Source organism: Streptomyces solincola (assembly GCF_002982015.1).
GTDB classification, from domain to species: Bacteria; Actinomycetota; Actinomycetes; order Streptomycetales; family Streptomycetaceae; genus Streptomyces; species Streptomyces solincola.
Map to the genome: position 1 here is coordinate 1 of NZ_PVLV01000034.1, position 55,312 is coordinate 55,312.

The following is a 55,312-nucleotide window of genomic DNA, read 5'->3' on the forward strand; positions in this document are numbered from 1 at the left end:
CTCCGCGTGGCCCCTTCCAGCGTTTCACCTCTTCGGGGACGAGGCCTTGGTGTCGGCGCGGGCCAGCTCGGCGCGGACGGTGGCCAAGGCCGCGACCCCGGACGCTGGCGGCAGCACGCACAGCTGCATGCCGCCGCCCGACGCCCGACAGGACTGCAACCCCTCCTGCCAGTTCGGGTCCCTGCGTCTCCCTGGCGGCGCCCAAGGTGACCTCGGGCACGGCCGTCCTCGACGACGCCTCACGGCCCCGCAGCTGCCTGGGGCAGTTCGGCAGCAGCTCGCGTGTGCCGAGGTGGCCGCCGGTGGCCTAGATGTCGACGCGGCGCGGGGTGCGGCCGGTCGGCTCGGTCAGGTCCCGGACGCTGAAGCGGCGCTCAGGATCGATGGCCTTCACGTGATCGGCCAGTGGCGCGAGTTCTTCTTGCGCTCGTGTGCAGGGACGACGTCGAGCCCGGGATGAGGTTGGCGAACCTCGGCCGTGAGGCCGGGGCCCGCCGGCCGGTCAGAGGCGCGGCGCCGTTCCGTCTCCGGCGACCGCGCGCCGCCGGAGACGGAACGACCGGGCGAGGACATGGCGCGCGGGTGCGGCGGGTCGCTGGTCGAAGGCGGCTGCGACACCTGCCGATGCCGATCGAAGTGAGTGGGTCGTGTCGGCCAGATGCGCGCGTGTTGGCCTGACCAGGCGGCGAGAACGGTGGCGACGTGGTGAACCTCTTGCTCGCCATGGTGGCGCTCGGCTGCTGCCAACAGTCCGTTCACGACGGTGAGGTCATCCGCTCCAGGGGACTCTGGCGAGAACGAGTCCCCGGACGTCGGCTGCGCCGGTTGCTCGGAGCCGGCGTGCGACGTGCTGGAGCTGTGACCCGCTGGTGAAGACGTCGTCGACCAGCAGGACGGTCGCCCCTTTGATGTCGCTGGTGTCTCCGGTCCAGATCAGTGCGGCGGCGTGCGCGGCCGCGGCCGCGCCTTTGTTGTCCAGGTTCTGGTTCGCGGAGCGAGGGGTCTCGGTGTGCTTCACCAGCCGGTGGCCGCCTGGCGGGCTGAGCGGGAAGGCTCGGGCCACATCCTCCGTGTAGGCGGCGTCCATGATCGCCTCGATGTGCTGCAGGGGCTGTCAGCCCGTGTGCGTGGGGTTTCCGACGATGTAGTCGACGCCGCGCATCGCCTCGGGGTGGCTGTCCATCCAGCCGACGAGGAGCCGCCCGAAGATCATCGCCCAGCCCGCTCTCCCCTCGTATTTCAGCTTGTGGATCTTGTCGCGTAGGGCTCCGGAGTACATGGCCACCGCGTCGACGCGGGAGAACCCCCGCTCGGCTTCCGGCAGCCCGCACACCCGGTTGCTGCACGCTCTGCCTGGTGCGCCCGCCTGGGAGCAGACCGGGCAGTGGGGCTCGGCTACGGGCCACAGGGTGCGGCCGGCACACTGGGAGCACAGGCGAGCGGTGCCAGTGATGCGGTAGGCGCACACCGGGCAGTCGGGGAAACCTGCCGGGTCCGGGAGGCTTGCCGTCACAGGCCGGCCAGGGCGAGCTGCTGGCGCTGCCGGCCGGCGGCCTGGATGTCCGCAGCGCGTCCGAGGCGGTCGGTGATGTCGCCGGAGGCGGTGACCAGGATCGCCCGGTCCTCGTCCAGCATCTTCTTGGCCCAGGGCTGGGTGTCGGCCAGGGAGCGGATCAGGAAGACGAGCTTTCCGTGCTCGGCGGCCAGGCGGGCCTGCATCTTGGCGCCCGAGGTGTTGGAGGCCTCGATGACGACGCTGCCCAAGGTGGCGCCGGAAGTGACGATGTTGCGGCGGGGGAAGGTGTACTTCGCGGGCGGGCTGGTGGGCCAGAACTGGCTCAACAGGGCTCCGCCGGAGGCGAGGATCGTTTTGGCGAGCGGGCGGTTTTCGGCTGGGTAGATCGGGGCGGCGATGCCGGTTCCCATGACGGCGAATGTCCGGCCGTCGGCGTTGAGCGTGGCCTCGTGGGCGGCGGCGTCGATGCCCTTGGCAAGACCGCTGGCGATCACGACGTCATGGTCGACGAGCTCGCGGGCCATCCGCGCTGCTCGGCGCAGTCCGTCCTTCGATGCCTGGCGTGTACCGACGACGGCGATGGAGCGGGCGTCACGCGGGTCGAGCTCTCCGCGGTAGAAGAGGAACGGTGGCAGGTTGCCGATCACCCTCAGGTTCGCCGGATAGTCGGCGTCCAAGACCGTGACCAGACGCGCGCCGGCCTTGTCGGCGGCGGCGATCTCGTCGTCGATGCGGGCCCGGGCGTCATCGAGGCCGGCGGCCAGAGCCTGCTGCAGCAGGGGGCGGTTCTTCGTCGCCGCACGCGAGTCCTCGAGGATCTGTCCGTCCATGAGCGCGGCCAGACTCTCAGGGCTGTGGGCGCTGCGGGCGAGCAAGCTCCAGTCGAGGCTGGCATCGCCAGCGCGCAGCGCGCACAAAGTCAGCAGGTCGTGCTGCTCAGCGGTGATATCGAGGTCCATCAAGGGGTCCTTCTACTCGTGGCCCCGCAATGTTCGAAGGATGAAGCGGTTCTCGGGCCACCACCCATCATGGCGCACGCAGCCCCAACACGGGCAAGAAGGGGGCCATGGGCCGGGTCCTCAAGCCTGCCCGTCGTTTTCCCCACCGGGTGATGGCTTCGGGCGGGCTGGCGGCCTCACCAGGAACAGCGGCGGTGGGCGCTTGAGGCCAGCGGGCGGGCGGGGGCGCAGCGGGCGAGGTGCGGCGGCGGGCGCGACCGTGGGCGGCCCAGCCGGCGGAGAGTGCGGTGTCGATGCGGCGGCCAGGGGCACGACGGCGGCCAGGCGGCGGACGGGCCGAGGGGTACGGAGTGCGGCGGCGGGCGGCTGGACGCCGGAGCGCGCCGGAGCGCGCTACCGGGGGCGCGACGGCCACGGCCGGACGCGACAGCAGCAGGCGTGGCGGCCAGGCGGGAATTGCCCGGTACGGCATCGCACCGGTGCAGAGACCGAGCAGCCGGAGCCCCGAAGTGCAGCGCGGTGGCCAGGCGGCGAGAGGCGGCGGCGCCAGGCCGCAGGCGCGCGGCCGGGTCCGTCGACGGTGACCAGGCGGGGCTCAGTGCGGACGCGGGCCGCTAGACCGCGACCGACGCGCGTACGGCCAGGTGTGCGGGCGTTGTGGTCACGGGCGCCTGCGGGTGGGACGGTCGAGCGTTGGGGGGGCGGGCGTGACTCCGGCCGCGCACGACGGCGGTGGCCGTCGGAGCAGCGGCGCGGGTCGGGGTGCGGTGGACAGTTGATCGGCCGAAGCCGCCTCGGCCACCCCTCGACATGGCGCGCCCGGCGCCCCTCCCTGCGACTGGGCGGCCACGCCCGCCGCCAGCCTGGCCGGGAGGGAGGACGACCAGGCAGGCGACCAAGGCGCGGCCGTGGGAGGACCCGCGCACCGGCCGCTTCCGGGCCGGCCTCCGCGAAACGTGCGGGTTCGTGGATTCCGGCACCCGAGGAACGACGAACCCGCCCTGCGGGCACCTGTGGAATTGGTGTCGCGGGCAGGTTCGGTGTCTGTTCAGCGCAGCCCAGCGCGGTGGTGTGGGTGTTATGGCCGGCGAGCGCCGACGCGACGGATGCCGTAGGCCGCGGCGCCGACCAGCAGGACAGCAGTGCCAGTGATCACGGAGGGCAGCGGAAGGGCGAAGGCCAGGACGAGGCAGCCGGCCAGACCGACGGCAGGGATGATCGGGGCCGGGCTGCCTTCGGCCGGGGTCAGGGTCCAGGCGGAAGCGTTGGCGATGGCGTAGTAGGCCAGAACGCCGAAGGAGGAGAACCCGATCGCTCCGCGAATGTCCGTGGTGGCGGCCGCGATGGCGACGGTGGCGCCGACGAGGAGCTCGGCGCGGTGGGGGACCTTGAACTTCGGGTGCACGGCGGCCAGGGCGTGGGGCAGGTGGTGGTCGCGGGCCATGGCCAGGATGGTGCGGGAGACGCCGAGGATGAGGGCGAGCAGGGAGCCGAGGGCGGCGACGGCTGCGCCGACGTGTACGACGGGGAGGAGCCAGTCGGCGCCGGCGGCGCGCGCGGCCTCCGTCAGCGGAGCCCCGGCGATGGCCAGGCCGTGCGGGCCCAGAACGAGCAGGACGGAGATCGCGACGAGGGCGTAGACGGCGAGGGTGATGCCCAGGGCGATCGGGATGGCGCGTGGGATGGTGCGGGCCGGGTCGCGGACCTCTTCGCCGAGGGTGGCGATGCGGGCGTAGCCGGCGAACGCGAAGAACAGCAGTGCGGCCGCCTGGAGCACCCCGCCCGCCGTCGCGTCCGTTCCGACGTCCAGGTGAGCCGTGTCCACGGCGTCCGAGGCTAGGGAGGCGATGACGATGGCGGTGAGGATCGCGAGGACGACGGCCACGATGACGCGGGTGAGCAGGGCGGACTTCTGGACGCCCATGTAGTTGACCGCGGTCAGGGCCACCACGGCGGCGACCGCCACCGCATGGGCCTGGCCGGGCCAGAGGTAGGTGCCGACGGTCAGGGCCATGGCCGCGCAGGAGGCGGTCTTTCCCACCATGAAGGCCCAGCCGGCCAGGTAGCCCCAGAAGTCGCCCAGGCGTTGACGCCCGTAGACGTAGGTTCCGCCGGAGGCCGGATAGAGGGCGGCGAGCCGGGCGGAGGAGGTGGCGTTGCAGTAGGCGACCACTGCGGCCAGGGCCAGTCCGAGCAGCAGACCGGAGCCGGCCGCGCGGGCGGCCGGGGCCAGGGCGGCGAAGATCCCGGCGCCGATCATCGACCCCAGACCGATGACCACCGCGTCCGGCACCCCCAGACGCCGCTGGAGTTCGTCCGGCAGCCCGGCTGCGGGTGGGGGCGTGCTGCTCACGGTGTTCTCTCCTTGCCCGATGCGCCGGCGGACAGGTTCCGCGGTGCGCGGGCAAGATAAGGAATCGAGCTGAACAACCGCGGTTCGCCCGGCCTGTGGGACGGGGTCCTGGCGTGGGTGGGCGGTGTCTACTCGTCGTGGAGCTCGGCACGCACACGGCGGGAGGGCTGGAAGGCGTACAGGTCGAGGATCCCTGGAGGGGCGGCCAGGCCGGGGCCGCCGTCGCGGACCCAGGCGGTGATGTCGGCGGCGGCGCCGGGGTCATTGACCTGGCCGAGCCAGACCGGCCGGCCTCCGGCCACGCGCCCTTCGGTGGAGGGCTGGACCACGATGACGTTCGCTCGCTCACACACGTCGAGGCAGTCGGTGCGCCGGATGGCTGCGATGCCGACCAAGGCAGCGCGCAGGTCGGTGAGCTGGGCTTCGTGGTCGAGGCGGGGCACCTTGGCCGTGGTACCGCAGCAGCATCCCCGGCAGACGGTGACGGTGCAGCGGGCGGTACCGGACGCCTCGAAAGGGGCGGACGTGCGCTCGCGCCGTGTACGGCGGCTCACCTGGGTTCCTTGAAGGGCGAGTTCGTCCAGGCGCGCTCGCTCAGCAGGCGCAGGCCGTTGAGACCGACGATGACGGTGGAGCCTTCGTGGCCGGCGACACCGAGCGGCAGCGGGAGCGTGCCGATCAAGTCCCAGGCCACGAGCACGGTGATGAAGACCGCGGCGATGACCAAGTTCTGAATGACCAGGCGCCGGGCGGTTCGCGAGAGGGCGACGACGGCGGGGATGGTGGCGAGTTCGTCGCGGACGACGACGGCGTCGGCGGTTTCCAGGGCGAGGTCGGAGCCGGCCTTGCCCATTGCGATGCCGGTGTGGGCGGCGGCCAGAGCGGGGGCGTCGTTGACGCCGTCCCCGACGACCAGCACCTTGCAGCCTTCGACCTCCCAGCCGCGGACGGCGGCGACCTTGTCCTCGGGGAGTAGCCCGGCGCGGATGTCGCTGATGCCGATCTGGGCGGCCAGGTGCCGTGCGGCGCGTTCGTTGTCGCCGGTCAGCAGGACCGGAGTGCGGCCGGTCAGAGATGCCAGGGCGGCGACGGTTGCCTTGGTGTCCGGGCGGAGCCGGTCGGAGATGCCCAGCACCCCGGCCGGCGCGCCGTCGTACAGGACGAGGACAGCGGTGCAGCCCTGGTCTTCCAGGGCCTGCGCCAAGTCGCTGGTCTCCACGTCGAGGGAGGCGGCGATGCGGGTGGGCGAGCCGACCTGGACGGTGTGACCGTCGACGGTGGCGGTGACACCAGCGCCGGGCTTCGAGGTGAAGTCGGCGGCGCCGGCCAAGGTGAGGCCGCGTTCGCGGGCAGCCTGGACGACGGCGCGGGCCAGGGGATGCTCGCTGGGGTGCTCGGCCGCCGCAGCCAGCGCCAGCAGCTTGTCGTCGTCGAGACCTGAGGCAGGCACGGGGTGGATGTCGATGACGCGGGGAGTGCCCTCGGTCAGGGTGCCGGTCTTGTCCAGGGCGACCGTGTCGACCTGGCCCAGGCGCTCCATTACGACGGCGGACTTCACCAGGACGCCGTGACGGCCGGCGTTGGCGATCGCGGACAGCAGCGGAGGCATCGTGGACAGCACCACCGCGCACGGTGAAGCGACGATCATGAACGTCATCGCCCGCAGAAGAGCGGACTGGAGCTCGTCTCCGAAGGCCAGAGGGACAGCGAAGACGGCCAGAGTGGCGATGACCATGCCGATCGAGTACCGCTGCTCGATCTTCTCGATAAACAGCTGGGTGGGCGCCTTGGTCTGGGAGGCACCCTCGACCATCTTCACGATCCGGGCGATCACCGAGTCCGACGGGTCCCGCTCGACCCGCACCCGCAGGGCGCCGGTGCCGTTGACGGTTCCGGCGAACACCTCGTCCCCGGCCTGCTTGGCGACCGGCATCGGCTCGCCTGTGATGGTGGCCTGATCGACATCCGAGGACCCCTCGATCACCTGCCCGTCGGCGCCGATCCGCTCACCGGGCCGGACCAAGATCGTGTCGCCGACGCTGAGCGAGTCGGCGGGCACGCTCTCCTCATCGCCACCGAACAGCAGCCGGGTCGCGGTGGTGGGCGCGAGGTCGAGCAGTCCGCGCACAGAGTCCGCCGTGCGGGCAGTCGCGACTGCCTCCAGGGCGCCGGAGGTCGCGAAGATGACGATCAGCAGAGCCCCGTCGAGGACCTGACCGACAGCCGCCGCGCCGAGCGCGGCGACGATCATCAACAGATCCACGTCCAAGGTCTTGTCCTTCAGGGCCTTCAGACCCTCCCACCCCGGCTCCCAACCGCCTGTGATGTAGGTGGCGGCGAGCAGCAACCCCCATAGCCACACCGGGCCGCCGGCCAGGTAGACGGGCAACGCGAGGAGGAACAGGACCAGCGAGGCCAGCGCCCAGCGGGCCTCCGGCAGCGCCAGCACCCGCGTACGGCGCCGGGCAGCCGCCGGCCGCGGACCGGCGGCGGGCGGCCCGGGCCGCTGGTCGAGGACAGAAGACAAGACAACACAACCCTTCACGGGAGGACTGGGGCAGCACCCTGACCATACAGGAACAACTGAATAGGTCTTCAGGTGTTATCGGTATGATGTCCCCATGGGCCACGGAACGGGCAGTGCCAGGAACGCCACCACGCGCGAGCGCCTCGATGCGGTCGGTACCGCCGACGTCGCCGCCACCCTCCAGGCCCTCGCGACTCCCTCCCGCCTGCATATCCTGGCTCGCCTCCAGGAAGGCCCCTGCGCGGTCAGCGACCTCGCCGAAGCCGTCGGCATGGAAGCCTCCGCCTGCTCCCACCAGCTGCGCCTGCTGCGCAACCTCGGCCTGGTCACCGGCGAACGCCACGGCCGCTCGATCGTCTACGCCCTCTACGACAGCCACGTCGCCGAGCTCCTCGACCAGGCCCTGTTCCACGTTGAGCACCTGCGCCTGGGGATCCGTGATTCCGCCGCTCCCGCGGCCGTCGTCACCGACTGACCGAGGCGCCGGCTACCTGGGCAGGCTTGCGGGTCCTCGTTCGGCGAGGAGGGTCTCGGCGGCGGCCGCGCCCCGCGAAATTGCGCCTGTTCGCCTCCCACTGCCTCGCCCGGGCGCCTGCTGCCGGCTGACGGATGCGGCAGCCCGGCGCCCAAGCGGCCCCGCCGCCCCCACTCTCTCGCCTGCTACGGAAGCGGCGGCCCCGGAACGTCCTGGGCCCCGCTGAGCGGGGTCACGGTCGGCTGAATGCGGGGAGCCGTCGCAACCGGGGCGAAGTTGCCCGGGTGGGGTGGCCGGCGTGGGCCGCCGGTTGGTTCACCCTTGCAGGGTCATCTGGGCGCGTAGGCGTTGGGCGCCGGTGGGCAGGCGGGTGACGGTGACGGCGTCGGTCAGACGCAGGATGATCGCCCAGCAGACAGCCGCGCCGGCGGCGGTGACGTCGTCCAGATCCGGCGCGTCATGGGTGCAGTCCAGGTGGACGGTGACGTCGAGGGTGGTGGCGTCGGCCTGGAGGGCGACCGTCATCGCCCCTCCCCCGTCGGTGGTGATGAGCAGCAGGTGATAGAGCTCGTGGGCCAGCAGGACGGCGTCGTAGACGGTGGTGGAGGGCCGCCGGCCGGCCTGGCGGACGACGGCATCGGTCATCCGGCGTACCTCCTTGGCGTCGGTGGGGATTCCGCTCACGGAGCCGGGGTGGAACGCCATGCTCATATGCTGCCTGCCTCGGATTGCGCAAACGGGTCGGGGACGCCGGGTTGCCGCGCCGCCCACTCGTCACTCGACCGGAGCAACAAAGCAGTTCGTATGAGTGAAAACCAAGATCACTAGGTGATTCTCCGGATGCTCGGGACAGCGAGTTCGCAGCCCGAGTCGGTGCGCCGCAGCTCACACCCCGCTCAGACCCTGGCCCAGACCGCAGAGGGCGCCCACGTGAGAGTGTTGCCTTGGTGCGACATTTAGAACCTGTATTCGGTTGTCGATGGGGAGTCTGTGTGAGTAGCGGTGATCCGGACGTGCACGTTCGCGAGCAGTCCGGAGTACGTGTGGTCGCGCTGGCCGGGGAGCTGGACTTGGACTACGAGCAGGAGATGTCCCTCGCCCTGGCCGACGCACTGGCGTCGGCGACCCGAGGCACCGTGGTCGATCTGTCCGGGGTCGCCTTCGCTGACTCCACCCTGCTGAACCTGCTGCTCCAGACCACAGGCCGCCACCGCACCGCACACCGGCCGCTGGCGATCTGCGGACCCTTCACCCCGGCGGTGCACAACCTCTTCGACATCACCCAGACCGCCGGCCACCTCCCCCTGGCCGTCGACCTCGACCAGGCACTCACCGACATCGACAAAACCGCACCAGGCCCTTGAAGGCCCGAGTCGCCCGACCTCCCTCTACTAGTCCGGGGTGAACAGCAGGACGAGGGCGGCCGCGCAGGGCGCGTCCTTGGCCTTGACTCCGCCGCGGTGTCGGCCAGAGTGGTGCGCACCGGAATGTCGAAGCGGCCCGCCACGTGGATCCGGTATCGGTTGCGCTGCGAGCTGGGGCAGTCGGTCGGGCAGCCGAGGACGGCGCGGCCGCTGGGAGCGTCCAGGCCGAATTCGACGTTGATCGTCATCCCAGGCAGCCGCTTCACGTCACGGGGGATCCAGAACAGGATCGCGCCGGCGACCGCGCGGGCCTCGGTCTCCCAGTCGACCTGGTGCTCGTAGCACTCAGCTCGGATCCCGTCGCGGGGCTCGGGACACAGGACGGTCAGCGGCTCCGACCGGTCCACTGCTTGGCCAGGAGTCGGGCGGCTTCGGTTCGCCAGGACGGGACCGGGGTCCGTTTGTGAGGGGCGGCCCGGCCAGGAACAGAGGCCGGCGGGGATGGGTTCGAGGGCCATGACCAGGCGGACAGTGCTCATCGACTCTCTCCTGACTGCGCGATGGCGCGGGCGGTGTGCTGCGGGGTCCAGGGCAGCGGCAGGCCGTCGCCTTCCACGCGGGGAACAACGTGACGTGGAGGTGGAAGACCGTCTGGGTCACTGCGGCGCCCTTGCTGGTGACGACGTTCGCGGCGGGGCCCTCGGCCAGCAGCTCAGCGGCCCTGCGCAGCACCGCGGCGGTCAACTTCCGGGTCGGTGCCGGCGTCCTCGAGGTGGGCGCGCGGCATAACGCTACGCGCCGTCGTCGACAGAGCCAACGTCGCCTGACGTCGCGTGGAAGCAACAAAGACGGCCACGCGCCCTCTCAGACGACAGCCTCCTCGGCAGTGAACACGCAGAACTCATTGCCCTCAGGGTCGGCCAAAACGTGCCAGTCGATCTCGTGATCACGCTTGCGGATCACGGTCGCTCCCAGCGTCACGAGCTGGGCGGGGTCACCCCACACGTCAAGGTGCATGCGGTTCTTGCCCGTCTTGCCCTCGGGAACCGGATTGAACCAGATCAACGGCCCGGCCCCGGACGGATCAACGATGGGGACCGGCCACTCACGTGGCCGCTCCGTTCCGTCACTCGGTCCCTTCCGCACATAGCCGAGCGCTGTGCACCACCAGTCGGCCAGAGCGTGGTGATCCCGGGCATCAAGGGCGATGTCCTTGAAACGGGCGGGAGCCCTGTCTTTGTCAGTCACGCGTCCCATGGAAGCACGGCGTCAAAGCATGTCATGCCACAGGGCGAACATCGCCTGATGCAGCGGACTTTAGAGCTCTGCGAGATGCCGTAGGCGACCTCGCCGAGTGCCTCGGCCAGCCACTGCCCGAACGCCGTCGGAGCCAGCAGGGCACCCAGGACCAGGACCACCGTCAGCTTCTCGTCCAGCCGGCTGCGGGCCTCGGTACGGCGACGCAGGCGCAGGACGACGATGACCGCGAGCAGCACCGCCACGTTGATGGTCAACACTGAACCGGCTCCTTCGTCGTCCGTGCAACCTGACGTACGGAGAACGGGCCCGAAGACCGTTGTAGCGATCGGCGAAGCACGGGAAGAGCGGACGAGGACCGGATACCGGGGCGGAGATGGTTTCTCAATCGGCCGGGCTGCCGTCCTGCCCGGCCGGTCGATACGAGTGGGATCTACCGCTCGCCCTCAGTGCGGCGAGCAGTGAGCGGCGGCGCTTGTCGACGGGGCGCAGCGCAGGCCGGTCGGCCTGAGGACGAGCCGCGGGCAGGTTGTCGACGTCGGTCTGCCGGTAGAGCGGCACGCTGACCGCCCCGGCCTGGCTGAGCCCGGACTCCACCTCGTGCCACTCGGCCGACGCATCCTGCGGGCTCCGGGTCTGTGGACGGCGGCCGGTTCTCAGACGGTGGCCGGCGCCTCCGCCTCCGCCTCGGAAGCTAGACGCTCTTCCAGCGCACGGCGGTACGGCGCGAGCCGGCCCGTCCGTCCGATGGTCAGCGCCCCTACCAGCCGACCCGCACGGTGGTAGCTGACCTCCAGTCGCCGGCCGGCCAGGTTGTACTCCACGATCCGCGCGTCGTCCGAGGCGGAGGCAGGCCCACCGAGCGGATCCTCGCGCTGTGCAGGTCTGACCAGAAGGACGGCACGGCCGTGAACGGCGCGGGTGGCCCCCCGTGTCCTTGCTCGGCGAGCAGGGTCTCGGCGGCGGCCGCGCCCTGCTCGACGGCGTTGGCCCAGTGACCGAGCGCCAAGGGCTCGCCGTCGGCAAGCGGCTGGGGCACGCGCGCCACGTCGCCGGCCGCCACCACGCCCGGCACGACGGAACCGTCGGCACGCAGGACGCGCAGACAGGGATCGCAGTGGACGCCGCCGTCATGAGCGACGCCGGAGCCGGCCAGCCAACCGGTCGCGGGTACCCCGCCGAGCGCCAGGACGGCCAGATCGGCCTGGACCGTGGTGCCGTCGGAGAGGCGGACGCCGGCGAGGTGTCCGTTGGACCCGGCGAGGAAGTCCTCGACTGCGGTGCCGGTGCGCACCGTGATACCGGCTTCACGGTGGAGGGCGGCGACGTAGGCGCCCGCGATGGCGCCGATGGCCCGTTCGAGGGGCTGGGCCGCCGTCTCGACGAGCACGACGTCCAGTCCGCGCTCCCGCGCGGATGCGGCGATCTCACCCCCGAGGAAGCCGGCGCCGATGACGACGAGCCGCTCCGCCGAGGCCAGGCCGGCTCGCAGGGCCAGCGCGTCGTCCCGGCTGCGCAGGGTGACAACGCCGGCAGGCAGGAGCCGGGTGGCGGGCCAGGGGCGGGCGACCGATCCGGTGGCGATGAGCAGTCCGTCGTAGGACAGCCGCGTGTTGCCCGAAAGGGTGACGGTCCTCGCGGCGGTGTTCAGCCCCACCGCCGCCTGACCGAGCAGCCAGCGGGCCTCCAGCCCCTGCGGTACGGGCAGTTCGACGCCGGGTGGCCAGTCGGCGTCGATCAGGACACGCTTCGACAGCGGCGGCCGGTCGTACGGCATGTGCGGTTCGTCGCCCACGACAGTAACGGGGCCGGTGAAACCCCGCTCGCGCAGAGCCTGCGCGGCCCGCAGTCCGGCGAGCGAGGCACCGACGATGAGCAGTCCGTGCTGGTCGCCGGTGGTCACGAGGCGGCCGGCAGGACGGTGATGGCGCGTACGGGGCAGACGGTCGCGGCCTTCTCCGCCTTGTCGAGCAGAGCGTCGGACGGGGCCGCCTCGTACACGAGGTAGTCGTCGCCGTCGAAGGAGAAGATCTCCGGTGCCGCGAAGACGCACTGTCCGTGGCTCTCGCACAGGTTCATGTCGACGGTGATCTGCATGGTCGCTCCATAGGGGTGCCGTGATGTTCGTCGGTGCGTGCGGTGCGCTCGCGCGTCAGGCGACAGCGGGGTTGAAGCGCGAGTAGTCGGGGCTGCTCCACCGCAGTGGCGAGGCGGCGGTGATCTCCCGTACGGCTTCGACGGAGAACTCGACCAGGCGCTGCGCGCCGGCCACCTTGGCGATCTCCTCGGCGTCCCACACGGTGCGCGCGGTGCCGGACAGATGGAGGGTGGCGCCCGTTTCCCAGTCCGGGAGGAGGATGCCCGCCGACGCGTTGAGCTGCAGGTTGCCCAGGGTCAGGAACATGGCGTTGCCGACGTAGTCGGGCCAGCGCAGCAGGGTGGGAGAGAGTACCTGGACGAAGCCGGGATTGCCGCCGCGATGGGAGGCGTCCGCGTCGCCGCGGTCGGAGGCGGTGGCGACGAAGAAGGTGTCGGCCGCGCGCACCGCCTGCCGCTGGGCCCGGCTCAGCGCGGTGCCGTTGGTGACGACGGGTGCTGCGGCCTCACCCTCGCCCGGTCCGATTCTGCTGTGGTTCCTCTTCTGGAGGTACTTGGGGCAGTTGGCGATCACCTGGTCGAGGTCGACTCTCAGGCCGTCGCCCTGCCGGCGGGCCCGGCCGTTGATGCGCATCCGGCGACGAGTGGCCGGCTCGATGGCGATCATCCCGATCCGGGCAGTCGATCCACCGGTCAGGACCTCGGCCAGTGGATCGGCCGGCAGGGGCAGGGCGTCGACCACCAGGGTGCGGGGGGTGGGGACCTTGAGAAATCCCGGCTCGCCCGTCAACTGAGTCGCCCAGAGGCGGCCTTCGGGGTCGGTGGCGCCCAGCACGATCAGCGGCTGCTCGGCGAGGAAGTCCTTCGCCACGGGCGGGATGCTCTCCCCGATGCCGCCAAGGGAGAAGTCCGCCTGCAGGGCGAGGCCGGCGCGCTCCTGAACCGCGATCTCGCCGCTGTGATACGTGGCCACGACATGTCCTTTCCGAGCGTGGAGTGTCATTCGAGGGCCTGTCCGAGTGCCGGGTGCCGGGTCCGTCCCGGTTCCCGGCGCCCGGACAGGTGAGGAGGTTTCTTAGAAGAAGCCGCAGGTGGGGGCGCCGGGGGTCGGGGCGTCGGCCGGGTCGGCCCCGGTGGGCGCGTAGATCTCGAGCCGGATGCCGTCGGGGTCGGTGAAGAAGATGCCGCCGGACGTGCCGTTCTCGCCGTGGGGGACGACGCCGTCGTAGTCGAACTCGGCACCCAGCTGGCGCAGCACCTGCTCGGTGGCCCTCACCTCGTCGATGGTTTCCACCTGGAACGACAGGTGGTGCAGGCCCGGCCGGTCGGTCGGGAACGAGCCCGCGCTCTGCTGCCACAGCGCCACCAGCATCCGGTTGTCCCGGCCGAGGAACGCCCAGCGGCGGTCGTCCTCCTTACCCTCCGCCACCACCTCGAAGTCGAAGACGGCGCGGTAGAAGGCGAGGGAACGGTCGAGGTCGGTGACGTTCACTCCCACGTGACCGGTCTGCAGGGTCTTCGCTTTAGCCATGGCGCATCACATGCCTTCACGGATCGTCGCAAGCCCATCTTGCAACCGTTGAAAGCGAATTTAAGGGTTAGAGGGAGGAGAGTCAACTGTTGATCAACGAGTAAGCGGTTATAGTGAGTAGGTGAACCCGCCCGCATCGCGGAAGGAAGGACGTCGCACCGTGCCACCGACTCCCGGGGCCGACCCCCGTCCTCTGACCGACGAGCCGCTCGGCATCGACCTGCTCAACACGCGTTGGATCGACACCGCCGGCCACCACGACCTGCTGGACTCGCTCGACGGCCTGGCGACCTGGCTCGCCGCCCCCCTGGTGCGCCAGGCGCTCGGCGACCTGTCGGCCACGGCGGACCACGACACCCTGGAGCGGTTGCTCCAGGCGCGCACGGCCCTCGACAAGGCGGTCGTGAACCCCCGCAATCCCGAACCCGACGCGGTCGAGGCGCTCAACGCCGTGCTCGCGCACGGCCGCAGGGGACACGTGCTGCGCTTCGACGGACCCGACACCTTCGTCGACGTGCGGGCCCCCTCCTGGCTGCCCGCGTGGCGAGCGGCCGAGGACTACCTGCGGCTGCTCGCGGAACGGCCCGAGCGGATCCGGCCGTGCGGCAACCCCGAGTGCGTCCTGCACTTCTACGACGTGTCCAAGAACGGCACCCGTCGCTGGTGCTCGATGGCCGGCTGCGGGAACCGGGTGAAGGCACAGCGCCACTACGCACGCCGAAAGAAGGCCTGACCACCAGGGCCAGGCCTCCCTCCGTTCGGAACGGAGCACCACCGCCCTGGCCAGTACCGCGCCCGCACCGAAACGGTCACCTTCCCCCGGCAGCACGTCGAGCGCCTGGAGGACGGGACGGAGGTCCGCTTGGGGATGTGGCTGACCAACACCAAGACCCGACGCGCCAGACTGAGCGCGGAGCGTCTCGCCGCGCTCGCCGTCCTCGGACTCGCATGGGCCGCCGGCTGAGTGGGGTGGTGGCCGGGATGCATTTCGTCGTTGGGGCTGGTCCTGGCAGGTGAGGGGCGCGTTGTCATCCAGGGACTCTCCGTCGGGCCGGCTCAGGGGCGGGGGTGGAGACGGAGGAGCATCAGAGCGGTGTCGTCGACGGCGTGGTGGCCGGTGTGGTCGGTCATCTCGCGGTGGAGGCGGTCGAGGGTGTCGGCAGCGGGGAGGTTCCCGGTGGCGGTCAGGGTGGCGGCGAGGCGTTCGTCGCCGAAGAGGACAACACTCCGGCACCACCGCACCGACGAGGGGCTCGGACGGCCCCGGAGCGGCCTGACCGGCAAGATCGACCTCGCGGGCGAGGGTGGCTGCCGCCCCATGGCCCTTCTGCTCACGCCCGACCAGTGGGGCGACGCCCCACAGATGGTCAAGGTCTTGTATCGGCTCCGGGTCCTCAGGCCGCTGGGCGGACGGCCCCGAACCCGGCCCGACCACGTCAGTGGCTACAAGGCATACAGCTCCCGCCGCTACCGCCGCTACCGCCGCTACCGCCGCTACCTGCGAAGACGCCACATCCGGCACAGAATTCCGGAACCGAAGGACCAACGGGCCAACCGCCGCCGCAAAGAAGGCCATCAACTGGCTCAAGAACTCCCGCGCGGTCGCCAGTCGTTACGACAGGAGGCCTACGTCTTCCACGGCACCGTCACCGCCGCAGCGATCCGGCTCTGGCTTCTGCCGTGATCCGCCGGACAGGACCTAGCCGCTGGGAGCTACCCCCGCGGGGGGGGTGATGCCCGAGCCCGGCGGCGACGGGATCGGTCCGGGTCCGGCGGGGGCGACGAGGAGGTCACCGGGCTGAGCGAACGGGCCGTCCGCAACTACGGCCCCTGCATCTCGTGCGCCGCCCACTTCCTGGATCTCACGGTGGTACGCCGGTGAACCGCCGGGTCGTGGTGCTCGGCGCGGGCAACCCGCTGCGCGGCGATGACGGGGCGGGCCCGGCGGCCGTGCGGGACCTGCGGGGCGAGGTGCTCGCCGCCACCGTCCTGGCGGTCTGCGACGGGGACCCGGCGCGCATGCTGGAGCTGTGGCGGGGCGCGGACGCGCTGGTCGTGGTGGAGGCGGTGCTGCTGCGTCCGGCACGACCAGGGCACCTGCACACTTTCTCAGCGGCGGAGGCGATGTGCGGGGCGGCGGGGGCGGCATGTACGTATGCCCTTGGGCTCGGGGCGTGCCTCGCCTCGGCGGAGGCCCTGGGCAAGCTGCCTCCGGACGTGGTGGTGAACGCCGTGGAGGTGGAGGGCGCCGGCCTGGGGCGGAGCTCGGCCCGGCGGTGTGGTCGGCGCTGCCGGAGCTGACCGGCCGGGTCGCCGCCTCGGTACGGCGGGCGCGGGCAAGGCGGACGGTGAGCGACCGGAGGTAGACGCCGAGGCGGGCGCGTCCGACTTCGTACGGTCAGCCGAACCCTCCGCTGCCGTAGGGGGCGTAGAGGTCGAGGAGGCGGATGCGCGAGGCGTGCAGCCGCTGGGCGACCACCCGCCCCACCCAGACGGCGACGGCCCGGCCGAACGCGGGGTCCGCGGCACAGGCCGCGAGCACCGGCTTGGCCGCCAGCTCCCAGGCTCGCACCGGGCTCATCGCCTCGGCCCCCAGGTGCCAGACATATGGCGGGAAGTGCCAGGACCAGCCGACGAGTTCACCGTACCTGAGGGTCTCCACGGCGAGAGGCCGACGGCCGGGAACGTGCAGGTCAAGGGCGACGGTACCGGTACGCACGACCCAGAAGCGGTCGGCGTGGCGCCCCTCCTCGAATAGGCGCTGACCGGCGTCGAAGGACACCTCCCGGGCGAAGTCCATGAGCCGTTCGCGGTATCCGGGCTCCAGGGCGGCCCTCAAGGTGGTGGAGGTAGTCATCGCACCGGCTCCCTTCGTGGTATGGCGCGTGCGGCGTACGGTGGCCGGCACCAGCGCCGCACGGCGTCTCGGCAGGGACGTCGTGCCCGTTCCCGCTCTGCCGGAACGGCGCCGGCTCGTGCGGGGAGGGCCGTCATCCGCCTTCTCCCGGCGGATCTGCTGATCGTGCGGTACGCCGGCCGCCTCTCCGCGCTCCCGGCGGTCCTCCCGCCACCGTCAGCACACCACCAGCGTCACCGGCCTCGGTAGGGCCGCTCGGTACCCGGCGGCGAGCCGGTCGGGGCGGTTCGCATGCCCCGGTGCGGTAACGGGATCGCGGTACGGCGCCGGGTTCCGGCCTTGCCGGCTCCGGAGAATCGTCCGGCGGTCGCCGCACCAGTCAGCGGACGCTGGAGGGGTTCCGCGGCGTCGGCGAGAGGTGTCTGACGAAGACGTCAGGGCCGGGGAAGTACAACGTGATCCGTCCGTCGTCGGCCCGCCGCACGTCATAGGGCGGAGTGCCGTCGGGGTGGTGGAGCCCGACAATCTCAGCGTCCCGCACGACGGTTCCGGCCGTGGATCCCCCTACCACGATCTCGTCATCGAGGTGCGCGCACACAGAGCCGCCCGTCGCCTCCGGACGAGTGGCCGGTGGGCTCTGGCCCGTGTCGTCCGCGGAACTGTCCGGCGGCTCCCACGCCGATCCGGTAGCGGGCATGACTGCCGCCCCCTCGCTTCCTGGGGCGCGCCCGATGCGGGGCATCCGTCCGGTCGGGTGGACGCCGGGACTCGTTCCCTCAGGCACCGGCGGATGCGACGCGGGTGTCGTCCGTCCGGTAGGCGAGGTCGTCGGAGACAGAGACGACCCCATCGACCCCACGGCACAACTGCTGGACGACGGCGACGAGACTGCGGTGTCCGACGGTCCCGGTGAGGGTGACCCTGCCGTCGCGCACCTCCGCTCGTACGTCTCGCGGGCCCAGTCCCAGGGTGCGGAGCAGCACGTCTCCGGTGATCTCCTCCTGAATCGCCTCGTCGCGGCGCAGGAAGACCCGCAGTAGGTCGCCGCGGCTGACGATACCGACAAGCCGATCCGCCTCGTCCACTACGGGAAGCCGCTTGACCTGTTGGGTCTCCATGAGACGGGCCGCCTCGACCACGGTCCACTCCGGTCGCGCGCAGATCGCGGGCGCGGACATCAGCTCCTCGGCCCGACTCCCCTCAGCCTTGGCCCGCTCCCACGCCTCCAGATGCGGCATCAGCGTCCGGCCCGAGGGGTCGGCCTGGTCCGTGCTTTTGCGCAGCAGGTCGGCCTCGGACACCACGCCGAGCGGGCGGTCCAGGTCGTCCACCACCGGCACGGCGGTGACGTCGTTCTCCTCCAGCAGCCTGACCAGTTCTTTGAACGGCGTGTCGGGCCTCGCCCGCGCGACCTTCCTGGTCATCAGCTCGTCGACCGTTCGGTGGTGCATGTCGCCTCCCGAGGGGATGGCCCGCCGCTCCTGGCGGCGGCCAGCAGGTGAGGGCCGTCCCGGACGGGCTCCGGACCTCGCCACCAGCCTGGTTCGCACAGCCGCAGGGCCAAAAGGGCCACCCGGGTCCGAGCCGGGGACGACCGGTCCTCTCTCTCCGCCCCGGGGCGGCAGCGCGGGTGCACGATCAGGGCCCGAGAGGGCCGGAGCGCCACCGGGTCCCGTTCGGCCACGCGGACCCGTGCACCGTGGTCGTGGGCGTGGAGCCCGACGGCAAGTACGGGCACTCCCGCGCGAACCACCACGTCGTCGGGCCCGGCGCTCACACCGTGTCCTCGGCGCTCCACCACACCGCGGCCTCAGCGGGGCGGCGCACGGCGAGGAGATCGTCGCGGCGCAGCCCGGGCGTCACGTTGTAGCGGGCCCGGCGCGCTGACCGGCGCAAGCCCTCGCCAGCGGGCCCGCGCGCAGTGTTCGGTGCCCGCCCCGGCGCGCCGCCTTGCGGGGGCAGTGGGGCGTCCGGCGGACGAGATCACCGGTCGCCCGGCACGATGGCCACCGGGCAGCGCACGTGGTGCAGGAGCGCGTGGTTGACGCGGCCGAGGTAGAGGCCCGTCCGGGACGGCCTCGCCTCCGCGCCGACCACCAGCAGGTCGGCGGTCTCGGATGCCTTGAGGAGGACGTCGCGGGCCGGTCCTTCCGCAACCCTCGTGTGCACCTCGACGGCGGCATGCCGGGTCCGCTCTTCGGCGAGGGCGGCGCGCAGGTCCTCTTCGGCATGCTGTGCGGCCAGTTCGGGGTGGCGGGGAAGGTCGAGCACGGCGCTGATCTTCGTCCGGGGGGTGCGGTGCCAGGCCGAGACGGCGTCGATGACGCCGCCGCACGCCCCGGCGAGGGCGAAGGCGAAGCGGACCGCGCCGCCGCCCGCGGAGGTGTCCTCGACGCCCAGCAGAAGTCGGGCGCCGCGGATCGCGGTGGCCATGCTCGTGTCCCGGACCACGACCACGGGGCAGGGTGCCCGGGCGGCGACGGCCAGTCCGACGGAGCCGACGAGGAGTTCCTTCATATCTCCGTTCCCGCGCGCGCCCACGACCAGCGTGAAGGCGTCGCCCGCGGCGTTCAGCAGGGCGGTGTCGGGGTCGCTGTAGACGGTGGCGGTGGTCACCTCGTCCGCGGTCCGACCGGCCCGGGCGCGCGCCTCGGCCACGCGCAGCAGCCGATCGGCCTCGTCAGCTTCGCGGTAGGCATGTGGGGAATGCCCCGAGACGGCGTGCACGACGTGGAGCGGGCGGCCCAGGCAGCCGGCCGTCTCCGCGGCCCAGTCGACCGCTCGGAGGCTGTCGGCGGATCCGTCCACTCCCACCACCACGGCTCGCGCCATGAAGACCACTCCTTCCGCTGCCCCACGCCTTCAGCGTGGCTGCCGTCTGCCGCCCCCGTGAGAGCCGAATGGGGTAGCCGAACCCTGACGATCGGCCCGTTCGGTGATCCGGTCAGACCCGCGCCGGTCAGCCGGGGCTGGCCGGATCGTGGGCGAGGCCCCTATGGCCCCCTGTCCTCCGCTCTTCGGGGCATCGCTCCAGACCCGCACCGCTCGGCCGATGTGAGCAGGGCCGGACGGCTGCCCGCTGGGGCCGGACGGCCCCAGCGGTTGCGGTGCTGCGGGGTCCACGCTGGCGGGGGAGCACAAGCAGGAAGGACGACGTCATGAAGGCAATGGTGTTCCAGGGCCCGGGCCGGGCCTCCTGGCAGGACGTCCCGGACCCCGGGGTCAAGGATCCCGCCGACGCGGTGGTGAGGGTGGGCGCCGTCACCATCTGCGGAACCGATCTGCACATCCTCAAGGGCGACGTGCCCGAGGTGAGTGCGGGTACGGTGCTGGGCCACGAGGCCGTCGGAGAGGTCGTGGACGTCGGCAGCGACGTGCGGACCGTGAGGCCGGGAGACCGGGTGCTGGTGTCCTGCATCTGCTCGTGCGGGCGTTGCCGCTTTTGCCGGGAAGGCCGCTACGGGCAGTGCCGCGCAGGCGGAGGCTGGGTTCTCGGCCATCTGATCGACGGCACCCAGGCCGAGTACGTGCGCGTTCCGTTCGCCGATCTGTCCGTGCATCCATTGCCCAGCGCGGTACCGGACGAGGACGCTGTGCTGCTGGCGGACATCTTCCCCACCGCGTACGAGGTGGGGGTGCTCAACGGGCAGATCCGGCCGGGCGACACCGTCGTGGTGGTCGGCACCGGGCCCATCGGGCTGGCGACCATCGCCGCCGCCCGGCTGTACACGCCGGCGCGGATCATCGCGGTGGACCTGGCCCAGACCCGGTTGGAAGCGGCGCGCGGGATGGGCGCGGACGCCGTGGTCGGCGCGAACGACGCGCCGGAGGCGCTGGTCCGGGACCTGACCGACGGGCTGGGAGCCGATGTCGCGGTCGAGGCCGTCGGCGTGCCCGAGTCGTTCGAGGCGTGCACGCGGATGGTGCGGCCCGGCGGACGCGTCGCGAATGTCGGAGTGCACGGCAAGCCCGCCGCACTCCACCTGGAGGATCTGTGGGTGAAGGACGTGACGATCACTACGGGACTGGTCGACACCTACTCCACCCCGCTGCTGCTGCGGATGATGGCGGCGGGCAGCCTGCCGGCGGCGGCCGCCCTGGTCACCCACCGCTTCGACCTCGGCGAGATGGAGGAGGCATACGACGTCTTTTCCCGGGCCGACCGCACCGGAGCGCTCAAGGTCGTCCTCGGCGGCGCGCGCGACGACCGGCTGGAGCGGGCCGTGGCTCAGGATTCGTAGTCGCCGTAGAGGGTGAGTCGTGCGCTCTCAAGAGCGCAGGCCCACATCGGCGCCCGATGCCGCTATCTCCTCTGGAGCGTTGAGATGGGGTCGGCACCACCGGCACGCCAGGTCGACAGCGACCGCGTCCTTGTTCGAGGAGCGTTCCACCGTCATCTGCGCCTCCCTGCCGCACGCCGGACAGCCCGCACCGCCAGTCACGGAAACGACGTCTCTGTCAGCATCGGGAACCACCGGTGGCCTTCTGCTCCCGGCTGCTGGGCGCGTCGCCGGCCAAGCGCCGTCCCGGCTACGCCGACTTCGCCGTCGCGGAGCCCCCGCTGAAGCTCGTCCTCATCGAGGGCGAGCCCGGACAGGACACCCGCCTGGACCACCTCGGGATCGAGGTGGCCACCACCGAGGGGTCGCCGCCGGCACCGATCGCCTCAGGGAGGCGGGCCTGGCCGCCGTCGAGGAGCGGGGCACGTCCTGCTGCTACGCCCGTCCAGGACAAGGTCTGGGCGACCGGTCCCGGCCGCGAGCCCTAGGGGGTCTACACCGTCAAGGCCGACGCGGGCGCCCCGCGGAAGCAGGTCGCTGACGACGACTGTTGCGCCGGCTCCGCGCGGGACGCGCAAGCCGCCGGAGCCGGCTGCTCGTGTCCGGGCTGACCGGCCGCTCACCGCGCCGGGCGAGCGGCCTGCGACCGGCGCCCGTATCCGCTGGCTCGACCCAGGCGCCGGCGCCCTCACACGCGGGAGACTCGGCGCCTCCCTGGTCGAGGCGGAAGGGCGGGTATTCGTCCGTGCGCGGCCCTGGTGAAGAAGCCGACCACACATGGGTGGGGAGAGGCCGGCGGCCACCACTTGATCAGCACCAAGTCGCGCGAAATGGCGTTCCGGATACGCGATGTGCAGGGTGGCCGGGTAGTCCGGCACTTCGGCGCGCGTGGATGCCAGCGGGATGGTGCGTCCGACACGTGAGCGGGACGTCGTCGTCACCGGTTCTTCCGCAGTCGCACCAGGGTTGCGCCGCCTCCAGCGTCGGGCCGCCGCAGGTGCGGCCGGCAGGACTGGGTGGCACCGGTTCGCGGGGCCGGGTGCCGGACGGACCGGGACCGGAGGGTCTTTCGAGGCCTCTGTCCCAGACCCGGCTGCACCGGACAGCCCCCGGCGTCGGCCCGAAGGGCCCTGCCAAGGGTCCGAGGCGCGATGGCAGCGTGGTCCTTGAGACCGGTTCGGCCGGTGGCCCGCCCGTACGCGGGGGCCACGCGTCGCACCGGCCGCCGGACCGGTGCGGAGGGCGGACCACGAGCGTCCGGCCGGGCCGCCATCGCGGTGCCGGACCAGGAGGTATCCGTGTCAGCCAAGAGCAGCGCCCCCCGGACACGTCAGGACGGAGGGGGGTTCCCCGGCCTCGACGACCGGCAGGCCGCACGCCGCCTGGCCGAGTACGGGCCGAATCAGGTAGCCGCACCAGCGGGCGCCCCCTTGTACACCCGCGTCCTGACCCAGCTTCGCGATCCGCTGGTGACGGTGCTCCTGGCGGCCGTCGCCCTCACCGTGGCGATCGGGGACCACGCGGACGCGACCGTCATCGCGGTGGTGATCGTCGTCAACACCACCGTGGGAGTGGTCCAGGAGGTCCGGGCCGACCATGCGATCGCCGCCCTGTCCGCCCTGTCCGCGCCGACGGCACGGGTACGGCGGGGCGGGGAACTGAGGGAGGTCGCCGCCGCCTCCGTGGTGCCGGGTGACGTGTGCGTCCTGGCCGAGGGCGATGTCGTCCCAGCCGACGGCCGGCTGGTGGAGGGCGCCGGGCTGCTGGTGGACGAGTCCATGGTGACCGGGGAGTCCGTGCCCGTCGCCAAGTCGACGTGCGCCGCATCGCCCGAGGAGCAGCGGTTGCTGGCCGGAACCACGGTGGTCCGAGGGCGGGGAGTCACCGTCGTCACCGGCACGGGGGCGGCGAGTGCGCTGGGCCGCGTCGCCGGGCTGCTGGACACCAGGCCGCCGCCCACTCCGCTCCAACGCCACCTGACGGCCCTCGGCCGGACGCTCGCCCTGGTGACGCTGGTCCTGTGCTTGCTGGTGTTCGTGCTCGGCGTGGTGGGCGGTACGCCGCCGGCCACCATGTCGGTGACGGCGATAAGCCTCGCGGTGGCCGCGGTGCCAGAGTCCCTCCCCGCGGTCGTCACCCTGGCCCTCGCGCTTGGCGCCCGCCGGATGGCAGCCCGTCACGCGCTGGTCCGCAGGCTGCCCGCGGTGGAGACGCTCGGTTCCGTCACCGTTCTGGCCACGGACAAGACCGGAACGATCACCGAAGGCCGGATGGCCGTCGAGCGGGTGTGGACCCCGGACGGCTCCCACCAGCACGTCGGGACGGGGCCCTCGCGCCCACCGGACCAGGCGTTCGGCTCGGGGACCGGTTCCGCGGCCGTCCGGCAGCTGCTGACCACGACCGCGCTGTGCAACGACGCGGTGGCGCCATCGCCGGAGCCGGGTACACCTGCCGGCCGGGAGTCCGGGCAGGACGGCACTGCCGCCCTGGGCGACCCGACCGAGACGGCCCTGCTCGCCGCCGCGGCCGCGGCCGGCTGCCCCTCGCGGGCGGAGCTCACGTCGCTGTACCCGCGGCGGGCCGAGGAGCCCTTCGACAGCCTGCGCAAGCGGATGACCACGGTGCACTCGACACCGGACGGATCGCTCCTGGTCTGTCTGAAGGGAGCCCCGGAGGTGGTGCTCGACCCGGCGGTGCTCGACGAGCCGGCCCCGCTGGTGGCCCACGTACGCGAGGAGGCTGCCGCGTTCGCGGCTCGGGGTCTGCGGGTCCTCGCGGCGGCCTCGGGCACGGTGGGCGAAGTTCCCGATCCCGTGGCCGGAGCCGAGCGGCGTCTGCGTCTGCTGGGGCTGGTAGCGCTCGCCGACCCGCCGAAGCCGGCGGCGGCCGGCACGCTGGCCGCCTGCCGGGCCGCCGGCATCACCCCGGTGCTGATCACGGGGGACCATCCGGCGACTGCCGCGGCGATGGCACAGCGGGTCGGCCTGGTGGCCGACGGCGCGGCGGACTCGGTCGTGACCGGGGCCGACCTGGCCGCCGGCCGGGTCGGCGACCCGACCCGGGTGCGGGTCTTCGCCCGCACGGACCCGGAGCAGAAGCTGGACATCGTCCGGTCCTGGCAGTCCCGCGGGCAGGTGACGGCCATGACCGGCGACGGGGTCAACGACGGGCCCGCGCTGCGGCAGGCCGACATCGGGGTCGCCATGGGCGGCCGCGGCACCGAGGTCGCCCGGCAGGCCGCCGACCTGGTGCTGACCGACGACGAGCTGTCCACCGTGGTGAGCGCCGTGGAGGAGGGCCGCAGGGTCTTCGACAACGTGCGGCGCTTCCTGCTGTACGGCCTGGCCGGGGGCACCGCCGAGATCCTGGTCATGCTGGTCGGACCGCTGCTGGGCCTGCCGCTGCCGCTGGGCGCCGGGCAGATTCTCTGGATCAATCTGCTGACGCACGGGCTGACCGGGGTGGCCATGGGGGCGGAACCGGTGTCGCCGAATGCCATGCGGCGGCCTCCCCGTCCACCGGACCGGCACGTGCTGGCTGACGGACTGTGGCAGCGCCTGCTGGCGCTGGCCGCAGTGGTCACCGCCGGATCGCTCACGGCGGCACTGCTCGCACGGGAGTCGGGCGCGCCCTGGCAGAGCGTGCTGTTCGCCTCCCTGCTGATGGCGCAACTGGGCGTCGTCCTCGGGCTGCGCGACCGGCTGCTCAGCCGTGCGAACCCGTTCCTGCCGGTGGCCGTCGCGGTCTCGGCCGGTCTCGGCGCCGCGGCGGTCCACCTTCCGCTGCTGCGCGGGCTGCTGGGCATGACGGCGCTCGGGGGACGGGAATGGGCCTGGGCTCTCGCCGTGGGCGCGGTGGCCTTCGCCGCCGCCCGCCTAGCGCGCCGGCATGGCGGTGCGGGCAGCGGCGGTACCGGCCCGGTGGGCATCCCGGCCGGATCCCGTCCGACGGGCGGGCGGCGCGCCGTGCACAGCGGCCCGGCTCCCGAAGGGCGAGGACGATGAAGGACTGGAAGAACGCCCGGGAACGCGAGGACGCCGGTGGGCGCCGCCTGCGCCGGCTCGGACGGGACGAGGCGCTGCTCCTGCTGGGGGGTGCGTCCTCGGGGCGTCTCGTCTTCACCGAGCACGCGCTGCCCGCCGTCCGGCCGGCCCGGCATGAGCTGGACAGTGGTGACCTCGTCGTACGGCTGTGGGGCGGCCAGGACGTACTGCCCGCGCCCGCGCTCTCCGTGCCGCTCGTGGTGGCCTACGAGGCGGACGCCGTCGACCCGGCCACCTCGCGCGGGTGGAGCGTCGTCGTGACGGGGTATGCCCGGACGATGGCCGACGGGACCGGGGCGGAGCCCGCGTGCACGTCCCCGGAGGCGCGTCTCAGGATCCGCCCGGAGCTGGTGGTGGGCTACCGGCTGAACTGACCGGCCGCACGTCCGGTGCGCCGGGGCGATCCGCCGGCCCAGTCCGGGCGGTGTGCTGCAGCGGCGCGTGCCAGACGAAGCGGGCGCCGCCCTCGGGGCCCGGGCCGCTGCGGAAGCCGCCGCCCGCCTTGTCGGCGCGCTCCGCCAGATTGTGCAGTCCGCTGCGCTCGCATCCCGCGGGCAGTCCCCGACCGTCGTCGGAAACGATGAGCTCGACATCGTCCGCTGAGGCGCGCAAGCGCACGTCCACGCGAGTGGCGTGCGCGTGCCGGGCCGCGTTGCTGAGCAGTTCGGTGAGAGCGGCCATGATGTCGTCGGCCGTCCGCGCGGGCACGTCCGTGTCCAGCAGGCCCTCCATGCTCAGGCGCGGGGGGAACCCCAGCGCGGCGGCCGCCTCGCCGACCGCCGCGGTGGCGCGGGAGCGCAGTCCCGCGCCGCTGTGCTCGTCGTGGACCCTCAGGCCGAAGATGGTGGACCGGATGATGCGGATCGTCTCGTCCAAATCGGTGACGGCTCGTTCCAGGCGTTCCACGGCCCCGGGATGCTCGACCAGCCGGGCGGCGCTCTGCAGGGTCATACCGGTGGCGAAGAGCCGCTGGATGGCCAGGTCGTGCAGGTCGCGGGCGATGCGGTCGCGGTCCTCCAGCAGGATGAGGTGCTCGGCGTCCCGTCGGCGGTCAGCGAGCTCCAGGGCGAGGGCGGCCTGTCCGGCGTACGTGAGGAGCGCCTCCGTCTCCTCCGGCGTGAAGGGGGTTCCGCCCTCCGGGCGGGTCAGGAGCAGCACTCCGCCGCGCTGCGACCGGCCGTCGCCGAGAGGGACGGCGATCGAGGGCCCCGGTCCCGGAGCGGCGGGATCCTCGGTCTGCGGGCCCGCCACGGGTGTCCCGGTGCGCAGGGCGCTCGCGGCCGGAGTCCCGTCGGCGATCACCGTGCCGCGCCGCGCCCGCGCGTCTCCGCCGGTCGCCAGTTCCACCACGAGGTCGCCGCCTTCGCCGGCCGGGCACACGGCCACGTCGGCCAGCGCGGCGCCGGCGATGTCCCCGGCCCGGCGGGCGATGAGGTCCAGCACCTCGCCGCGCGGGCTGCCCGAGAGAAGACTACTGGTCACCTCCGCGTTGGCGCGCAGCCACTGCTGCCGGCGCCGGGCGCTGGCATAGAGGCGGGCGTTGTCGACGGCCACTCCGGCGGCTACGGCGAGCGTGGAGATGACCGCCTCGTCCTCCGCGTCGAACTCCCGTCCCCCGCGCTTGTCGGTGAGGTAGAGGTTGCCGTAGACCTTGTCCCGCACCCGGACGGGCACTCCCAGGAAGGACCTCATCGGCGGATGGTGCGCGGGGAAGCCATAGGAAGCGGGGTGCTGTTTGATGTCGCTCAGGCGCAGCGGTTCGGGATTGCGGATGAGCTCGCCGAGCAGCCCGTGGCCGGACGGGAGATGGCCGATCCGCTCGACCTCCTCGTGGGACAGGCCGACGGTGAGGAACTGCGACAGGGTGCGCCCGTCGGGACCGATCACGCCCAGCGCCGCGTACTCCGCGTCGACCAGGAAGGCGGCTGCCTCCGCGATGCGGTGCAGGACCTGGTGGAGGTCGAGTCCGCTGCCTACCGAGACCACCGCCTGGAGCAGGCTGTGGACCCGGTCACGGGTGCCGCGCGCGGAGTTGATGCGGACCTGCAGCTCGTCCAGCAGCTCGTCCAGACGCAGTTGCGGCACCGGGGGCAGGGGCTCCTGAGCACTCACGGCTTTCCTTCGGGCGGCCGGCTCGTCTCCGGTGCCAGCGTAGCCCGGGTGGTCGGCGGGCGGCATCCGCTCGACGGCCGACCGGGTCAGCCGCTGCCCGCCCTCGAGTGGTGGTCCGCCGAGGGGGTGTGGTGCGAGGCGATCACGGCGGCCTGGACGCGCCGTTCGACACCCAGTTTCGCCAGCAGGCGCGAGATGTTGTTTTTTACCGTCTTCTCCGAGATGTAGAGGCGCCGGCTGATCTCCCGGTTGGTCAGCCCCTCCCCCACCAGCTCCAGCACGGAGCGCTCCCGCTCGGTGAGGGAGGCGTAGCCGTCGTCGTCCTCGTCGGCTGGACCGGCGCGCAACCGGGCCATGACCCGGCCGGTCGCTCCGGGGTCGAGCAGGGACTGACCTGAGGCGACGGTGCGGACGGCGGACACCAGGTCGGTACCGGTGATCTGCTTGAGGACGTAACCCGACGCCCCGGCCATGATGGCGTCCAGCAGCGCTTCCTCGTCGTCGAAGGAGGTGAGCATCAGGCAGGCGAGGTCCGGCTGACGGGAGCGGAGTTCCCGGCAGACGGCGACGCCGTCTCCATCGGGGAGGCGTACGTCCAGCACGGCGACGTCGGGGCGCAGTGCGGGGACACGGGCCAGGGCCTGTTCCGCGGTGGCGGCCTCGCCCACGATCGACAGGTCGGGTTCGCCGTCGAGTAGGTCGTGAATGCCCCGCCGAACCACCTCGTGGTCGTCCAGCAGGAAGACGGTGGTCGGTCGGTCCGCGTCGGCTGTGGCGTGTTCCTGGCTCATCGGTCCTCCCCGCTTCTCCGTTCCGGGGCCCGCCCTGCCGGGGCGGTCGTCCCTTCAGGCTGGCCCATGCGGGGGCCGGCCGCCAGGGCCACATGGGTCCCACCGGCGTCAGGACCGGGGGCCGGGCGGCGCCGGCGCACGGCCCGGCGCACCTCGTCGGTGCCCCACACCAGCACCGGGAAGACCAGCACGAGCAGCACCACGTCGAGCGGCAGGGGCGCGGTGCCGAAGACGCCCTGGAAGGGCGGCAGATAGATCAGGGCCGCGGTGAAGGCGAGCTCGAAGGCGATGCCGGCCAGCAGCAGCGGATTGGTCCACAGGCCCACGGCGCGCAGTGAGGCGCGGTCGGTGCGGGCGGCGAAGGCGGTGCCGATCTGGCAGCTCACGATGGCGGCGAAGGTGGCGGTAGTCGCGGTGACGTAGGCGTCGTGCAGCGGCTGCCCCTCTCCGGTGGGGGCGCCGGGGTGCCAGCCGGCCCGCCACAGCACGTAGAAGAAGGCCAGCATGGCCAGCGCGGCCGAGACGGCGCCGAGGTAGCCCCAGCTCCGGACCAGCATGTCGCGGGAGATCACGCCCTGGGAGCGGGGCCGGGGGCGGCGGCGCATGAGGCCGGGCTCGGCGCGTTCCCGTCCCAGCGCCAGGGCGGGCAGGGTCTCGGTGCCCAGGTCGATGGCGAGGATCTGCAGCACGGTGAGCGGCAGCGGAACGGCGCCTGCGGTGAGGGCGAAGACGAGGAAGGGTACGACCTCCGGTGTGAGGTGGGCGAAGATGTAGACGATGAACTTGCGGACGTTGTCGTAGACCCGGCGGCCCGACTCGACGGCGGTCACGATGGTGGCGAAGTGGTCGTCGGTGAGGACCATGGTGGCGGCCTCCCGGGCGACGTCGGTGCCGGAGCGTCCCATGGCGATGCCGATGTGCGCCCGGTGCAAGGCCGGGGCGTCGTTGACGCCGTCGCCGGTCATGGCGACGATCCGGCCGTGGGCCCGCAGCGTGTCGGCCACTTTCAGCTTCGTTTCCGGGGCAGAGCGGGCGAACACGATCTCCGGTCCGTCGTCCGGGCCCAGCAGGGCGTCCAGCTCCTCGTCGGTGACCGACTCCGACTCGTCGACGACGTACAGGTCGGGCCTGCCGATGCCCACCTCGCGGGCGACGGCCGCCGCGGTGGCCCCGTTGTCGCCGGTGACGACGTGCACCCGGATGCCCGCCTCGTGGCATCGGCGCACCGCCTCGGCCACCCCCGGGCGCGGCGGATCGTGCAGGCCGACCAGGCCGGCGAGGTCCAGGTCCCGCTCCACGTCCTCCCGGCGGGCGGGGTCCGCCGTACCGGGCAGCTCCCTGGTGGCGACGGCCAGGACCCGCATGCCGGCCCGGGCCATCGACCGCGCCGCCTCCCGTGCGGCGGCCTGCTCCGAGCCGTCCTGCAACCGGTCGAGCACCGCTTCCGGGGCGCCCTTGGTCACCACCAGCGGCGGTCCCGGCGGATTCCGGGCCGTGACGACGGACATCAGGCGCAGTCGTGGGTCGAACCGGTGCAGCACCAGCCGTTCGGCGTCACGGGCCGTCGGGTCGGCGGCGGCACCGTGCCGGGCGGCGCCGAGGACGAGGGCGACCTCGGTGGGGTCTCCGTGCCAGGCGCCGTCCTCGTCGCGGGTGACGGTGGTGCACCGGACCACGGCCGCCGCCAGCGGGGTCGTCCAGGGGCCTGTCCGGTCCCCGTGCCGGGGCGTCCAGACACTCTGGAGCCGCATGGAGTTACGGGTCAGGGTGCCGGTCTTGTCGGTGCAGATGACGCTGGTGGAGCCGAGGGTCTCCACGGCGCTGAGGCGTTTGACCACCGCGCCCTGTCGGGCCAGTGCGCGGACGCCGACGGCCAGGGCGAGGGTGATGATCGGCAGCAGTCCTTCGGGGACATTGGCGACCAGCAGACCGATGGCGAAGACCAGGGCGTCGGCCGGCGGCAGCCCGACCAGCACGCCCACGACGACGAACAGGGCGCCCATGGCGAGCGCCGCGGCGGCGATCAGCCAGGCCACCTTCTTGACCTGCTCCTCCAGCGGGCTGCGGTCGCGCTCGGTGCGCTGGCTGAGCGCGGCGATGCGTCCCAGTTCGGTCCGGCGACCGGTGGCGAAGACGATGCCGCGGGCCAGGCCGCCGGTGCAGGTGGTGCCGCTGAAGACGAGGTCGGGTTCCCGGGACAGCGGCAGGCCGGGCAGCGGAGGCCCGGCCAGGCGTTCCGCGGGCTGGGACTCCCCCGTCAGCATGGACAGGTCGACCTGGACGCCGCCCTCGGTCAGCCGGGCGTCGGCCGGGACGCGGTCGCCTTCCTCGATGACGACGAGGTCGCCGGGGACCAGGGTGCGGGCTTCGACGGTGGCGGGCCGTCCGTCGCGGACCACCCGGGCCTGCTCGGGCAGGAAGCGCGCCAGGGTCTCCACCGCCCGTTCCGCCTGCCGCTCCTGGAGGAGGGCGAAGGCGGCGTTCACCAGGATCACCGCGATGACGGCCCACCCCAGCACAGGGGTGCCGGCCACGAAGGCCAGTGCGGCGGCCGCCCACAGCAGCAGGGCCAGCGGATGGGCGAGCTGGGCGGTCAGTTCGCGGTGGAAGGGGATGCGCGCCCCGGCCGGGACCTCGTTGGGTCCGTGCACCGCCAGGCGCCGTGCGGCCTCCCGGGCGGACAGCCCGTCCGGGCCGGTGCCGAGGTCCCGCCGCAGCGCGGGGAGAGGTTCCAGCGGGTCCGGGCCCTGGGGTGGCGGAGCGACGGGTGCGTGGCTCATGGCGCCGTCCTCCTCGTGGCGGTCTGCCTCGACCGTCGCGCCGGGCCGCGAAGACCCGCAAGGGTCACTCGGGCCGGGCCCGAGGGCTGTCCGGCCCCCCGCTCCGGAAAGGGCCGAGCGGCCCGGCCGTACGGGTCCCAACGGCTCTGCGTCCACCGTGCCGGGGCCGGAAGACTCGTCGTCAGGGAGGTGGACGCCATGACGCACCGCGTACTGGTCGCCTACGGCACGAAGAACGGGTCCACGGCCGAGATCGCCGAGATGATCGCTGGCACGCTGCGCCGGCGGGGACTGGAGGCCGACGTCCGGCCGCCGGGCGAGGTGGCCGAGCTCGCCGGGTACGACGCCGTGGTGGTGGGCGGGGCCCTGTACATGGGCCGCTGGCACCGCGATGCCCGCCGCTTCTGCCGGCGGCACCGGCACGAGCTCCGGGAGCGTCCCGTGTGGCTGTTCAGCAGCGGGCCACTCGACCCGTCCGCGGGTGAGCGCGACATCCCGCCTGTGTCGGGCGCCCACCGCGCCGAACTCTCCCTCGGCGCCCGGAGCCACATCACCTTCGGCGGGAGTCTGCGCGCCGGGGCGAGAGGGCGCATGGCCAAGGCCATCCTGGACGAGGGACGCGGCGGCGACTTCCGGGACAGGGAACGGATCTCTGCCTGGGCCGAGTCCGTCGCGGACGACTTGGCGGTCGCCGGGGCGAGGTGAGCGCGCCGTGTCCTTGACGCTGCTGCGCGCCCGGTGGCGGCCGGGCCCGCTTCGCCGGCGAGTCGACGTCGTCGAGGCGCGGCTGGCCGTAGTGCTGGGCTGCGGTGTCTGCGTGTGCGCTCCCCTGGCGGGCGTCTTGGCCGGCTGGTCCTCGGCCGACCACGAGCGCGCGCTCGCCGCCGTCCGGCGCGAACAGCTCCATGGGGTCGTGGCCGAGGTCGTGGTCGCCCCCGCGCGGGACGCGGTGCGCGTCGACGAGACGGGCCGCACGACCACCGTGCCGGTGACGGTCCGGTGGACCGACGGCGACGGACGGCGGATCACGGCGTCGACGCGGCTGCCGGCCGACGTCGAACGAGGCGACCGCACCCGGCTGTGGCTCGACGACCGCGAGCGACTGTCGGCGGCGCCCCCGGACGCGCACGACATCACCGTCGGCGCGTGGACGACCGGGGTGTGGGCGGCGAGCTGGACCGCGGGCGCCGGCGTCGTGACGGGCGTGGTGGTGCATCGGGTCTGCGAGCGATGCCGGGCGGCCTCGTGGGAGCACGAGTGGGCCAGGACCGAGCCCGTTTGGAGCCGACGTACGCCGTAGTGCCGTGTGTCCTCCCGCCGCCACCGGCGGGACGGCCGATCGAGGAGGTGTCCGTATGAACACGGCGAACACGTCGTTCCACACGGTCGGCGAGGTGATGAGCCACGCCGCGGTGGCGGTGGGCCAGGACGCGCCGTTCCGGAAGCTGGTCGGGCTCATGGCCGAGTGGAAGGTCAGCGCAGTACCGGTACTCGCGGGCGACGGCCGCGTGGTGGGGGTGGTCTCCGAGGCCGATCTGCTGGGCCTGGGCCGGCCAAGCGGTGGCCGGACCGCGGAACGCCGAAGAGTCTCCTCGAAGGACGGGGACGGTGCGTGCGCGGCCGACCTGATGTCGGCGCCGGCCGTGACGGTGCACCCGGACGCCCCCCTCGCCGAAGCGGCCCGGATCATGGCCCGTCGCAGGGTGAAGAGGCTGCCGGTGGTGGACGACGAGGGCGTCCTGCGAGGTGTGGTGAGCCGGGGTGACCTGCTGAAGGTCTTCCTGCGCCCCGACGAGGACCTGCGCAGCGAGATCCGGGAGGAGGTGCTCGCGCGGCTGCCGGGCTGCGAATCGCTGGATGTCGAGGTGGTCGAGGGCGTGGCCACCGTGACGGGTCCGCTCGGGGACCGCACGCTGGTGCCGCTTCTCGCCCGCGCGGTCTGCACGGTGGAGGGCGTAGTGGATGTCCGCTTCGCCCTGAGCGCCCTCACGGCGGCCTGACGGCCGGACGTTTCCCAGGTCGGCGGCGATCCGGCCACCGCGCGTGCGGTGACCGCCACGGCTGTGCGTAGCATGTCCCGCGCCACCGGCGAAGGGGAGGACGATGGGCGGGTCCCGGACCGACGCGCGGACACCGGGGGAACTGCACCGGCGTCTGGGCCTTGGGGACGCCGTGGTGATCGGGCTGGGGTCGATGCTGGGCGCGGGGATCTTCGCGGCGCTCGGGCCCGCCGCCCGCGCGGCCGGGCAGGGATTGCTGTGGGGCTTGGCGCTGGCCGCCGTGGTGGCCTATTGCAACGCCCTCTCCACCGCGCGGCTGGCCGCCCGCCATCCCGTCTCCGGAGGCGCCTACGTCTACGGGCGTGAGCGCCTCGGCGAGTTCTGGGGCTTCCTGGCCGGCTGGGCGTTCGTGGTCGGCAAGACCGCCTCGTGCGCGGCGATGGCGCTGACCGCGGGGGTGTACCTGTGGCCGGAGCACGCGCATGCGGTGGCGGTCGCCGCGGTGGTGGCGCTGACCGCGCTGAACTGCGCCGGGGTGGGCAGGTCCGCGCTGGTCACCCGGTTCATCGTGGCCGGTGTCCTCGCGGTCCTCGCGGCGCTGGTGGCGACCGCCCTCTCCTCGGCGGCGGCCTCCGCGGACCGCCTGGCGACCGGCGCCGAAGGAACGGCCTGGGGCATCGTTCAAGCGGCCGGGCTGCTGTTCTTCGCCTTCGCCGGCTACGCGCGCATCGCGACCCTCGGCGAGGAGGTCCGCGACCCGGTCCGCACCGTCCCCCGGGCCGTCCCCCTCGCGCTGGGCATCACGCTGCTCGTGTACGCCGCCGTGGCGGTGACCGCGCTCGCCGTCCTCGGACCGGAGCGGCTGGCGCGGGCGGCGGCCCCGCTGGCGGAGGTGTCCCGGGCCGCGGGCGCCGACCGGTTCGTGCCGGTAGTCGGCGCGGTGGCGGCGGTCGCGGCCCTCGGCTCCCTGCTGGTGCTGATCCTCGGCGTCTCGCGCACGACGCTGGCCATGGCGCGCGACCGCCATCTGCCCTGGGGGCTCGCCGTGGTGCACCCCGCTTCGGGTGTGCCCCGGAACGCCGAGATCGCCGTCGGCACGGTGGTCGCGGTCGTCGCGGCCACTGCCGACGTACGCGGGGCCATCGGCTTCTCCTCGTTCGGCGTGCTTCTCTACTACGCCGTCGCCAACGCCTCCGCCTTGAGGCTGGGGCCGTCGGAGGGCCGTCCGCCCTGGCTGGTCCCGCTCACCGGACTGGCGGGCTGCCTGCTGCTCGCTGGCGCACTGCCGGTCGGCTCCGTCATCGGCGGAGCGGCGGTGCTGGGCTGCGGCGCCGCCCTGCACGGTGTGCGCCGGTCGCTGCGGCGGCCCGGTCGTCGGCGCTGACCGCGCGCCAACCGGCCCGCACCCGCCGTGCGCGTGTGGTCAGCGGACACGCTCCGGTACGACGATCACCGTGCTCTCGGCTCGGTGCAGCAGCCCGTGGGCCACCGACCCGATCCGCATCCCGGTCCAGCCGCCGCGGCCGCGGCGGCCCACCACCACGGCTCGCGCGGCGGCCGAGAGGCGCCCCAGCTCCTCTACCGGATGACCTCTGACCACTTTGGTGCTCAGGGGCACATCCGGGTACGCCTCCCGGTGCCCGGCCACCGCCTCGGCCAGGAAGCGCTGGCGCTCGGCGAGTCCCTCGGTGTCGTCGCCGAGTCGCACGAGCGGCTGCCGCCACGCCCAGACGGCCAGCACTTCGGCCTGGCGGAGGCCGGCCTCCTGGAAGGCGAACGCCAGGGCGGACCGCGCACCGTCGCTGCCGTCGACGCCCACCACGAACCGCGCCGCGTCGGTCGCGGGTCCGGTGTCCGGGACCACGACGACCGGGCAGCCGGCCCGGGCGCTGACCGGTAGTGCGACGGAGCTCGCGCTGAAGAGCTCCGCCGCGCGGCCCAGCCGGCGTGAGCCGACGACGACCAGGCCGCCGTGTTGCTCGGCCCGGCGGCACAGGACGGCGGCGGGGACGCCGTCGGCGAGTTCGGTGACCGTGGTGAGACCCGGGTGCAGGGCCCCGGCCGTGGCGGCGGCCTGCACCAGCGCTTTGTCACCCTGTGCCTGGAGGGACATGTAGTGCGGAACGGTGTCCACGTGCTGGGTGTCGTGCAGCGGTGGGACGGACACCACCAGGCGCAGCGGCAGACACCGGCGGGCCGCCTCGTCGGCCGCCCAGGTGAGTGCCGGCAGCTGGGGGGCCGCGGGATCGACCCCCACGACGACCTGCGGGTGGGCGGCCGGGCGGGGAGGGGTGGACGTCATGGCGCTCTCCCTCAGGTCCGGTCGGCCGACGGCGCGACCTTGACGGGGCACTGCGCGTGGTGCAGCACGGCGTGGGTGACGTGGCCGAGGCCGCCCGGGCGGTGACGGCGGGTGTCAGGGCCGCCGACGACCAGCAGGTCTGCGGCACCGCTGGCCTCCACCAGGGCGCCGGCCGCCGACCCGCTCGAACGCACGTCGGCCTCGACGACGAGGCCGGGGTGATCCCGGGCCAGGGTGTCGGCGAAGGCGTCCAGCTCCTCCACGCGGCGCCGGGCCAGCGCGTCCAGCCCGTCCAGCATGCTCACCACGCCGCCGGCCTGACCGAGCGGGTTCCAGATCCCGACCAGCCGCAACGCGGCCTTGCGTGCCTGCGCCTCGCGGACGGCGGCCCCGATCCACCCGGTGTCCCCCTCGGCGTTCACCGCGGCCAGCACCACTCCCGTCTCCGGACGGCCGGGCTGGTCGCGCACCACGATCACGGGCACCGGACATCGGGCGGCCACAGTCAGAGCCACCGAGCCCAGCAGCAGCGACCGAAAGCCGCCGTGCCCGCGGTGCCCGACGACCAGCGTGTCGTCCGGTTCCACGGCGGCCAGCAGCGCCGGCGCCGCCGCCTTACGGCTGAACGTCTTCTTCACCGCGAGCCCTGGATGGCGCGCGGCCACCGCGTCCGCGACCGTCTCGAGCAGCGCCCGGCCGGCCTCCCGGGTCGCGTCCTGGGATTCGTACGGGGTCAGTTGGAGGAGGCGGTCGAGATCTGCGCCGTAGACCAGGTGCAGCGGACGGTGCGCCCGCTCGGCCGACTCGGCGGCCCATAGCGCGGCCGCCAAGGCGACGGCAGAGCCGTCGGCGCCCACGACGACGGTGCCGCTCTCGGCTCCGTGGGGAGAGTCGTTGCTCATGGTCCCTCCTCGGTCGGGTCCTGTGTCCTCCAGGATCGGCCGCCGTCCGGCAGGCGGGGCAGGGCCGTGGAGGCACCGGCCGGGACCAAAGGTCCCGCCCACCGCGCGCCCCGCCGGACGTCGAGGGTCTCGGCCCTGCACAGGGCCGGTCGGCATCCGCCGCGTCCCACATGGCCCTATACGCGCTGGGCGGGGAGCGGGACGGTGGCAGCGGGTGATCTCCCGGAAGGAGGCACGTCATGACCGGGGATGTGATCGTGGGTCTCGACGGCTCGCCCGAAAGCAGGGCGGCCGCACGGTGGGCGGCGGAGGAGGCGCGGCTGAGCGGCTCCGCGCTGCGGCTCGTCCACGTCGTGGAGTGGCCCGGCGTACCGGAGGTGCCGCTGTACGTCTTGGAGGCGGACGAGGAACGGGCCGGCGAGCTCCTGCGACGCACCGCCGCCCGACTGGCCACCGCCCGGCCCGACGTGGGCATCTCCATGTCGGTGCTGCGCGGGCGGCCCCCCGCGGAGCTGTCCAGGATCCTGAACGAGACCGACGGCGTACGGCTGGGGGTGCTCGGCTCGCGTGGTCTGGGCAGGCTCACGGGTTTCCTGACGGGGTCGGTCAGCGCCGCGGTGGCGGCGCGGGCGGCCCCTCCCGTGGTCCTGGTCCGCGGCCCCGGCCCCGGGGCGCGGCCCGAGGATGCGGACGCCGGCCCTCAGACGGAGGCCGGGGCCGTGGTCGTGGGAGTTGACGTGCGCTCGGAGACCGGGGAGGTGCTCGGTTTCGCCTTCCGGGAGGCCGCCCTGCACGACTGGGCGCTGCACGCCGTGCACGTCTGGCGGACGCCCGTCGGCTACGGGCAGGCCGAGGCGCTGGACCTGGGTCTCCCCGCTGAACTCGAGGCCCGTCTGGCGAAGGAGCTGGACGAGGCCGTCGCTCCGTGGACGCGCGCGTTTCCGCGTGTTCCGGTGACAGCGGACTGCGTGACGGGCCCGACGGCTCCGCGACTTCTCGCGGCGTCCGACGGGGCCGCACTGGTGGTCGTGGGGCGCAGGCACCGCGGCCCGCTGGCAGGCGCACGGCTCGGCCCTGTGGCGCAGGCCGTGGTGCATCACGCGACATCGCCTGTCGCTCTGGTGGCACACGACTGACCCGATCCCGCACACCCCTGGGAGGCGACGGTGAAGACGGCACATGTGGACGTAGCGGAGGTGGTGTCCTGGGTGGGGGACGCGGTGGCCGCTCCCTCCATGCACAACGCCCAGCCGTGGCTGTTCGGTTACCGGCGGAGCAGCGGCGAGCTGACCCTGCGGGCCGATCTCGCGCGGACCATGCCCCGTGCCGACCCGGCCATGCGGGGGCTTCATCTTGGCTGCGGCGCGGCCTTGTTCAACCTGCGCGTCGCCGCGGCGCACGGAGGCCGGTCGGCCGCGCTCCGGCTGCTGCCCGATCCCGCCGACCCGCTGCTCCTGGCGGTCTGCACGTTCTCCGTGCCGGTCCGCGACGACACGCCCACCGACCTGTTTCCGGCGATCCGCCGGCGCCGCACCAACCGGCAGCCCTTCTCCGGCGAGCCGGTGGCGCCGGAACTGCGGGACGCGCTGAGCGCCGCGGCCCGGCTCGAAGGGGCCAGGCTCGCCTTCGCCGGTTCCTGGCATGCCGAGACCCTTGTCGACCTGGTGCGCACCGCGGAAGCGGAGGAGGCCACGGTGCCGGCGGTACGGCGGGAGCTGGCCCAGTGGGTCGCGACGACGGCGGAGCGGGGGCGGGCGGACGGCATCCCGCCTGCCGCCTTCGGCCCACGCCGCTACGGCGGCAAGGCGCCGGTACGCGATTTCGCGACCGCCACCGCCGAGCCGACGGGCCGTCCGGCGGCGGTGTTCGAGGAGACACCCTGCCTGGCGGTGCTGGAGACCGCCGACGACTCCGCGCCGGACTGGCTGCGGGCCGGGCAGGCCTTGGAACGCGTCTGGCTCCAGGCGACCGCGGACGGCCTCGCCGTCTCCGTCAACTCCCAGGCGTTCGAGTGGCCGGAACTGCGGTGGGCGGCACGCGACCCGCGGTCCGGCCGCGGCCGGCCGCAACTGATGCTGCGGTTCGGGTACGGGCCCGAGGTGCCGGCGACACCTCGGCGGGACCTTTCGGAGGTCCTGGAGATCCGCTGAATTCCCTGGCTGAGGTCCGTGGCAGATCCACCGAGCAGAAGGATCCACCGAGTGCCGTACCGCCCGGCGACGGGGCGGTACGGCACTCGGATGCCGTCCGGCCGGGCGGCTCGCCCGCGGCCGGGTCAGCCGTCGGGGGTCACGATCCTGCGTCCGGTGACGCGTTGCGGCGTCAGCACGATCCACAGCTCACGTCCGCCTCCGGCCCACGGCGCGCTGTACGCCCGGTCGCCGAGGGCCCTGGCTTCACCGGGTTCGGTGACCGAGCGGGCCGTGCCGGTCATCAGCACGCTCCAGCCGCGGCTGAACGCCTCGTCGATCCGGTCGACCTCGAAGCCGGCCGCGCGGCCCGCGGCAGCGGCCGGGGCGGCGTCCGAGGCGGTCCGGTAGGCCACTTCTCCCTGCACCACCGTGTAGTTGACCGGCAGGATCTCCGGCGCGTACGACGCCCCCGCGGCCAGGGCGACACGGCCCACCCCGTGGTGGCCGACCAACGCCCAGCACTCCTGCTCGTCCAGCACGACCAGCTCCGACCGGCCCGCGGCCCGCCCGACGCCGGCGGGCAGGTCGCTGTGCAGCCCGGTCAGCTCGTCGAGGTCGGTTTCCAGGGCTCCGGCCAGCCGGAGCAGGAACCCGGCTCCGGGGGTGGACGGCCCCTCCTCCACGTAGCGGATGTACCCGGGCGCCGACCCGGTGCGCAGGGCGACGTCCTCGGGGGTGAGGCCCAGGGCCGCGCGGCGGGCCGCCGCGCGCCTGCCGATATCGCTCCGGTGGACGCCCGGTTCGTCGGCGGAGACCACGCGCGGCTGTCGTCGGCTCGTCATCACTGCTCCTCGATTCGCGTCGGAGGAAAAGGCGGAGGAAGGGGGGAGATCACCGGGCGCGGGTCCCGCTAGGTCGGCACCGCGTCCTCGCGCACCGTTCCGTCATGGGGTACGACGGCCACCGGAGCCGTCGAGTGGTGCAGGACGGCGTGCACCACCGGACCGACCCGGAGGCCCAGTGCCGAGTGCCGGGACCTGAGTCCCACCACGACCAGACGGCTCTCCCGAGCGGCCTCCACCACGTCCAGCGCCGCGCTGCCCTGCCGGCACTGCCCGGAGATCTCGATGTCCGGATACGCCGTGGCCCACTTCTCCACCAGCGCGCCCAACTTCTTGCGCCGCTGGGCGGCGATCTCCGAGGCGAGCATCGGCACCGCGCTGGCGCTGTAGGGGCTGTACGCCATGGGCGGGGCCCAACTGTGCACCAGGCGCAGCCCGCTGCCGTGGCGGCGGGCGGCTTCGCAGGCGTAGCGCAGGACGGCGTCCTCGTCTTCCCGGATGTCCACCCCGGCGACGACGTCCCCGTCGGGGACCGTGGCGCCGCCGTCCAGCGGCGCGCGGACCAGCGTGACCGGTCCTCTCGCGCGGGCGAGCACCGCGAGGGAGACGGAGCCGGCGAGGAAGCCCATCGCCGCGCCCAGGCCGCGTGAGCCGAGTACCAGCAGGTCCGACGTACCGCTGAGTTCCGCGAGTCCCGCGACCGGGTCTCCCGGATACTGGTGGGTCTCCAGGCGCACCCCTGGATGGGCGCCCCGGACGTGGGCGGCGGCCGCGTCGAGCAGCTCGGCGGCCCAGCGCCGGCGTGTCTCGGGGTCGACATACCGCACCACCGGGTCGGCGGGGTCGAAGTCCACATGTGCCAGAACCAGCTCGCGGTCCCGCAGCAGGGCCTCCTCCGCCGCCCAGTCCGCTGCCGCCGCGCTCTCCTGTGAACCGTCCGTGCCGACGGTGACGGGGCGCGTCATGAGGCTCTCCTTCCGTGCGGAAGTCAGGCTTCCACCGTGCCGGTCGGGCGGCTGCCACCGGTAGGGCCGACCAGACCCCCCACCGGTGCCGGGCGGGCCCTTCCCCGCACCGCACCGGGTGGCCCGGCCCGGATCAGGCGGCCCTGCCGGTCGGGCGTCGAACCCGGCTGCGGACGGCCACCACGCCCTCCACCGCCCGGGCGGCCCGGCACGCCGCGGCGGCTTGGGCGGCGTCGGGCAGGCTGCCGGAAAGCGTCACCACGCCGTCGTGCACCTCCGCCCTGATCTCGCTCCCGCCCGGCAGCCGCCCGAGCACGGCGGTGCGGACCTCGGCGGCGAGCTCGGCGTCGGTGCGCAGATAGACCTTCAGCAGATCGGAGCGGCTCACGATGCCCTCCAGCCTGCCGTGCGCGTCCACCACTGGGAGCCGTTTCACTCCGTGCCGTGCCATCGACCGCGCGGCCCGGGCCAGCGAAGTGCCGGCGGACACGGTGAACGCGGGTGCCGTCATGACCTCGCCGACGACGCTCGCTCCGGCCTTGGCGTACTCCGCCAGCCGCGCGCGCTGCCCGACGAGCGTCGGTTCCTCGCTCCGCAGCTCTTCCTTGGCCAGCAGATCCGCCTCGGAGACCACGCCGACGACGCGCGCCTGCGGATCGACGACCGGAAGCGCGGTGATCCGGTGGCGTCGCATCAACTCGGCTGCCCGCCGAAAGCCGGTGTCCGGTGTCACGGACACGACGTCCGCCGTCATGACGTCGCCCACGGTGTACGGGGATGAGTGGTCCATGGCGTCTCCGCGTCTTCCGCGGTCCTTCCTACCGTCATGCGCGTCGCGGCACGAGAGCTACTGGGCAGTCGGCGTGGTGCAGCAACGCGTGTCCCACCAGCCCCAGTTGCATTCCGAGCCGGCCGTGCCGCCGGTGCCCGCCGATGACCAGCAGATCGGAGCGGGTGGCCCGCCGCAGCAGCGTTTTCCTCGCGGAGCCCTCCTCCACCTCGCAGCGCGCCTCCAGGTCCGGATGGTCCGCCAACGGGCCCTTGATGACCGTCTCCAGCAGGGCTTCGGCATCGGACGCGCGCCGGTTGAGACCGCCGCCGGTCAGGAGCGGGTGCTCGGCGGGGCGAGGGCCGGCGTCCCGCCAGGCGTGCACCACCTCCAGCGGGCAGCCCCGCGCCTCGGCCTCCTCGCACGCGAAGCCCACCGCCTCGCCGTCCTCCGCCGCCCCGACCCCGGCCGCCACCCTGCGGCGCCCGCCGGCCACGGCGTCGGGGCTGCCGCGCACCACGACGACCGGGCAGTGCGCGGTCGCGGCGACCGTCAGGCTCACCGACCCCAGGAGCAGTCCTGCGATGTCCCCACGGCCGCGGCAGCCTGTGACCACGGCGAAGGCGTGCTCGCTCTCCCGCACCAGCGCACCCGCCGGGTCCTCGGCCCGCACGGCCGTGCGCACGGTGACACCGGGCGCCCGCCGTACGGCTCGCTGGGCGGCGGCGCCGACGATGTTCTCCGCCAGCACCCGCCCACCGGTCCGCTCCAGGCCGGCGGCCAGATGCGGGCCCTCGTACCGCTCCCACGAAGAGGCGTGGACGATGCGCAGCGGTACGTCGCGCCGGAGCGCCTCGTCCACGGCCCAGTCCGCGGCCGTGTAGCTGCTCGGAGAGCCGTCCACCCCGACGACCAGTGGCGATGCGGTCATGACCTGCCACCTCCCGGTGTCCGTCGCTCCCTGCCCACCTTGGCGGCACGGGCGCCGGTCCTGTAGGGCCGATCGGGCCACACCGGCTCGATGCCGCCGGCGCCGGGCAGGCCCGGCCCGGCCCGGCCTGGCCGAGGAGGGGGACATCCGGCGTCACCCAGGGGCGAAGGACCGATCGTCAGCAATTGGTGTCGATCCCTCGTCCGCCAGCGGCTCCGAGGAGGTGCCCGAGCGGCACGCCGCGCTTGCCAGTGCTCCCCTTGGGCTTGTTGGACTCCCTCAGCCTGGCGGCGCGCTGCCCGCTCAGCCGCGCGGTCGGCGGCCTCACTCCCGCGGGCCCCCGCACAGCCCGTCTCGCTGGCACGCCTGGCCACGGCCATCCACCTCGCTGCCGACGCCCAGGCCCTCCAGCGGCGCCTACGACGCGATGCCCTCGCCGACCGGAAGGGCTGACGCCCACCGTGAGCTACCAGCTCGGCGAGGCGTCCGCCTCGATCCGGTCGGCCGTGCAGAGCTTGCAAGCAGCGGCCCGCGAGGTCGCCTCGGCCTGAAGCGCGCCGGACACCTTGAGCAGCCCGCCCTGGGCGGTCAGGCTCGAAGCGGCGCGTTGGACCGCCGGGAGAGGAGCGCAAGGGTCTTCGTCACGGTGTCGGCCAGGGTTTCGCACACGGGGACGCTGTACCGGCCGGCCACGTAGACCAGGTAGCGGTTCCGCTCCGGATTCGGGCAGTCGGCCGGCGCTCCGAGGACGGCGCGGCCGCTGGGTGTGTCCAGGCCGAACTCCACGTTTGTGGTGAAGCCCGGGAGCGCCCTCACGTCGCGGGGGATCCAGAACAGGATCGCGTCGGCGGCCGCTCTGGCCTCGGTCTCCCAGTCGACCTGGTGCTCGTAGCGCTCGGCCCGGACGCCGCAACGGGACTCGGGGCTCAGGACGGTCAGTGGTTCCGGGCCGGTCCACTGGGCGGTGATGAGGTCGAGGGCCGTCGGCCGCCAGGACGGAGCCGGCGCGCTCTTGTCGGGGGTCGGTCCGGCCAGGAACACCTTGGGGCCGGCGGGGATGGGTTCGCGGGCCATGACCAGGCGGACGGCGCTCATCGGGTTGCTCCGTTCTGCGCGGTGGTGCGGTCGGTGTGCTGCGGGGTCCAGGGCAGAGGCAGGCCGTCACCCACCTGGCGGGGCATGTCGTGGGCGTGGAGGTGGAAAACCGTCTGGGTCGCTGCGGCGCTCTTGCTGGTGACGATGTTCGCGGCGGGGTGCTCGGCCATCAGCTCGGCGGCCCGGCGCATCACCGTGGCGGTCACCTCCGGGTCGGTGCCGGCGTCCTGGACGTGGACGCGCGGCAGGACCAGGAGGTGGCCGGTGTTGACGCCTGCGGAGCGGGGGCGGATCGCGAGGGCATCGGGCCACGCGCGGACGACGGCCGCCGGCGTGTGCCCAACGGCGATGGCGCAGAAGGCGCAGCCGGGTACGGCCCGAGGGCGGGGTGTGGTCTGCATGCCCACCACGATCCCGGCCCCGTACGGGGTCCGGTAGGAGTTGCCCATTGCGTCTTCGGCCGACGGCTCAGGTCGGGCGGTTGGCATACAGCCGAGGGTGCGCCCGCAGCCAGCTCCAACGGCTGCGGGCGCACCCTCGTGTGCGGGGGTGGTCAGGCGCGGGGCGGGGCGATGAACCGCCTCCCGGCGGCTGTGAGGCCGTAGGCGGCTGTGAGGCCGTAGGCGGCTGTGAGGCCGGCGAGCGGCGACCCGGCGAGCAGCGCGGCGCAGGCCCTGCCGGTCAGACCGTAGTGGTGGACGAGGGCTTGGCCGGTGGCGTAGCTGACGGCCCAGCAGGCCAGCATGACGGCGACCAGGACGGCGGCTCGCAGGCCGAGCCGGGGTGGTCCGAGGCGGGTGGCGGCGTGTTCGGCGTGGGCGGTCAGGGCTTGGTCGGGGGTGCCGGCCGGGGTGCGGGCCAGGCGGCCGCAGGATCACTCCGCGCGGTGGCGGGCCGTCCCGGCCGCGCGGGAGGCGTCATCCTCGATCACCAGGCGGGGGTGGTGGCGGCCGTCATCGAGGTGAACCGCTCGAACATGGCGCGTCCTTCCGGGAGTCAGTGCAGGGCGGTGGTGAGGAGGGCGGCGGCCAGGACGACCAGGGCGGCGGCGGTCAGGTCCACCGAGGCCCGCAGGCCGCCGAACTTCGTCTTGGCCATGCGGGAGAGGTGGGCCAGGTCCTCGGCACGGTCGGCCTGCACCTGAGAGCCGGCGGGCGCGGTCAGGTCGGCCAGCAGCTCGGCGTCGCTGCACTGCGCCCAGTGCAGGAACGTCCCCGGCCGACGGCCGCTCAGGCGAGGCCGGACGACCAGGAGCACGGCCAGCATCGCGGGCGGCCAGGAGCAGCGCCCCGGCGCCCACCAGGACGGCCGGCAGCAGCGGGAGTTCCCGGCCGGGAACGGTCGCCACCAGGACGGCCAACGGCAGGGAGCAGCTGGTGAGCAGCCCGCCGGCCTTGGAGTCGGCGCGGGCCAGCTCGGCGCGGACGGTGGCCAGGGCCGCGTCCAGGCGGGCAAGGCCGCCGGGACGGTGGTGGCGGTGCACGGTTACCGAGCCGGCGCGGCAATCCCATATCCCCGGTCCCTGGCCCGCTGACGGCACCCGGCGTCCGCGGTTTCAGGCCGGGGTGGACGGGCGCCCTGTGGTGCAGGGAGATGGGGCGGGGGGAGCCGACGGGCCTCGTGCCGGCCGGGTGGTCCCGACCGCAATCCGGTCGTGCACGACGCGGTGGTGTGCACCCGGGTGAACCGTGGGGGTGGCCCCAGGCGTGTCCACCGGGCCCTGCGAGTACGCCGGGCACGGCGGGAGAGGCTGGTCCTCCTGCCGGTCTCTGACCCGGTAGGGGGAAGGGTGTCCCGTTCTACGATGGGAAAGACAATCGCCTCGATCACACCCCGCTGGTGGGTGGTCGTCGTCGCGTCCGGGGCGTTGGCGCTCGGCTACGTCGACCAGGAGGCGGTCGCGGTAGCGCTGCCGAGCATCCAGCGCGATCTGCACATGTCATCGACGGAGCTGCAGCTCATCGTCAACGCCTATCTGATCGCTCTCGCGTCATGTATCGCCCTCGCCGGGCGTGCCGGTGACGTGTTCGGCCATCTGCGGATTTTTCGGTGGGGCATCGTTCTCTTCCTGCTCGCCTCGGTCGTCTGCGGCATGAGCGGCTCCATTCTCGTCATCGTCCTCGGCCGCCTGGTCCAGGGTGTGGGTGCGGCCATGATGGTGCCCAACGCCACCGCGGCGGTCATCGGTGCCTTTGAACCGAAGCAGCGAGGCCGGGCGCTGGCGATCAGCGTGAGCATCGCCATGATCTTCCTCCTGCTGGGACCGCTCATCGGTGGCCTCCTCACCTCCTTGATCTCCTGGCGAGCGGTGTTCCTCGTCAACCCTTTCCTGGGTCTTGGACTCTTGGTGCTGATGAGATGGGCAGTGCCCGCGGAGAGCTGGCCGCCCCCGACCGCGCCCCGGGGAAGGATCGACTGGGTCGCGATGCCGCTGATCGTGGTGGGGCTGGGTTCGCTGACGCTGGGCGTGATGCAGACTCGGCAGTGGGGCTGGCTCTCCCCGGGTGTCCTCGGCCTGCTCGCTACTGCGGTGGTATGCCTGGCCGGCACCGTCGCCTGGGAGCGTCGACAGACCGTGCCCCTGCTCGAACTGGGCTTGCTGTCCTTGCCGCTGTTCAGCACCGAGGTCCTGGTGGTCTCCGCGATCCGCTTCGGGGTCAGCGGATTCACTATTCTCAGCGCGATCTGGGTCCAGGACGTCCTGGGGTTCAGTGCCATCGCCACCGGCCTGGCACAGCTCCCGTTCGTGCTCACCGTGCTCCCCGTCACGCTCTATGCAGGTGTTCTCTTCGACCGCGTCGGCGCGCGCCTGCCGGTCGTGGTCGGCACCGCAGCGGTCGCGACGTCCATGCTGTGGATGGCGGCGGTGCTGGACCGACTGTCCTATCCGCAGCTCATCGCGCCTTACGCGCTGTTGGGGTTCGGTCTGGGACTGGCCGTCAGCCCCGCGATCACGGATCTGCTCAACGCCGCACCCGAGACCGCACGGGGTCAGGCCTCGGGTCTGGTGCAGACCAGTCGTGAAGTCGGCGCCGCCCTGGGTATCACCGTGATGGGCACGATCGTCTCGCATGGGCAGGCGCATGGGATCCGGCAGCTGGTGGGCGCGGACGCCTCCCCCGACCGGGTGGTCGAGGTGGAACGGAACATCGGCGCCGCTGTCGCCGATCCGGCCTCGGGGCGTATCCCGTCCGACCTCCTCCCAGCCCTCCAGCACACGGTCACTGACGCGATCGCGACGGCCTACGCGGTGGGAGGTGCCCTCGCCAGTCTCGGCGCGTTGCTCTTCCTCTGGCGGTCGTGGGCCCTCGCGCGCGCCGACACCTCCAGCATCGGACACCCAGGCAGCAAAAAGAAATGATTCCTCCCCTTCTGTACCTATGGTGGAACAATGGAGAAGTCACCAAGCATCGATATGCAGGCAGGCATCAACGCGGCGCGCGACTTCCTGCTGGCCATGGGCCTCTCCCTGGACTCCCCCAATCTCCAGGACACGCCCCGGCGTATGACCGAGGCCTACCGTGAACTGCTCAGCCCGCGCCGGTTCCAGCTCACCACCTTCCCCAACGACGAGGGCTATGAGGAACTGGTGGTAGCACGCTCCATTCCGGTACGCACCGTGTGCGAGCACCACATGCTGCCCTTCGTGGGAACCGCCCACGTCGCGTACCTGCCGCGCGAACGCATCGTGGGCCTGTCCAAGCTCGCCCGGCTGGTCGAGTTCTACGCGCACCGCCCCCAGGTCCAGGAGCGACTCACCCGCCAGGTAGCCGACTGGCTCGACGACAAACTGCACCCCAAGGCGGTCGGCGTGGTGATCGAGGCCACGCACTCCTGCATGACCTTGCGAGGGGTGACCGCAGTGGGCTCCACGACCGTCACCTCGACCCTGCTCGGCACCCTCCGTGAGGACCCGGGCCTCCGCACTGAGTTTCTTTCCCTGATCGGTCTGCCCCAGCACAGATAGGACTACCGGAGATGGAGCGCTTCACTGTCACCAAGGCCCTGGACTTCTCCTACGGCCACCGCCTGGTCCGCTACACCGGCAAGTGCCGACATCTGCACGGGCACAACGGCCTGCTGGAAGTCGTCCTCGAAACGGACCGGCTTGACGAACGAGGCATGGCAATCGACTTCTCCGAGATCAAGGACACCCTGGGGAAATGGGTCCGGGAGCACTTGGACCACCGGATGATCCTGTGCCGGGAAGACCCCCTGGTCCCGCTCCTCGAAAAGATCGGCGAACCCCTCTACGTCATGGAGGACAATCCCACCGCGGAGAACATCGCCAAGGAAGTGTGGAACAAGGCGGCCGACCAGGGCCTGCCCGTCCGCGAGACGCGCCTGTGGGAGACGTCGACGAGTCTGGCCTCCTACCGCGGGTCACGATGACGCAACCGGTGGCCGTACTGGCCAGCGGAGGCATCGACAGTTGCGCCCTGGTCGGCGATCTCGCCCGCCGGCACACCGTCCATCCGCTGTACATCGCGTGCGGCCTCGCCTGGGAACAGGAGGAACAATCGGCCCTCGACCGCTTCCTCACCGTCCTGGATGCGCCGGCCGTCCGGCCTGTCACCGTCCTGCCCGCACCTGTCGCGGCGCTCTACGGGCGACGTTGGAGCGTGACCGGGCTCGGTGTGCCCGCCGCAGGGACGTCCGACGCCGCCGTGCAGCTGCCCGGCCGCAACCTCCTGCTGCTGACGGTGGCGGCCGTGTGGTGCTCGCTCAACGGAGTCGAGGACATCGCGATCGGGACACTCGCGGACAACCCGATGCCGGACGGGTCTCCCGCGTTCATCCAGGAATACGCACGCTGCCTCAGCACCGGCTTGGCGCCCCACAGGATCTCCCTCAGCGCTCCCCTGGCAGACATGGCGAAGGAGGAGGTGATCGCGCAGTTCCAGGAGCTTCCCCTGAACGAGGCCCTCACATGCATGGCGCCGACGCACAACGCGGCGGGCATGCTGCTGCACTGCGGCGCCTGCAACAAGTGCAGCGAACGGCGCGACGCGTTCCAGCGCGCGGGCATCGCCGATGCCACACGCTACGCGACGGATCCGGAAGCGCGCGCTTGACAGGAAGCGGCGAGCCAGCAGGGTTCGATCCTAGATGTCCCGCCACCTCGCGGTGGCAGACGGGCCGCTGGCGACCGCCGCACAGAGTCGATCAGGGAGGGATTGCCGGGATGACACCGCTTACACCGCCGCTACGAACGCAAAGCCGCACACTTCCTCACGTTCGCAGGCATCGCCGCAGCCCTCATCTGCTACCGCCGGCTCGCCAAATGAGATGACTCCCAAGAGGCAAGTGGTTGGTGCAGATCTCGCGGTCGCTGGAGTGGCCGCCGCCCGCCGCCCTGGGGCGATGGTCCGCAATCGAGGATCCCACAATTCATGCTCCACCCCCCCAGCCCGCGCCTCACCCTCTCACGGGGAGAAGGTGGCTCGCCGCTCCCACCACCGGAGTAATCGGGCGGTGGAATTGCCGCATGCCACGATCATCTGCCCGACAGAAGTTCAGCGGCAACACCCAGAGAGAAGCGACGTGGGCACTAGGATTCAGTCGGCAGCGGTGTGTCTGATGCTGTCCGTGGCGGCGGCCGGCAGCATCACCATCAGCACCGCCCATGCCGACACCCATGGCGATCAGGACTACCCCCAAACCGTGATCAATATGGGAAACGACAACAACATCGCCGGCCGGGACAACACCGTCGGGTCCGGCCACACGGTAGGCATCGGACACACAGTCACCTCCGGCGTAGGCGGCCAGACACCGCCCGCCATCCCCACGGCCACGACCGTCACGGTCCGCAACGAGCTCGCCACGGCTCTGACGAACACCGGCTCGGTCATCCTGCCGGGCGTCAGCGTCACACCTCGAAACCCCATCCCGCCCCAGGGCAGCAGCAGCTACACGATCACCTGGAACCAGAGCGACACCGCCGCGAACCGGGTCACGCTGGCCTACCAGATCGGCGGTGACCCGACGCGCAGAGTCAGCATCAGCACCTACATCGAGGATGACGGGACCCCCGAGACCCTGTGCACGGCCCCCAGCGGCATCCAGTGCACGGTCGCAGGCCCCCAGAGCGGCCCTGAAATCACCATCAGTTAGGTCGCGTCCAAGCAAGGGGCAGGCACGTACTCCCTGCCGGCCGCCGCCGCCGCGCCGCGCAAGTCACCCAACAGGCGGCAGCCACCACTCCCCCTCGCCGGCTTCCATCGACGAGGGGGAGTTTCGCCACACTCACCACTGGACTAATGGCCCTGTGAGGCCCTGCGGTGCTCTACAAGCTCAGCTTGGCGTGGGCGGTCTCTCGGGGCTTGCTGGCGCGGTTTCAGGTGATCGTGTTGGAGCTGGTGGATCCGGTGGTGACGCCAGAGCGGCTGCGGGTGAGGAGCGGCACAGTGAGAAGGTGCGCGGGGAGCGGCTGGGGTCGCTTCAGGCGGCGTTGCTGCTCACCATGGCGAATCATGGGCTTCAGACGTGTATCACTTTCCATCGTCGGACGATGGAGGCGCAGGAGTTCGCGGCCGGCCTGGAGGCGGTGGCCGCGAAGCAGCATGCCGACCAGCCCGGGACCTATCCGTGGCGGGTGTGGGCGGACTGGCTGTGCGGGGAGCATCCGGCCGAGCAGCGGCGCGAGGTGCTGCGGCAGTTCGGGGTGACGGCGCGACGGGGCGGTGCTGTCATGCGGACCGGATCGGCCCCCTCACGCCGCGGCCACCAGCAGCATCCGCAGGGCGGTGATCAGCTTGTTGAACTGCCGAGTGCTCAGCCCGGTGAACGGGCCTATCCACGAGGGCTCCGACGCCGCGATCACACCGGCCATGGCAAGGTCCTTCAGCACTGGCCGACAGTTACGGGACAACCTCTACGGGTCAAAGCCAGACAAGAGCCGTTACCTTCGCCACCTTCCTGTTGTTTAGCCTCACGGACCCAGGCACCTGGGTTTGTCGATGAATGAAGGGTGCACTGTGATCAAGAAGGTTCTGGCCACCGCCGGTATCGCTGCGGCCGTGCTGGGCGCTGCCGCTCCGATGGCCTCCGCCGTGGGCAACGACGGAATCGACACGCAGAACGGCAACTTCGCCACCCAGTCCTACGGCAACACCGTCACCGGTGGCTACATGAGCCCGCAGATCGGGCTCATCCAGGGCTCGCTGAACAAGCCCTGTGTCGGACTGCCGGCCCAGATCGACGTGCAGAACCTCGCGCTGGCCAACATCGGGGTGCAGGACATCCTCAACGACACCCAGAACCAGCAGTGCGCCGAGAACTCCACCGCGGTCAAGGGCGACAGCGCCCTGTCGCACATCCTGGAGAACGTCCTCTCGGAGAACCTCTCCGCCGCCGTCGAGGACTAACTACGGGCTCACCGCCGAGCGACTTTCATCGTTCCGTGTTACAGCCGCCGCAACTCCATCGATGGGAAGCAGCGGCTACACCGAGACAGAAGTGCAGGTACTGCCCCCTCTGTGCATCTGCGGAGGTTTGCTGTCGCACGAGCAGCGGGCTTCCCGTGCAGAGTCGGTGAGACATGAGGACGAGTCCGAGTTTTCGGCGTGATTTCCATGGCGAACTCGGCGTCAAAACAAAATTGTTCGGCACCTGCGCAACAAATCGGTACCACCCGGTTCGCCCATAAGTGCCGGCTGCGCCCTCGCCTGGGATCGAAGCCGAATGCTCCGCCAGTCAAAGGCTGGTGGGGCATTCGGTCATTCGGTCACTATGCCCTAGCGATTTTCGCCGGGCAGGAGATTCCCAAACTGTCATGGCCTTCCGGCCTGCAGCTCGGACACTTGCAGAACGAGAGCAATATGCACGTTCTATCGTGCCGTATGGGTGCACAAAATTGCCCAACGTTCCCGTTGGGCAATTTTGTGCACCAACGCTACCGATGATTCACCTGTAGCGTCTTCTCGACGCCTGCAAGCATACCTGACATGGGACAGAAGCAGTCGCAGTCCATGGCAAGAATAACTGAATATTCAGGCTGGTCCGCCCACTCCCTGACCTCACGTTACTTGCAAGCTTCGAATATGCCACCATGCTGCCTTCCGCCCTCGGGCAACCGACGCCCCGGCTGGGCATCCCGGACCTGGCCCGGAGCAGGGGCCGGTTCTGCGGCCGCCGCGGACCGCAGTGTGAGGCCGAGTTCTTCCCGGAGCGCGTACTGCCAGCCGGCCAGGCCCGCCCAGACCCAGGCGGCTCTCAACAGCAATGAGTCCACGCTGTCCACCACGATCCGCAAATACCTCACACACCACGGGACGGAGCCACCGGGTCGAGTCCCTCCGCCACTTCGCAAAGGATCACCCACGAGACGGTCATGGCCGCGGCGGCCGCCCGGCGGAGCGTTCCGCGAGGGCGGGTGCCGGTCATCGTGCCGACGCTGGACCTGCTGACGCAGACGGTCCAGGCGTGGCGGGAGGCCGGGCACCAGGGGCCGGCGGTGGCGGTGTGCACCCTGGATGACGATCCCGACCTGTGGAACTTGCGGGTGCGGGCGATGACGAATCCGGTGCGGTTGGCGATGTGGCATGGGTCCGGGCCGGTGCTGATCTTCGGGACGTACGCCTCGCTGGGGGTGTTGGAGGAGGCGTTCGCCGGCGCCTACGGGCAGCGGCTCGCGCCGCTGGACCTGGTGGTCGTGGACGAGGCGCATCGGACGTCGGGGTCGATGGGTAAGGCGTGGGCCGCGGTGCTGAGCGGGGAGACTCTCGCCGCGCTCGCCGCCCTCGGACTCGCATGGGCCGCCGGTTAGTGCCGTCGGCGGTCTAGCCCGCAGTTACTGATCGTTTCAGAATGCGATTCGTTCAGGGCTTGCTCGTTGGATGCGGGTGCCGACAGCATCTGGGGTGTGTCTGCTGGCCTTGTGCCTGATGACCTGTGGGAACGAATGGCCCCGTTGCTGCCGGAGCGGCCGGCAAGGCGGTTTCGGTATCCGGGACGCTTGCCGGTGAACGATCGTGCAGCGTTGCGGGCCATCGTTTACGTGCTGTGCGAGAGCGTCAGTTGAAGGGATGTTCCGATGCCTCGCACGTCGGGCCCTCAAGGGGGGCTCACACCGGACCTTCGCCGGTCGATCGCGCCCGCCCGGGCAGCAAGTACCACCTCATCGTCGACCGCCACGGAACCCCACTCGTCGTCTCCCTGACCAGCGGAAACCGCCACGACGTCACCCAGCGCTGTGCACGGCCCCCAGCGGTATCCAGTGCATGGTCGCAGGCCCTCAGAGCGGCCCTGAGATCACCATCAGTTAGGTCGTGTCCAAGCAAGGGGCAGGCACGTACTCCTTGGCTGTCGCCGGCCCGCTGCGCAAATCACCTAGCAGGCGGCAGCCGCCGCTCTCCCTCGTCGGCTTCCGTCGACGAGGGGGAGTTTCGCCGCACTCACTACTGGACTAATGGCCCTGTGAGGTCCCGCCCGCCGCGATCATCTGGACGACATGATTTCGGCGCTCGTGGAGAGAAGCGGCGTGAAGACCAGGTCCAAGGCAGCGTCAGCGTGTGTGATGTTCTTCGTGGCCGCGGTAGGCGGTGCTCCCGCCGCCCAGGCCTCCACGGATGACAATCAGCGCGACACACAGACGATCATCAATATGGGAAACGGCAACAACATCGCCGGCCGGGACAACACCGTCGGGTCCGGCCACACGGTGGGCGTCGGTCACACCGTCGGCTCGGGCGTCGGGAGCCAGCCCGTCATTCCGCGGACGACCACCGTGACGGTCTCCAACGGCCTCAACGCCAATCCCCCCGACGACGACCCGAACACCCTCATCGGAGGAGGAGGGCAGGGCGGGCCGGGCGTCACCTTCTCCCCCTCCCTCATCGACGCTCGTATCGATCCCAACGCTTTCAGCCAGTACACGATCACCTGGAACCAGAACGACACCAGCGCGAATCGCGCCCAGGTGCTCTGGGAGTCCGACGGCGTCCTGCTCACCATCACGACCACCGTCCAGGCCGACGGCACCCTGGACACCGAGTGCATCGCCGACGGCCCCGCGTACTGCGCTGTCGCCAGCCCGGCCACCACGAATCCCGGGGTGTTCCTCTGGGCCCTCAACGACCCCGCCCAGTAGCACCGCCGCAGGCCGCGTGATGTGACTCGGTTCCCATGCGACAACGCCGGTCCACGAGGCCGCAGGGAAACCGAGGAGGAAACCAGACCAGCAACAGAAACCAGGGAGTGCCGCCGCCGTGGCGGCGGCACTCGCCGACGTTCTCTAGAAGTCGTCCGCGATGCAGGAGGCGCAGATCTCGCGGGCAGAGGCGGTGACCTGTGCGGCATCCGAGTCGGCCCCGTGGTCGGCAGCCAGTGCGGGGGTGGCGAGGAGGGCGGCTCCCGCCACCAGGAGTCCCAGCACAGCGGGGATGGTCTTGCGTTTGGGCGACGGGCTCTTCGCGAAGCTCATACGGCTCTCCTCGTCTCTCGAGTGGCCAGCCTTCCGGCTGGGCATTCGTCTCGGTCAGCACCTACAGGATAGTTTCGGAAAGATAAGCGCCTCGTCATGGCAACCTTAAAAGAGCATTGCATCCATTACCTGAGCGCATTCCATGATCGTGCTGCCGCCGGCGCGTTGGACTCACGATCGGCCGGAGTGGCCGGGTGTGGTCTGCACCTCAACGCGACATCCTTCCCAACCGACCGGCAAAGATCCATCCCCGCGCTAGAGCACGCGCCGGCCAACGCAGGGCTTGGACGGCCCGGCAGGGCGAAAAGAGGGTGCCGCTGCACACACGGCTCGCCCGTGCTATCGGGACATGGCGGCAACTGCACTTGCCGCACCCACTATCGGAGCAACTGCATCGGTGAGGGCCCACCCCCGTGACTATGGCTGGGCGAATGAGTTCGCCGAAGTTACGGATCCAGCACACCCGAACGGAGAAGATCACGATGAAGCACAGAACGCAGACGGCAGCGGTGTGCTTGCTGTTGTCGCTGGCGACTGCAGGCAGCGTCCCCCAAGCCTACGCGGACTCCTCGGACGACCGCGGACGCCAGATCATCACGACCATGGGCAACAACAACAACGTCGCCGGGCGCGACAACACCGTCGGCTCCGGTCACACAACCGGAGTGGGACACACCGTCACCACGGGCCTCGGTACGGGGGCCCCCAACTCCTCCTCCCAGGCAGTTCTGCTCAGCAACCGCACCGGCAGCACAATGACCGTTACGGCAACCACGGGAGACTTCAACACCTCCTGTCAGACGCCGCAAGTGGGAGAGCAAATTCCCAATAGCGGCGGACGGTACTGGTGCGCCACCAACCTACCCGCCACAACTCCGCAGGTCACGCTCTCAATCAATGACGGCAGCGGCGAGAGCGCCATTGTCCGGCCAGCAAGCAACGGCCAGACAACATGCACGGTGACAAGCGGGCAGCAAACGCCGGTACACACCTGCGCGATCAACAACGACAACCCAGGAACCGTGGTTCTGACCGTGAGCTGAGGAAACGACCTCAGCCGAGGATGAAAACCTGCGGGTTGCATGACAGTGCCGGGCAGCGGCGCACACGGGACTGGCCGCGCCGATAGAACGCCTCCGCCAGCCCGTCGGGAGTGCTGAGTGACACCCCGTGCGTGGTCTGGTTCTTCATAGCCGTCATGTCGGTCCTCCATGGCCGTTCTCGAGGTGCTGCACGGTGTCGCAGCCAACTTGTTTCCGACCGGTGGAGCCCATTTACGTGCTGAGAAAAAGCCGGGTGTAGGCGGTTAGGATCTGATCCACCCTTTGTCAAGAGAGCGCAGTCCGAGGACTCGTCCGCCGTCAGTCGCTGGGCAAATCTTCATCGGCCGGGATGCGCCCGGCCAGCTCAGCGCCGCGGCGGCAGCGCACGGCACCGTTCGCCTCGGTCCCGGCTCCGGCCCATAGCCCCGCGGCAGCCGAAGAGTGGTAAGGCCATCTGCGGTTTGCGCTGGATGGACCAGTCGATGAGGTGCACGGCGTCTGTGGTCTGTAGTGCTGTCGCCCAGGAGCTGGCCCTTGGCGGTGCCGCCATAAGTTTGGCGATCTGGGCGAGTCCTCCGAGGACCGCTTTGACGATGGTGGCGTGCACGGATTGGGGGGGGATGAAGGCGTCGGTGTGGTTGATGAGGGCGACGGCCCGCCACCATGCCAGGTCTGCCGCCTGTTGCTCAAGGCGTCCACGCCGACGACAGCCGCACAGAGCCGCTCAGGGAATGATTGTCGGGATGACACCGCCATCGGCACGCAGCGCAGCGTCCGTCGTCGCTGACGACTTGACCGAGCCGACGTAGCGGACGAGGTTGGCGATCTCTTCTGGCGCGGCGAATCGCCTCAGCATTGTGCAGGCGGGCGATGCCGAGCGTGACGCGGTGGCGCCTCGCCATTCAGTCGGCAGTCGCGAAGGATATTCCAACCCGTCATTCGCGCGAAGACGTGCTCCACGCG

Annotated in this window: 55 protein-coding genes and 6 pseudogenes (1 of these 61 cut by a window edge); 25 read left to right on the forward strand and 36 right to left on the reverse strand. The window is 72.0% G+C overall.

The window, feature by feature from the left end; genetic code table 11:
• Positions 1–769: 769 nt before the first annotated feature.
• The 6 genes from C6N75_RS02255 to C6N75_RS02280 all read right to left on the reverse strand — a co-directional run bounded on the left by C6N75_RS02255 (position 770) and on the right by C6N75_RS02280 (position 7,355).
• Positions 770–1,087: a ComF family protein gene (locus C6N75_RS02255; protein WP_105867138.1), complete on the reverse strand. Its 318-nt coding sequence runs from the start codon at positions 1,085–1,087 to the stop codon at positions 770–772.
• A gap of 27 nt (positions 1,088–1,114) precedes the next feature.
• Entirely contained in the window at positions 1,115–1,279 is a 165-nt protein-coding gene (locus C6N75_RS30390; RefSeq protein WP_181160296.1) for a hypothetical protein, read from the reverse strand.
• Between the two features lie 230 nt (positions 1,280–1,509).
• The gene (locus C6N75_RS02265) at positions 1,510–2,475 is read right to left on the reverse strand and encodes a DNA-processing protein DprA (RefSeq protein WP_105867140.1); all 966 of its coding nucleotides are present in this window, start codon (positions 2,473–2,475) and stop codon (positions 1,510–1,512) included.
• A gap of 1,078 nt (positions 2,476–3,553) precedes the next feature.
• Positions 3,554–4,828, reverse strand: coding sequence for an APC family permease (locus tag C6N75_RS02270; RefSeq protein WP_258177174.1), 1,275 nt, complete (start codon positions 4,826–4,828; stop codon positions 3,554–3,556).
• A gap of 128 nt (positions 4,829–4,956) precedes the next feature.
• A complete protein-coding gene (locus tag C6N75_RS02275; RefSeq protein ID WP_105867142.1) occupies positions 4,957–5,382 on the reverse strand; it encodes a hypothetical protein in 426 nt (141 codons plus the stop codon).
• Entirely contained in the window at positions 5,379–7,355 is a 1,977-nt protein-coding gene (locus C6N75_RS02280; protein ID WP_105867143.1) for a heavy metal translocating P-type ATPase, read from the reverse strand. The genes C6N75_RS02275 and C6N75_RS02280 overlap by 4 nt, the downstream gene beginning before the upstream one ends.
• A gap of 94 nt (positions 7,356–7,449) precedes the next feature.
• Here C6N75_RS02280 and C6N75_RS02285 point away from each other — a divergent pair, with 94 nt between their 5' ends.
• Positions 7,450–7,830, forward strand: a complete 381-nt coding sequence (locus C6N75_RS02285) for an ArsR/SmtB family transcription factor (protein WP_105867144.1) — start codon at positions 7,450–7,452, stop codon at positions 7,828–7,830.
• Between the two features lie 315 nt (positions 7,831–8,145).
• On the opposite strand, the gene C6N75_RS02290 is transcribed toward C6N75_RS02285, so the two are convergent.
• The gene (locus C6N75_RS02290) at positions 8,146–8,535 is read right to left on the reverse strand and encodes a hypothetical protein (protein WP_105867145.1); all 390 of its coding nucleotides are present in this window, start codon (positions 8,533–8,535) and stop codon (positions 8,146–8,148) included.
• A 287-nt stretch (positions 8,536–8,822) separates the two neighbouring features.
• Here C6N75_RS02290 and C6N75_RS02295 point away from each other — a divergent pair, with 287 nt between their 5' ends.
• A complete protein-coding gene (locus C6N75_RS02295; RefSeq protein WP_258177175.1) occupies positions 8,823–9,194 on the forward strand; it encodes an STAS domain-containing protein in 372 nt (123 codons plus the stop codon).
• Positions 9,195–10,058: 864 nt separating this feature from the next.
• Here C6N75_RS02295 and C6N75_RS02310 read toward each other — a convergent pair.
• From C6N75_RS02310 to C6N75_RS02335, 7 genes and pseudogenes are all read right to left on the reverse strand, one after another.
• Positions 10,059–10,442, reverse strand: coding sequence for a VOC family protein (locus tag C6N75_RS02310; protein WP_258177176.1), 384 nt, complete (start codon positions 10,440–10,442; stop codon positions 10,059–10,061).
• Between the two features lie 68 nt (positions 10,443–10,510).
• A pseudogene (locus C6N75_RS02315) lies at positions 10,511–10,711 on the reverse strand (hypothetical protein); the annotation flags it as partial.
• A gap of 124 nt (positions 10,712–10,835) precedes the next feature.
• A complete protein-coding gene (locus C6N75_RS30030; RefSeq protein ID WP_146132461.1) occupies positions 10,836–11,048 on the reverse strand; it encodes a hypothetical protein in 213 nt (70 codons plus the stop codon).
• A gap of 163 nt (positions 11,049–11,211) precedes the next feature.
• Positions 11,212–12,354: an NAD(P)/FAD-dependent oxidoreductase gene (locus tag C6N75_RS02320; protein WP_258177177.1), complete on the reverse strand. Its 1,143-nt coding sequence runs from the start codon at positions 12,352–12,354 to the stop codon at positions 11,212–11,214.
• Positions 12,351–12,548, reverse strand: a complete 198-nt coding sequence (locus C6N75_RS02325; protein WP_105867147.1) for a ferredoxin — start codon at positions 12,546–12,548, stop codon at positions 12,351–12,353. The genes C6N75_RS02320 and C6N75_RS02325 overlap by 4 nt, the downstream gene beginning before the upstream one ends.
• Positions 12,549–12,603: 55 nt before the next feature.
• On the reverse strand, positions 12,604–13,521 hold the full coding sequence (locus C6N75_RS02330) for a pyridoxamine 5'-phosphate oxidase family protein (RefSeq protein ID WP_105867148.1): 918 nt from the start codon (positions 13,519–13,521) through the stop codon (positions 12,604–12,606).
• 102 nt (positions 13,522–13,623) lie between these two features.
• Positions 13,624–14,079: a VOC family protein gene (locus C6N75_RS02335; protein WP_105867149.1), complete on the reverse strand. Its 456-nt coding sequence runs from the start codon at positions 14,077–14,079 to the stop codon at positions 13,624–13,626.
• A 160-nt stretch (positions 14,080–14,239) separates the two neighbouring features.
• Between C6N75_RS02335 and C6N75_RS02340 the strand changes: the two genes are divergently transcribed.
• The 3 genes and pseudogenes from C6N75_RS02340 (at position 14,240) to C6N75_RS02355 (ending at position 16,380) form a co-directional block, all read left to right on the forward strand.
• The gene (locus C6N75_RS02340) at positions 14,240–14,812 is read left to right on the forward strand and encodes a CGNR zinc finger domain-containing protein (protein WP_105867150.1); all 573 of its coding nucleotides are present in this window, start codon (positions 14,240–14,242) and stop codon (positions 14,810–14,812) included.
• Positions 14,813–15,190: 378 nt separating this feature from the next.
• Positions 15,191–15,763, forward strand: a pseudogene (locus tag C6N75_RS02350) (IS5/IS1182 family transposase); the annotation flags it as partial.
• Between the two features lie 194 nt (positions 15,764–15,957).
• Positions 15,958–16,380: a hydrogenase maturation protease gene (locus tag C6N75_RS02355; protein WP_258177178.1), complete on the forward strand. Its 423-nt coding sequence runs from the start codon at positions 15,958–15,960 to the stop codon at positions 16,378–16,380.
• A 97-nt stretch (positions 16,381–16,477) separates the two neighbouring features.
• On the opposite strand, the gene C6N75_RS02360 is transcribed toward C6N75_RS02355, so the two are convergent.
• The 5 genes from C6N75_RS02360 to C6N75_RS02380 form a co-directional block, all read right to left on the reverse strand.
• A complete protein-coding gene (locus C6N75_RS02360; RefSeq protein ID WP_105867152.1) occupies positions 16,478–16,936 on the reverse strand; it encodes a cyclic nucleotide-binding domain-containing protein in 459 nt (152 codons plus the stop codon).
• Between the two features lie 379 nt (positions 16,937–17,315).
• Positions 17,316–17,786, reverse strand: coding sequence for a DUF1918 domain-containing protein (locus C6N75_RS02365; protein ID WP_322888024.1), 471 nt, complete (start codon positions 17,784–17,786; stop codon positions 17,316–17,318).
• On the reverse strand, positions 17,713–18,387 hold the full coding sequence (locus C6N75_RS02370; RefSeq protein ID WP_105867154.1) for a CBS domain-containing protein: 675 nt from the start codon (positions 18,385–18,387) through the stop codon (positions 17,713–17,715). The genes C6N75_RS02365 and C6N75_RS02370 overlap by 74 nt, the downstream gene beginning before the upstream one ends.
• A 322-nt stretch (positions 18,388–18,709) precedes the next feature.
• Complete coding sequence (locus tag C6N75_RS31235) at positions 18,710–18,832, reverse strand: hypothetical protein (RefSeq protein WP_258177179.1); 123 nt, start codon at positions 18,830–18,832, stop codon at positions 18,710–18,712.
• An 87-nt stretch (positions 18,833–18,919) separates the two neighbouring features.
• On the reverse strand, positions 18,920–19,768 hold the full coding sequence (locus C6N75_RS02380; RefSeq protein WP_105867156.1) for a universal stress protein: 849 nt from the start codon (positions 19,766–19,768) through the stop codon (positions 18,920–18,922).
• Between the two features lie 326 nt (positions 19,769–20,094).
• Between C6N75_RS02380 and C6N75_RS02385 the strand changes: the two genes are divergently transcribed.
• From C6N75_RS02385 to C6N75_RS02400, 4 genes and pseudogenes are all read left to right on the forward strand, one after another.
• On the forward strand, positions 20,095–21,177 hold the full coding sequence (locus C6N75_RS02385) for an alcohol dehydrogenase catalytic domain-containing protein (RefSeq protein WP_105867157.1): 1,083 nt from the start codon (positions 20,095–20,097) through the stop codon (positions 21,175–21,177).
• A gap of 236 nt (positions 21,178–21,413) precedes the next feature.
• Positions 21,414–21,827, forward strand: a pseudogene (locus C6N75_RS02390) (ArsI/CadI family heavy metal resistance metalloenzyme).
• A gap of 687 nt (positions 21,828–22,514) precedes the next feature.
• Positions 22,515–25,220, forward strand: coding sequence for a cation-translocating P-type ATPase (locus tag C6N75_RS02395; protein ID WP_258177180.1), 2,706 nt, complete (start codon positions 22,515–22,517; stop codon positions 25,218–25,220).
• Positions 25,217–25,633 carry a pyridoxamine 5'-phosphate oxidase family protein gene (locus C6N75_RS02400; protein WP_105867159.1) on the forward strand — a complete coding sequence of 139 codons (417 nt, stop codon included), beginning with the start codon at positions 25,217–25,219 and terminating at the stop codon, positions 25,631–25,633. The genes C6N75_RS02395 and C6N75_RS02400 overlap by 4 nt, the downstream gene beginning before the upstream one ends.
• On the opposite strand, the gene C6N75_RS02405 is transcribed toward C6N75_RS02400, so the two are convergent.
• The 3 genes from C6N75_RS02405 to C6N75_RS02415 form a co-directional block, all read right to left on the reverse strand.
• Positions 25,590–27,371: a sensor histidine kinase gene (locus tag C6N75_RS02405; RefSeq protein WP_258177181.1), complete on the reverse strand. Its 1,782-nt coding sequence runs from the start codon at positions 27,369–27,371 to the stop codon at positions 25,590–25,592. The two genes, C6N75_RS02400 and C6N75_RS02405, sit on opposite strands and share 44 nt — an antisense overlap.
• Positions 27,372–27,457: 86 nt before the next feature.
• On the reverse strand, positions 27,458–28,162 hold the full coding sequence (locus tag C6N75_RS02410; RefSeq protein WP_105867161.1) for a response regulator: 705 nt from the start codon (positions 28,160–28,162) through the stop codon (positions 27,458–27,460).
• The gene (locus tag C6N75_RS02415) at positions 28,159–30,942 is read right to left on the reverse strand and encodes a cation-translocating P-type ATPase (protein WP_105867162.1); all 2,784 of its coding nucleotides are present in this window, start codon (positions 30,940–30,942) and stop codon (positions 28,159–28,161) included. The genes C6N75_RS02410 and C6N75_RS02415 overlap by 4 nt, the downstream gene beginning before the upstream one ends.
• Before the next feature lie 198 nt (positions 30,943–31,140).
• Between C6N75_RS02415 and C6N75_RS02420 the strand changes: the two genes are divergently transcribed.
• The 4 genes from C6N75_RS02420 to C6N75_RS02435 all read left to right on the forward strand — a co-directional run bounded on the left by C6N75_RS02420 (position 31,141) and on the right by C6N75_RS02435 (position 34,326).
• On the forward strand, positions 31,141–31,647 hold the full coding sequence (locus C6N75_RS02420; RefSeq protein WP_105867185.1) for a flavodoxin domain-containing protein: 507 nt from the start codon (positions 31,141–31,143) through the stop codon (positions 31,645–31,647).
• Positions 31,648–31,654: 7 nt separating this feature from the next.
• Complete coding sequence (locus C6N75_RS02425; RefSeq protein ID WP_105867163.1) at positions 31,655–32,242, forward strand: Rv1733c family protein; 588 nt, start codon at positions 31,655–31,657, stop codon at positions 32,240–32,242.
• A gap of 55 nt (positions 32,243–32,297) precedes the next feature.
• A complete protein-coding gene (locus C6N75_RS02430) occupies positions 32,298–32,942 on the forward strand; it encodes a CBS domain-containing protein (RefSeq protein WP_105867164.1) in 645 nt (214 codons plus the stop codon).
• A 103-nt stretch (positions 32,943–33,045) separates the two neighbouring features.
• Positions 33,046–34,326, forward strand: coding sequence for an APC family permease (locus tag C6N75_RS02435; protein ID WP_105867165.1), 1,281 nt, complete (start codon positions 33,046–33,048; stop codon positions 34,324–34,326).
• A gap of 39 nt (positions 34,327–34,365) precedes the next feature.
• Here the strand turns inward: C6N75_RS02435 and C6N75_RS02440 are convergent, their stop codons facing one another.
• Both C6N75_RS02440 and C6N75_RS02445 read right to left on the reverse strand, forming a co-directional pair.
• Positions 34,366–35,244, reverse strand: coding sequence for a universal stress protein (locus C6N75_RS02440; protein WP_105867166.1), 879 nt, complete (start codon positions 35,242–35,244; stop codon positions 34,366–34,368).
• A gap of 11 nt (positions 35,245–35,255) precedes the next feature.
• Positions 35,256–36,146: a universal stress protein gene (locus C6N75_RS02445; RefSeq protein ID WP_105867167.1), complete on the reverse strand. Its 891-nt coding sequence runs from the start codon at positions 36,144–36,146 to the stop codon at positions 35,256–35,258.
• Positions 36,147–36,385: 239 nt separating this feature from the next.
• Here C6N75_RS02445 and C6N75_RS02450 point away from each other — a divergent pair, with 239 nt between their 5' ends.
• Together C6N75_RS02450 and C6N75_RS02455 are read left to right on the forward strand one after the other, a co-directional pair.
• Complete coding sequence (locus tag C6N75_RS02450) at positions 36,386–37,282, forward strand: universal stress protein (protein ID WP_105867168.1); 897 nt, start codon at positions 36,386–36,388, stop codon at positions 37,280–37,282.
• Positions 37,283–37,312: 30 nt separating this feature from the next.
• Complete coding sequence (locus tag C6N75_RS02455; protein ID WP_258177182.1) at positions 37,313–38,296, forward strand: Acg family FMN-binding oxidoreductase; 984 nt, start codon at positions 37,313–37,315, stop codon at positions 38,294–38,296.
• A 125-nt stretch (positions 38,297–38,421) separates the two neighbouring features.
• Here C6N75_RS02455 and C6N75_RS02460 read toward each other — a convergent pair whose 3' ends face one another.
• From C6N75_RS02460 to C6N75_RS31240, 8 genes are all read right to left on the reverse strand, one after another.
• A complete protein-coding gene (locus C6N75_RS02460; protein ID WP_105867169.1) occupies positions 38,422–39,120 on the reverse strand; it encodes a helix-turn-helix domain-containing protein in 699 nt (232 codons plus the stop codon).
• 68 nt (positions 39,121–39,188) lie between these two features.
• On the reverse strand, positions 39,189–40,085 hold the full coding sequence (locus C6N75_RS02465; protein ID WP_105867170.1) for a universal stress protein: 897 nt from the start codon (positions 40,083–40,085) through the stop codon (positions 39,189–39,191).
• Between the two features lie 133 nt (positions 40,086–40,218).
• Entirely contained in the window at positions 40,219–40,875 is a 657-nt protein-coding gene (locus C6N75_RS02470; RefSeq protein WP_105867171.1) for a CBS domain-containing protein, read from the reverse strand.
• Between the two features lie 34 nt (positions 40,876–40,909).
• Positions 40,910–41,785 (reverse strand): universal stress protein, encoded by an 876-nt coding sequence (locus C6N75_RS02475; RefSeq protein ID WP_105867172.1) that lies wholly within the window; start codon positions 41,783–41,785, stop codon positions 40,910–40,912.
• 588 nt (positions 41,786–42,373) lie between these two features.
• Positions 42,374–42,880 (reverse strand): nucleoside 2-deoxyribosyltransferase domain-containing protein, encoded by a 507-nt coding sequence (locus C6N75_RS02480; protein WP_105867173.1) that lies wholly within the window; start codon positions 42,878–42,880, stop codon positions 42,374–42,376.
• Positions 42,877–43,368, reverse strand: coding sequence for an HIT family protein (locus C6N75_RS02485; RefSeq protein WP_258177183.1), 492 nt, complete (start codon positions 43,366–43,368; stop codon positions 42,877–42,879). The genes C6N75_RS02480 and C6N75_RS02485 overlap by 4 nt, the downstream gene beginning before the upstream one ends.
• Before the next feature lie 65 nt (positions 43,369–43,433).
• Positions 43,434–43,625, reverse strand: a complete 192-nt coding sequence (locus C6N75_RS02490) for a hypothetical protein (RefSeq protein ID WP_105867174.1) — start codon at positions 43,623–43,625, stop codon at positions 43,434–43,436.
• A gap of 251 nt (positions 43,626–43,876) precedes the next feature.
• On the reverse strand, positions 43,877–44,146 hold the full coding sequence (locus C6N75_RS31240) for a Pycsar system effector family protein (protein WP_258177184.1): 270 nt from the start codon (positions 44,144–44,146) through the stop codon (positions 43,877–43,879).
• A 538-nt stretch (positions 44,147–44,684) separates the two neighbouring features.
• Here C6N75_RS31240 and C6N75_RS02500 point away from each other — a divergent pair.
• The 6 genes and pseudogenes from C6N75_RS02500 (at position 44,685) to C6N75_RS02525 (ending at position 48,997) form a co-directional block, all read left to right on the forward strand.
• Complete coding sequence (locus tag C6N75_RS02500) at positions 44,685–46,241, forward strand: MFS transporter (RefSeq protein ID WP_105867175.1); 1,557 nt, start codon at positions 44,685–44,687, stop codon at positions 46,239–46,241.
• A 30-nt stretch (positions 46,242–46,271) separates the two neighbouring features.
• The gene (gene folE / locus C6N75_RS02505) at positions 46,272–46,847 is read left to right on the forward strand and encodes a GTP cyclohydrolase I FolE (protein ID WP_105867176.1); all 576 of its coding nucleotides are present in this window, start codon (positions 46,272–46,274) and stop codon (positions 46,845–46,847) included.
• Positions 46,848–46,858: 11 nt separating this feature from the next.
• Positions 46,859–47,272: a 6-pyruvoyl trahydropterin synthase family protein gene (locus C6N75_RS02510; protein WP_105867177.1), complete on the forward strand. Its 414-nt coding sequence runs from the start codon at positions 46,859–46,861 to the stop codon at positions 47,270–47,272.
• Between the two features lie 8 nt (positions 47,273–47,280).
• Positions 47,281–47,955: a 7-cyano-7-deazaguanine synthase gene (locus C6N75_RS02515; protein WP_181160297.1), complete on the forward strand. Its 675-nt coding sequence runs from the start codon at positions 47,281–47,283 to the stop codon at positions 47,953–47,955.
• A 117-nt stretch (positions 47,956–48,072) separates the two neighbouring features.
• Positions 48,073–48,168: pseudogene (locus tag C6N75_RS02520) on the forward strand (IS5/IS1182 family transposase); the annotation flags it as partial.
• A 283-nt stretch (positions 48,169–48,451) separates the two neighbouring features.
• Positions 48,452–48,997, forward strand: a complete 546-nt coding sequence (locus tag C6N75_RS02525) for a hypothetical protein (protein WP_219852840.1) — start codon at positions 48,452–48,454, stop codon at positions 48,995–48,997.
• Between the two features lie 622 nt (positions 48,998–49,619).
• Here the strand turns inward: C6N75_RS02525 and C6N75_RS02535 are convergent.
• Positions 49,620–49,715 (reverse strand): annotated as a pseudogene (locus tag C6N75_RS02535) (IS5/IS1182 family transposase); the annotation flags it as partial.
• Positions 49,716–49,860: 145 nt separating this feature from the next.
• Here C6N75_RS02535 and C6N75_RS02540 point away from each other — a divergent pair.
• The 3 genes from C6N75_RS02540 (at position 49,861) to C6N75_RS02555 (ending at position 52,973) form a co-directional block, all read left to right on the forward strand.
• Positions 49,861–50,250: a rodlin gene (locus C6N75_RS02540; RefSeq protein ID WP_105867180.1), complete on the forward strand. Its 390-nt coding sequence runs from the start codon at positions 49,861–49,863 to the stop codon at positions 50,248–50,250.
• Between the two features lie 965 nt (positions 50,251–51,215).
• Complete coding sequence (locus C6N75_RS02545) at positions 51,216–51,650, forward strand: DEAD/DEAH box helicase (protein WP_407703188.1); 435 nt, start codon at positions 51,216–51,218, stop codon at positions 51,648–51,650.
• 837 nt (positions 51,651–52,487) lie between these two features.
• Positions 52,488–52,973, forward strand: coding sequence for a hypothetical protein (locus C6N75_RS02555; RefSeq protein ID WP_105867182.1), 486 nt, complete (start codon positions 52,488–52,490; stop codon positions 52,971–52,973).
• A gap of 144 nt (positions 52,974–53,117) precedes the next feature.
• Here the strand turns inward: C6N75_RS02555 and C6N75_RS02560 are convergent, their stop codons facing one another.
• On the reverse strand, positions 53,118–53,306 hold the full coding sequence (locus tag C6N75_RS02560) for a hypothetical protein (RefSeq protein WP_105867183.1): 189 nt from the start codon (positions 53,304–53,306) through the stop codon (positions 53,118–53,120).
• A gap of 431 nt (positions 53,307–53,737) precedes the next feature.
• On the opposite strand from C6N75_RS02560, the gene C6N75_RS30035 reads away from it, so the two are divergent.
• The gene (locus C6N75_RS30035; RefSeq protein WP_146132464.1) at positions 53,738–54,349 is read left to right on the forward strand and encodes a hypothetical protein; all 612 of its coding nucleotides are present in this window, start codon (positions 53,738–53,740) and stop codon (positions 54,347–54,349) included.
• A gap of 10 nt (positions 54,350–54,359) precedes the next feature.
• Here the strand turns inward: C6N75_RS30035 and C6N75_RS30400 are convergent, their stop codons facing one another.
• Complete coding sequence (locus C6N75_RS30400) at positions 54,360–54,506, reverse strand: hypothetical protein (protein WP_181160298.1); 147 nt, start codon at positions 54,504–54,506, stop codon at positions 54,360–54,362.
• Positions 54,507–55,203: 697 nt separating this feature from the next.
• Positions 55,204–55,312: pseudogene (locus C6N75_RS02565) on the reverse strand (transposase) (its annotated part continues 376 nt past the right edge of the window); the annotation flags it as partial.

What these genes read in the sequence shown, in the direction of transcription:
- C6N75_RS31240 (WP_258177184.1), bottom strand. Translation starts at nt 44,146, where the DNA reads ATGCTGGCCGTGCTCCTGGTCGTCCGGCCTCGCCTGAGCGGCCGTCGG.
- C6N75_RS02365 (WP_322888024.1), bottom strand. Translation starts at nt 17,786, where the DNA reads ATGGGGTCGTCTCTGTCTCCGACGACCTCGCCTACCGGACGGACGACA.
- C6N75_RS02510 (WP_105867177.1), top strand. Translation starts at nt 46,859, where the DNA reads ATGGAGCGCTTCACTGTCACCAAGGCCCTGGACTTCTCCTACGGCCAC.
- C6N75_RS02410 (WP_105867161.1), bottom strand. Translation starts at nt 28,162, where the DNA reads ATGAGCCAGGAACACGCCACAGCCGACGCGGACCGACCGACCACCGTC.
- C6N75_RS02475 (WP_105867172.1), bottom strand. Translation starts at nt 41,785, where the DNA reads ATGACCGCATCGCCACTGGTCGTCGGGGTGGACGGCTCTCCGAGCAGC.
- C6N75_RS02445 (WP_105867167.1), bottom strand. Translation starts at nt 36,146, where the DNA reads ATGAGCAACGACTCTCCCCACGGAGCCGAGAGCGGCACCGTCGTCGTG.
- C6N75_RS30390 (WP_181160296.1), bottom strand. Translation starts at nt 1,279, where the DNA reads ATGTACTCCGGAGCCCTACGCGACAAGATCCACAAGCTGAAATACGAG.
- C6N75_RS30400 (WP_181160298.1), bottom strand. Translation starts at nt 54,506, where the DNA reads ATGACGGCTATGAAGAACCAGACCACGCACGGGGTGTCACTCAGCACT.
- C6N75_RS02290 (WP_105867145.1), bottom strand. Translation starts at nt 8,535, where the DNA reads ATGGCGTTCCACCCCGGCTCCGTGAGCGGAATCCCCACCGACGCCAAG.
- C6N75_RS02470 (WP_105867171.1), bottom strand. Translation starts at nt 40,875, where the DNA reads ATGGACCACTCATCCCCGTACACCGTGGGCGACGTCATGACGGCGGAC.
- C6N75_RS02560 (WP_105867183.1), bottom strand. Translation starts at nt 53,306, where the DNA reads ATGAGCTTCGCGAAGAGCCCGTCGCCCAAACGCAAGACCATCCCCGCT.
- C6N75_RS02370 (WP_105867154.1), bottom strand. Translation starts at nt 18,387, where the DNA reads ATGCACCACCGAACGGTCGACGAGCTGATGACCAGGAAGGTCGCGCGG.
- C6N75_RS02415 (WP_105867162.1), bottom strand. Translation starts at nt 30,942, where the DNA reads ATGAGCCACGCACCCGTCGCTCCGCCACCCCAGGGCCCGGACCCGCTG.
- C6N75_RS02325 (WP_105867147.1), bottom strand. Translation starts at nt 12,548, where the DNA reads ATGCAGATCACCGTCGACATGAACCTGTGCGAGAGCCACGGACAGTGC.
- folE (WP_105867176.1), top strand. Translation starts at nt 46,272, where the DNA reads ATGGAGAAGTCACCAAGCATCGATATGCAGGCAGGCATCAACGCGGCG.
- C6N75_RS02255 (WP_105867138.1), bottom strand. Translation starts at nt 1,087, where the DNA reads ATGGACGCCGCCTACACGGAGGATGTGGCCCGAGCCTTCCCGCTCAGC.
- C6N75_RS02430 (WP_105867164.1), top strand. Translation starts at nt 32,298, where the DNA reads ATGAACACGGCGAACACGTCGTTCCACACGGTCGGCGAGGTGATGAGC.
- C6N75_RS02285 (WP_105867144.1), top strand. Translation starts at nt 7,450, where the DNA reads ATGGGCCACGGAACGGGCAGTGCCAGGAACGCCACCACGCGCGAGCGC.
- C6N75_RS02400 (WP_105867159.1), top strand. Translation starts at nt 25,217, where the DNA reads ATGAAGGACTGGAAGAACGCCCGGGAACGCGAGGACGCCGGTGGGCGC.
- C6N75_RS02420 (WP_105867185.1), top strand. Translation starts at nt 31,141, where the DNA reads ATGACGCACCGCGTACTGGTCGCCTACGGCACGAAGAACGGGTCCACG.
- C6N75_RS02450 (WP_105867168.1), top strand. Translation starts at nt 36,386, where the DNA reads ATGACCGGGGATGTGATCGTGGGTCTCGACGGCTCGCCCGAAAGCAGG.
- C6N75_RS02385 (WP_105867157.1), top strand. Translation starts at nt 20,095, where the DNA reads ATGAAGGCAATGGTGTTCCAGGGCCCGGGCCGGGCCTCCTGGCAGGAC.
- C6N75_RS02360 (WP_105867152.1), bottom strand. Translation starts at nt 16,936, where the DNA reads ATGACTACCTCCACCACCTTGAGGGCCGCCCTGGAGCCCGGATACCGC.
- C6N75_RS02465 (WP_105867170.1), bottom strand. Translation starts at nt 40,085, where the DNA reads ATGACGCGCCCCGTCACCGTCGGCACGGACGGTTCACAGGAGAGCGCG.
- C6N75_RS02440 (WP_105867166.1), bottom strand. Translation starts at nt 35,244, where the DNA reads ATGACGTCCACCCCTCCCCGCCCGGCCGCCCACCCGCAGGTCGTCGTG.
- C6N75_RS02380 (WP_105867156.1), bottom strand. Translation starts at nt 19,768, where the DNA reads ATGGCGCGAGCCGTGGTGGTGGGAGTGGACGGATCCGCCGACAGCCTC.
- C6N75_RS02485 (WP_258177183.1), bottom strand. Translation starts at nt 43,368, where the DNA reads ATGCCAACCGCCCGACCTGAGCCGTCGGCCGAAGACGCAATGGGCAAC.
- C6N75_RS02545 (WP_407703188.1), top strand. Translation starts at nt 51,216, where the DNA reads ATGGCCGCGGCGGCCGCCCGGCGGAGCGTTCCGCGAGGGCGGGTGCCG.
- C6N75_RS02460 (WP_105867169.1), bottom strand. Translation starts at nt 39,120, where the DNA reads ATGACGAGCCGACGACAGCCGCGCGTGGTCTCCGCCGACGAACCGGGC.
- C6N75_RS02265 (WP_105867140.1), bottom strand. Translation starts at nt 2,475, where the DNA reads ATGGACCTCGATATCACCGCTGAGCAGCACGACCTGCTGACTTTGTGC.
- C6N75_RS30035 (WP_146132464.1), top strand. Translation starts at nt 53,738, where the DNA reads ATGAGTTCGCCGAAGTTACGGATCCAGCACACCCGAACGGAGAAGATC.
- C6N75_RS02335 (WP_105867149.1), bottom strand. Translation starts at nt 14,079, where the DNA reads ATGGCTAAAGCGAAGACCCTGCAGACCGGTCACGTGGGAGTGAACGTC.
- C6N75_RS02480 (WP_105867173.1), bottom strand. Translation starts at nt 42,880, where the DNA reads ATGAGCGCCGTCCGCCTGGTCATGGCCCGCGAACCCATCCCCGCCGGC.
- C6N75_RS02435 (WP_105867165.1), top strand. Translation starts at nt 33,046, where the DNA reads ATGGGCGGGTCCCGGACCGACGCGCGGACACCGGGGGAACTGCACCGG.
- C6N75_RS02500 (WP_105867175.1), top strand. Translation starts at nt 44,685, where the DNA reads ATGGGAAAGACAATCGCCTCGATCACACCCCGCTGGTGGGTGGTCGTC.
- C6N75_RS02490 (WP_105867174.1), bottom strand. Translation starts at nt 43,625, where the DNA reads ATGCTGGCCTGCTGGGCCGTCAGCTACGCCACCGGCCAAGCCCTCGTC.
- C6N75_RS02555 (WP_105867182.1), top strand. Translation starts at nt 52,488, where the DNA reads ATGGGAAACGGCAACAACATCGCCGGCCGGGACAACACCGTCGGGTCC.